Raw genomic sequence first — 48,044 nt, forward strand, 5'->3', positions numbered from 1 at the left:
CTGCGCACTGCCGCTCGCCAACGCCGAGTCCGGCACCACTGCCTGGTTCGCATTGAATTTTGGCCCTTCGACGTTCGGTGTTTTCGATGCCTTTGCCGATGAGGCAGGTCGCCAAGCACATCTGAACGGCCAGATCGCCGCGGCCTTGATGGCCAACGCCGAGACCTTGCTCAGTTCTCCGCCCAATATCGAGAAGGTCGAACTGCTTGCAGCCAAACTGCCTGCATGACAACCCGGCCTTGACCCAATCAGGTCACGCTGCAGGATGGGTGCGCACGGCCCTACGCAGCGATCCCCCCCCTCGATTGCACTTGCCCAGGGAGCTACCTTCCACAGCGATTGGGGGGGCAATATTGCAGCCAGAACGTCCAAGCTGCGTCAGCAAGCAGGGGCAACATCAGGGCGAGCCAGATTTCCGGCCCATTGGAAGTCCGCAGTCCGCAAGCGCGGATCGATCGAGCGATTATCCGCATCAATAACCGACTGACACGACCCAATATGCGCGGCGAAGACATCATTCAGGAGTCATTGTTCACGACCGTCCATCTGGACACCTTCGTTCCCAGTGAGCATCCATTACGACCGATTCGGCAACTAATCGATGAGGCTATGAAGTGGCTCAACTGGCTGTTCGACCCGATTTACGCCGAAGGTGGCCGTCAGTCGATACCACCGGAGCGCCTGATTCGTGCACAGCTGCTGCAAGTCCTATTCTCGATTCGCAGTGAACGACAGCTGGTAGAACAGATCAGCTACAACCTGCTGTACCGCTGGTTCGTTGGGCTGACGATTGATGACCCGGTATGGCACCACTCAAGTTTCAGCACCAACCGGGATCGGCTACTGGAGCATGATGTCGTTACTCATCTGTTTGAAGAGGTGGTCAGCCTGGCACGGGAGCGCCGTCTGCTCTCAGATGAGCATTTCAGTGTCGATGGGACGCTGATCCAGGCCTGGGCATCACAGAAGAGCTTTCGTCGTAAGGACGGTACGGACAATACAGATGACGATGGTCCTGCCGGCCGCAATGCTGAACGCAACTTCAGGGGTGAAAAGCGCAGTAATGAGACCCACGCATCGACCACAGATCCAGAGGCTCGACTGGCCAAGAAATCGCGGGGCAGTGAGTCACGTATGGCCTACATGGGGCACAGGGTCATGGAAAATCGCAATGGCCTGATTGTGAAGGCGGCGGCCAGCCTCGCAACAGGTACGGCTGAACGCGATGTTGCAGCTGAACTGCTGGCCAGACTGCCGGGCAGTCATCGCAAAACGGTGGGGGCTGACAAAAACTACGATACCCAAGGCTTTGTCTCGGCCTGTCGAAAGATGAAGATAACGCCTCATGCAGCACGAAATGAAAACCGACCTGGGGGCTCCGCGATTGATGGGCGTACCAGCCGCCATGCGGGTTACACAATCAGCATGCGTCAACGAAAGCGGGTAGAAGAACCCTTTGGCTGGGGTAAAACCATCGGACCCATCCGGCAAGTGATGATGCGCGGTCGGGAGAAGGTTCACAGCCTGTTCCAGTTCACGATGATGGGTTGGAACCTGATCCGCATGCGCAATCTACAGGGATAGTCCTCTTGAAGACCCGGGATGGCTGCTGAGCACCGAATATATAGCTCAAAATGGCCAAAAACACGATCCAGCGCCGCCAAAATTGATCAAAAAACAAACATGGCTGTTGAAGCCTGTCAGATTTTCAACAGCCTGTTAAAGAGGCGTGCCCCCTTATAGTACTTGTGCACTCTGTGCTGCTTCATTTTTGTACATTGCAGATGTGTGAATAAGATTGACCGCAAAGATTATTCATTTAAAACATGAGGTTGCGAAACTGGCCCGGCTTTTGCTTATTCATATCAGGAAGCTAAATATCCTTATGGGAAAGGTCAACAATGCCCCTGCAAGGCGCAGTTGACAGGGAATCCCACTCACTTTTGGGAGAATGATATGGACAGCATGGTGCTGGAACTGGGCTATGCCCTCGACACCTTCTATTTCTTGATGTGTACCGCACTGGTGATGTGGATGGCAGCCGGTTTTGCCATGCTCGAAGCAGGTTTGGTGCGTGCCAAGAATACGGTGGAAATCCTCAACAAGAACGCGCTGCTGTACGGCGTGGCTTGTATTGTTTATCTCGTCGTGGGTTACAACGTCATGTATCCCGCCAACCCGATCAGCTCGGTGATTCCGGGCATCGACTTCCTGCTGGGCGGAGACAATAGCACCGAGTCTGTTACAGCCGGTGGTGATGATGCGCCCTATTACTCCAGCATGGCTGACTTCATCTTCCAGGCTGTGTTTGCCGCTGCAACCATGTCGATTGTCTCCGGTGCGGTTGCCGAGCGCATGAAACTGTGGCCGTTTCTGATCTTCTCGGTTTTCATGGTTGCCGTGATCTATCCGGTAGAAGGTTACTGGAAATGGGGCGGTGGCTTCCTTGACCAGCTTGGCTTCCAGGATTTCGCCGGCTCGGTTGTGGTGCACATGGCGGGTGCAGCCGCAGCGCTGGCAGCGGTCATCCTCGTGGGTCCACGCAAGGGCAAGTATGGCAAGAACGGTGAAGTACGTGCGATTCCGGGTGCCAACCTGCCGATGGCCACGCTGGGCATGTTCATCCTGTGGATGGGCTGGTTCGGCTTCAACGGCGGCTCCGAGCTGAAGATCGCCAATGTGGAAGAAGCCAACGCCGTGGCCAAGATCTTTGTTAACACCAATGCTGCAGCTGCTGCAGGTATGGTTGTCGCGGCTCTGTTCGCCCGCTTCCTGTTCGGCAAGACCGACCTGACCATGACCATCAACGGTGCACTGGCCGGTCTGGTTGCCATTACCGCCGAGCCGCTTCAGCCTTCTGCAGGTCTGGCCAGCTTGATCGGTGCTGTAGGTGGTCTGGTGGTCGTGGGCTCAGTACTGGCACTGGACAAGCTTAAGCTGGATGACCCTGTTGGTGCGATCTCGGTGCATGGTTCTGCCGGTATCTGGGGCATCTTCGCGGTGCTGCTGAGCAACGAAGATGCAACGTTCATGGGGCAGCTGATCGGTACCGCAGCAACCTTCGCCTGGATGTTCCTTGCCAGTATGGCAGTGTTGCTGGTGATCAAAATGATCATGGGGCTGCGTGTCAGCGAAGAAGAGGAAATGGAAGGCATGGATGTGCATGAATGTGGCATGCAGGCATACCCGGAATTTGGTCCGGAGCACATGAGCAGTAAGTGACGGCAAAAAGGACTCCTCCAGAGTCAAAGGCCCTTCGGGGCCTTTTTTTGTGGTGCGCCAGGCATGGCGCGTAGCGCCTTGACGGGCGCTGTTCCGATGCGCGTGGTGGCGGTCGGATGACTTGGAGGTGCAAGTCCTCTGTGGGCCCGGCAAGGGGAACCACTAGCCGAACGGCAAGGGTGTCTATCGCGAGGTGGAATCTGAAGGAAGCCGAAGGCAAAGCACTGACCTGACGAACAGAAATCGCATACGAGGCGGCAGCTGTGGGTGAGGAGTCTACTATCTTCAAAGCCCGGTACTTGCACGGAGCGGCGGTCGTAAATGCGGCAGGTATAAGTGTGAAGGTCGCGCGTCTTACCCTGGGAGGTCTGTTGTCCTGCCTTTGGCTACGGCTGTCGTGAGGCGGCCGGATGGGACCACAGAATTCAGCAGACGCCATAGTAGGTGGCTTACCGGTCACTGAAGGGCTGAACATGATAGACGAATCGGGAGCCCTGCCCCTTGATGACCCTGAACAACACTGAACAGATGGCTGAGACGCCATCACTTGCCGAGGAGGTGACCGGGCAGAACCCGGTTGCGGTCCCGTGCGAGGTGTTGCCGGTTACAGCGGGCGCAGGATCACTGCCGAGCGAGGCTGACATGGACCTGATGTCAGCGGTACTGGCCCGTGGCAACATGCTGCTGGCCTACGATCGGGTTCGTCGCAATAAAGGCGCGCCCGGGGTGGATGGGATGACAGTCGAGGCGCTCAAGCCTTACCTGAAAACCCATTGGCCCGAGATCAAACAGCAACTGTTGGAGGGGCGGTATACACCCCAGCCGGTGCGCAAGGTTGAAATCCCCAAACCCGGGGGAGGCACCCGTATGCTGGGTATTCCCTGTGTTCTGGATCGCCTGATCCAACAGGCATTGCATCAAGTACTCAGTCCACGCTTTGAACCCACGTTCTCTGATCACAGTTACGGCTTCCGACCGGGACGCAGTGCCGCTCAGGCGGTCCTGCAGGCCCGATCCTACATGGAAGAGGGACGACGCTGGGTGGTCGATATCGATCTGGAAGCGTTCTTTGACCGGGTCAACCACGACATCCTGATGTCGCGGTTGGCGCGCAGGATCATGGATGCACGTGTCTTGAAACTGATCCGTACCTATTTACAGGCCGGGATCATGGAAGGAGGCGTGGTAACGGCGCGGCGGGAAGGCACGCCACAAGGCGGCCCCCTCTCGCCGTTGCTGTCCAATATCCTGTTGACGGATCTGGATCGAGAACTGGAACGGCGGGGCCACCGGTTCTGCCGGTACGCGGACGACTGCAACATCTACGTGAAAAGCCGGAAGGCGGGAGAACGTGTGCTTGCCTCATTGACCGACTATCTTGAGCAACGACTCAAACTTCGCGTCAACCGGGGCAAGAGCGCGGTCGATCGCCCCTGGAACAGGAGTTTTCTTGGCTACAGCGTGGATAAACGCAAGCGGAACATCCGGCTCAAAGTGGCAGAGAAATCGCTGAAGCGTCTGAAGGCCACGATCAAGCAGGTGCTTCGCCGAGGCCGAGGACAGAGGATCTATCGGACGGTCGAGATACTGACCCCGAAACTGCGGGGCTGGCTCAACTACTTCCGTTATAGCGATGTGAAAGGGAGCTTCGAGGCACTGGATGGCTGGATCCGTCGTCATCTGCGCAAGATCCTCTGGCGTCAATGGAAACGGCCGTTCACCCGGGCCAAGATGCTGATGCGACTGGGGCTGTCTGAAGACAGGGCTTGGCGCAGTGCCACCAACGGGCGTGGTCCTTGGTGGAACTCATGCGCCTCGCACTTGAACCAGGCGCTGCCGAAGAAAGTGTTTGATCGAATCGGACTGGTATCGTTGATGGATCAGTATCGTCGGCTTAAATGTGCATCATGAACCGCCGTATGCGGAACCGCACGTACGGTGGTGTGAGAGGACGGAGGTCGCAAGACCTCCTCCTACTCGATCGCCCGGCGAAGCCTTGCAATCAGGCTTGCCGGTTGTCACTCATCAACAGCAGGTCATCTGCCTGCATGGACGTGCTTCCGAAAGGGCGGTGGCGGGTCATCAAGAGGAAACAGGCCGGTACAAAATAGAACGAGAGCAGTGTGGTCAGCAGAGTGCCTCCGGCGATGGCAACCGCGAAGGGGGGCCAGAAACCGCCACCCGCCAGAATCAGCGGCATAAAGCCCCCGATGGTGGTGATGGTGGTTGAACTGATGTGGCGGGTGCAGCTCTGAACCGCTTGGGTGATGGCGTGAATATCCCCCCTGGCTGCATTCGGGTCAGCCTTGAGTTCTGCCAGAATGACGATGGCCGCATTGATGGCCAGCCCCATTAAGCCCAGCAGGGCAATGATGACGGTAAAGCCGAATGGGTAGCCGAACAGCCAAACGGTCAGCAACCCCAGTCCAGCCGCCTGAAGTGCGGTCGCAAAGATCAGGCCGCTGATACGGAAGGAGTTGAACGAGAGCACCACCACTGCGATCAGCAGCACAACAATAATGCCCACATTGGCCATTAGGTTGCCGACCGCACGGTCACGCTCAGACGCTTCACCGCCGATCTCCATCCTATAGCCTGCGGGGAGCTGGAACCCGGCCTCATCCAGTGCCTGTTTGTATGTCTGCAGGGCGCTACCGGGCAGAACGCCAAAACCGAGAAACCCCTCGATAACGTTGACGCGTGCACCGGACCTGTGTGGCCCAGGTCGATACTCAACCGCAGGCGGCGGCTCTTTTTTTTGCCGCCGGGCCTCAGGTCATGATTCAGGGGTTCACCGAGATGCTGGGGCGGGAAGCTCAATTGGGCCGGGTTGCCATTGAACATCCACGCCATGCCGCCATTCAGTTTCTGATGATGGTGATGGGGGAGGCCAAGCTGCGCTCCGAGCTGGGTATCACCCCTCAACTGAGTGATGATGAGATTGATCGTTACATTGTGAGTTGTGTTGACCTGTTTCTGCGCGGCTATGGCTATACTGAGGGGCAGTGACCGCTGCAGCTACGTGTGATGATCCAACCGAAAAGGGCTGTTTATGGAAGCCAGCCCCTCGGTGTGTCAGGCCTGATCAGCCCTTTGCAGTGCGCTTTATTTTCTCGGGATCATCAAATGGCAGGGTATGGGCGATGGCCGATACTCCAAGGCTGCCTTTGACCTGAAGCGGAGTACCCTGCTCGGCGTAGGGTACTTCAAGGCGCGCGATCGCCATGGATCTGTCAGTCAGGCGTGAATACATGGCGCAGGTGATGACCCCCACCTTTTTGCCATCGGCCCAGAGTTCATCCCCCTCGGACGCGGCCTCTTTTCCTTCCAGCAAAACACCGAAAATCTTGAATCGCTCCTTGCCCTGCAGGCGGAAGTGCTCGTAGGCACCGCAGAATTCGGTCTTGTCCTTGGACACGGTGAAGTCCAGACCCAGCTCCCAGAGCGTATCGCCGGCCGGTTCGTTTTCGAACGGGTACATCTCGGAGTTATCGAACGGATAGAACAACAGGTAGCTTTCGGTACGCAGCCAGTCGAGAGCGGTGAAAGAGCAGGGAATAATGCCGAACGCCTTGCCGTGCTCCAGAATGCCGTCCCAGATGGTGGTGGCGTCGGCCGCCTTGCAGAAGATCTCGTAACCGCGCTCGCCGGTATAGCCGGTGCGTGAAATGGTGATCGGGCAACCGAACAGGCGTGCGTGCGTGTGGTGGAAGTAGGCCAGATCCCGGATGCCGGGGATATGCTCAGCAAGGAAGTCCACCGCAGTGGGGCCTTGCAGTGACAGATCGTGCATGTCGTCATCAAACAGCACGGCAACCTGTTTGCCCAGTGCCGCTTGGGTCAGGCGTTCATAGCCGGCGCCGGTGCCATGCACAACCATGAAAGCGTTGGGGCCCATGCGGTAGATGACACAGTCATCGATAAACTTGCCGGCTTCATTCAGCATGGTCGCGTAGACCGCCTTGCCCGGATACAGCTTGGAGATGTCACGCGTGGTGGCCCACTCCAGAAGACTCTCGGCATGTGGACCCACGTAGTGCACCTTCTTCAAGCCTGATACATCCATCAAGCCTGCCTTGGTACGGATTGCTTCGTGCTCATCGGCCAGAGTGTAACCGCTTTTGCTGTAGGTCCATGCCGTAGGCAGGCCGTTCCAGTCTTCAAGGTTTGAGCCCAGGGCACGATGTCTTTCAGCCAGTGCGGCGATACGCCATGAATTAGCCATTTTTCTCTCCATTGGTAACAGATCATAATTAATTCCTGAAGAGGAACTATTATTCCTGATAGGAAAGCAAGTTCCGGGCCATTAAGACTCAACCTCATGATTTATAAAATGAAAAAATAATCCCAATCAAAACTGGCTCGGGCCTTGGCCAATATTTGGGTACGGGTAGCTGAAGTGCGACCCGTTTTGGGTCAACCGGGGTACTTTTGCACCGTAATGATCATCTGCCCTGTGCTGAGTCATCCGGATACGGAAATGCACTGTTGCTGTGCCCTTATAGAGGAGATGTTTTGGATTGATGATCCTAAGATATTGAAATCTATATATTTTCATCTTTTGGCAGAAAAATTGCTTTTCCTGAGGAGAAATAAATTACACCACTAATAAATTTTGGGTAACCCAAAAGGAGTAGTGATGCAGATCGATCCATCCATTAAGAGTCGTCCAACCTACACGCTACCCGAGCTGGTCGCGACGGCAGGGTTACAGTTGTTTGTCAGTGAGTCAGACGCAGAGCACCTGCTGGAACCGCTGTACCGTCAGTGTGCGGAATCAGGTGCCCAATGGCTGGTGGCGGAACCGGGCAATGCCCCGGGCACGCTGGCGGATTCCCTGTCGGGCTACCTGCAACACATTCTGAATGACGCGCCGGTGACCACCCGGCTGTACGTGGCCGGAAGTGAAGGCTTCCTGTGGGACATACGCAATCAAGCGCTGTCGGCCGGGCTGGTTGATGAGCAGATCCAGCTGGCCCCTCCGATTAGTGCCGCCCGCCGGTTGTTCTGCACCCATTGCTACACCCTCATGGAGGGGGTGGCAGCCAGTCCTCACACCTGCACAGGGTGTGGTCGTTTGTTGTTGGTACGGGATCATTTTGCCCGTCTGCATGGTGCCTACGTAGGGGTGCAGATCAATGCTGAAGATCCTGATGAACAGCCGGAACAGGAGGTGTTGCAGTAATGAGTATCGACAGCATACCGGTGCGTGTGATGGCCATCGAGCAGGTGGCACCGATGATTCGAGAGTTCAAACTGGAAGCGATTGAAGGCCGACTGCCGGCGTTTTCACCCGGCAGTCATGTTCAGGTGATCATGCCGGGCGCATCGCGCGAGATCCGCAATGCCTATTCGTTGTGCGGTGACCCTGCCACGCCGCGCCGGTACAGCATTGCCGTGCGGTTGCAGGACGCCTCCCGTGGCGGTTCTTCTTTCATGCATGGACAGGTGAACGTAGGGGACCAGCTGGCGATCACACCACCGGCCAACCTCTTTGCTCCCGTGATGACTGCCCGCAAACACCTGCTGATTGCCGGTGGCGTTGGCATCACCCCCTTCATGTCGTATATCCCGGAACTCAAACGGAAGGGTGCTGAGTTCGAGTTGCACTATCTGTATCGAAGTAGTCAAACCGGCGCCTATCTGGATCAACTGCAGCAGCAACTTGGATCGGCTCTCCATCGCTATGACTCTGTGCAGGGTAATAAATGTGACCTGACTGCCGTGTTGAGCGGTCAGGGGCCGGGGACCCATGTCTATATCTGTGGCCCTGAATCGTTGATTGATGGTGTTCGCAGCACGGCAGCCGCTTTGGGCTGGCCAGACAGCCTGATCCATTTCGAAGCCTTTGCCGCACCCGAGCCGGGCGAGCCGTTCAAGGCGCAGCTGACCCACAGCGGAAAAACGGTGGACGTAGCGGCCGATGAAAGCCTGCTTGAAGCGCTGGAGCGTGAAGGCGTCAAGGTTCCCAATCTGTGCCGTGCAGGCGTCTGTGGCCAATGTCGCACGGCTGTTCTTGAGGGCGATGTTGAACATCGAGATGACTTCCTGTCCAACGACGAGCGCTCCAGCGGCAGCTGCATTATGCCCTGTGTCTCCCGTGCCGCCGGCAAACACCTGACTTTGGATCTATAGGAGCGACAGCTATGCGCATGTCACCCAAACCCGTACAAACCTTTCGTGATGACTTTACCTACAGCAACAGCCCCGGTGCCGTTGCACGTTTTCCGTTCCCGTTTCCAGAGGACGAGTATCGCTACTCGGTCAACATTGAGCCCCACGTGACGCCGGGGCCGGAAGGGTCAGTGTTTGAGTTTCTGCTGGATATCGACGAACACTATCTGTCGGAGATGGCCGAGCGTGCCACCGTGCTGGAAGAAAATCCCAAACGCTGTCTGGCGATGCCGCATATGGATCTCGCGTGCTGGGATATGATCGAGCGATGCATGACATCACTGGCAGCGGATTACCCCGAACATTTCAGCCTGCAGGTTGATGGTGACCAGTGGACCTGGGAAAACCGGCTGCTCAATATCAAGGATAGCTTCACCTTTGGTGACAGCAGCACCTTGCCGTTGCCACCGATGGAGTACATGGGCCGTCAGGTACAGGGCGACTTCGCACTGTTGGACCAGCGTGATGGTGACCTGTTCCTGGATGCGGGCATCGTGACCTGCCCAGCCGACTGGTCGCTGGCGTTCGATGCCGGCATGAGCTTTTCCGAGTGGCACGGCCCGGTCCCGCTGGCCCACGAAATGGGCGTGTTTGATCGTGCCCTGAAGTATCTGACCGCCATTCCGGTCGGGCGTCCAGTGCGTCGCCTGAACTGGACCCTGACTGTCAACGCACGCATGGATACCTCGCCGGAAACCTATCCGAACTGGGGCACCGACCGGGCCAGCGTTACTGCTGATAACGTGGGTGAGAAAGTACACCTTCGAGTGGAACTGCAGGTGCTGGATCGCATGCCGCGCAGCAATGCGCTGATGTTCAGCATTCGTACCTTCCTGATCAGCTTTGACGATCTGGTGACCAACCCGGACTGGGCGCGCCGCATGCACCGTGTGCTCAAGACCCTGCCGCCGGAACTGATCGAATACAAGGGACTGGGGCGGTATCACGACCTGGCCGTCGAATGGCTGTCGCGCTTCGATCCCGCCAACTGAAACGGAGCGTTGAATGGGCTGGATCTATCTGCTGATCGCCGGGGTGCTGGAATGCCTCTGGGCGATCGGCCTCAAATACAGTGACGGCTTCACCCGGCTGTGGCCCTCACTGATCACGGCTGCATTGATTGTGGTCAGCCTGGGGTTGTTGTCACTGGCGATGCGCACCATTCCAGTGGGAACAGCCTATGCGGTCTGGTCAGGGATCGGCGCGTCGGCACTGGCGGTTGTCGGTATCCTGTTCATGCAGGAACCGGGCGGCCTGATCCGGATGGGCTGTATCGGCATGATCATCGCCGGTGTGGTGGGGCTCAAACTGTTTGGTGAAGGGACGGTCTGATCGTCAGGCGCATGGCTGAATTGAGCGAGGTATAGGCATGAATGACAGCAAACCCGTAGTGCTTGTGACTGGAGCAAGCAAGGGCATTGGGCTGGGGATTGCCCGTGTATTTGCGGACAAGGGTTACAGAGTTGCCATAGCGGCACGACATTTGGATGTTCAGCGTGTTCTGCGTGGTACAGTGCCCCGAGCAACGCACGTTCAGGCCTTTGCCTAGTACTCGATCGACTAGCTCGACGACTGGTAGGTCTATACGCGCAAGATTGACGCCATGGTAGCAGGACGCCTTGCCGCAGAGGGGCCGAGTTTTTGGTCTTACACGAATATTTCAGCATAGAACTGACCTCCCTGTTCGGTCGAGAGGTCTGTGTCTGTCTGGACCGCCAGCTTGATGCGATACAGAGGTGTATAAGTCGCTCGTGGCGCGGTTCACTTTTCTTGCGCAGCTGCACGGTCTGCATATTCTGGCGGGCATCTTCCCGCGGCATCAGGCTTGACGGCCAATACCGCAACCGCGTCTGGCTGTTTCGTCCCGATGGCAGCCGTGACTATCAGAACAAACTTCATATGACCCGCTTCGGATCAGAACGCTGGCAGCTTCAGGCCGGTGAGGTGATCAGGGTGCTGGACACCTCCTTCGGCAAGGTCGGCGTGGCGGTCTGCTACGGCAGTGAGTTTCCGCAGATTGCACGCCGACAGTATTGCACTGCACAGTCAGGTGCAGCTAATTACTGAGGCTAAAAAGTCCTGTAATAGGTTTCTGAAGTTATCTCTGCACGTGGTTTCATTACTCGCGATTTCACGCCGCATCTCGGCGACTAGATCGGCCGATTTCTGCAAAAACGCTTGCCCGGTTGCAGACTTCTTCCAGTAAGCCACCCAGGTATCGAACATCTCCACATTGATTTCAGGATGAAATTGCACCGCCCAACAGTTACCGCGTCGGTAGCTTTGCGGTGCCAGCTCGGTGATGCCCATCAGACAGGCATCTTCAGGCAGGGCGAAGGTATCGAAGTGGAAGTCGAGCCAGGGGCCGGGGTGGCGCCACTGACCATCGTTGGCCTTGACGTCAACGAATCCGATTTCAGGTTCCGGCAGCGCCAGGGCCTTGCCCCCCATGGCACGGGCGATGATCTGACTGCCGAAACAGATGCCGAACAGGGGTTTGGCACTGGCCAGCATCATCCGTAGCCAGCTCAACTCTTTTTCAATCCAGGGCAGGGAGTTGTCATGGGCGGACTCAGGGCTACCCATAACGAAGAAAATATCCGCATCCTGCGGTGCCGGCAGAGTATCGGTGACGGCAATCACACTCAGGCTGATGTTCAGTTCTGTCAGTAGCTCCGGCAGGCATCCGAGAACATCATTACGGTCATGTACGATGGCGATAGCTGTTTTTGCTTTCACGGTTGAGCCCTTGTCGATGGTGTGGAGGTGATTGAGTTTCTGAGTGCTTGCAGTGAAAACCCTGACCGTTGAGGAAGGGCTCTCGCTGACTAAATTTATTGACAAAAACACGTTGAAACATATGAAACCATATTTTATATTGATTTAACAGGCTCAGAACCACCTCTCGAACGGGCGCGGCTCTTTGAAAGGATGAGATACGGTTATCAGCCAGCGGCAAACCAGATGATAAAGACACAGCGACATGGGCTGGAGAACTCAATATGAATGAAGCACCGATCACAGATTTGAATGAAGCACCATTTCTGGATGTGGCAGACCCGAATTTTTCCATTCGTTCCGAGGCTGTTCTGGCCGCGCGTGAAAAGAGCTGGTTTGCCCGCACGCCCTACGGCATTGCGGTACTGCGCTATGACGAGATCAACAAGCTGATCCGTGATCAGCGTCTGCGTCAGGGCAGCTATGCCTGGCCGGCTCACAACAACGCTGTTGGCAGCTTTGCCGAATGGTGGATGCGCATGCTGTTGAGTAAAGAAGGTGCGGATCACTCCCGGCTGCGTCGTCTGGCCAATCCGGCTTTTTCGCCGAAGCTGGTGAAGAAGATGACGCCGGAGTTCCAGAACATGGCGAACGGCTTGATCGACAGTTTCATCGAACGCGGCGAGTGTGAGTTCGTGTCCGAATTTTCAGAACCTTACGCCACCATGGTGATCTGCTCGCTGCTGGGGTTGCCGCTGGATGAGTGGGAGCGTCTGGCGCGTATCGCGGTTGACATGGGCCAGGCCCTCAGTGTGACCTACAAGCAGGATGAGGAATTGGTCAACGATGCGACCGACAAAATGTTTGACTATGCCCGTGAGGCGGTTGCGCTGGTAAAACGCAATGGCTTGGGTGAAGACTTTCTCAGCTATCTTGTCAAAGCCAACCTGGAAGACGAGAACGCGCTCAGTGAGCAAGAGCTGTATGACATGATCGTGCTGGCGATCTTCGGGGGTATCGATACCACGCGTAACCAGATATCACTCGCCATGGACACCTTCCTGCAGCATCCTGATCAGTGGACCCTGTTGGGTAAACAACCGGAGCTGGCGCGCGCGGCGGTAGAAGAGGTGATGCGGGTGCGCCCGACCGTCACCTGGGTGACCCGTGAAGCCGTTGAAGATTTCAGCTATCAGGGGCTGGAGATCAAGCAGGGTACAACCGTCCATCTGTTCAGCCAGGCCGCCGGCTCGGATCCGCGAGCGTTCGAAAATCCAGAGTTCGACATTACCGCCAAGCGTTGTCCGCATTTTGGTTTCGGCGCCGGAGCCCATCACTGCATTGGTCACTTCATTGCCCGTGGCGATATGACAGAAGCACTGGCCTTGTTGGCGCAGCGGCTGAAGAACATCGCCTACCAGGGTGAGCCGACCTGGCTGCCGGACAGCGGCAATACCGGTGCCAGCACCATGCCGATTCGTTTTGACAAGAGTGCCGTCGCATGACTACCCCAAGCGTAGCCATTGTCGGCAGCGGTCCGTCCGGCTGCTATCTGGCTCAGGCACTGCGCAAGCAGTGGAGTGAGAGCGAGATCAGCGTTTACGACCGGTTGCCGGTGCCCTACGGACTGGTGCGTTACGGTGTGGCGCCGGATCACCCGGGGACCAAGGCGATTGCCCGTCAGTTTGAGCGATTGTTTACGCGTGATCGTGTCAATTTCTACGGTAACGTCCAGGTCGGCCACGATATTACGCTGGATGAGCTGCGAGCCGCCTACGATATTGTGGTGCTGGCGACCGGGCTCTACGGCGACCGGGCGATGAATATCCCCGGCGAAACCCTGGCCGGTGTCTATCGTTCCGGCCCGCTGACGCGGCTGTTGAACGACCACCCGGATGAGCAGGGCAGCGAGTATCGACTTGGCCAGCGCTGTGTCATCGTCGGCAATGGCAATGTGGCGATTGACGTCCTGCGTCTGCTCAGCAAGTCCAGTGAGGAATTCGTCGGCTCCGAGGTGTCGGAGTGCGGTTTGTCACAGGTGCAGCGTGATGCGTTGAGCCGGATCGATATCGTGGGCCGCTCCCCGCTGTCCGATGCCAAGTTCGATACTGTCATGGTGAAGGAGCTGGCCGAGCTTTCGGGCGTCAATTTCATCGTGCATCAGACGCCGCAGGCATTGGCCGAGCAGGGTCCGCGCGGTGAAGTGCTGCAGCGGCTGGCTGAAATCGAATCGAATCAGGACCGTCGTCTGGAGGTCCATTTTCACTTTGGCTGGACACCGGTACAGCTGGAGGGCGCAACGTCAGTCGAGCGCATCCACTTCAGCGCGACCGGCCATGAATCGGTCAACCTGGTGCTCGAAGCCGACAGCGTGGTCACGGCAATCGGCTTTGCCGCCGATTCTGAGCGGGACTTCAACCGTGACGCCCTGGTCGGTCCGGATGCGGATGTCGCCGCGGGCAAACTGGATGAGGGGCTGTACTGTACCGGATGGTTCAAACGCGGCCCCCGCGGCACGATACCGGAAAATCGCATGGACTCGAAACGGGTTGCAGAGTGCATCATTGCTGATTTTGCCGAGCATGACGAAAGTCGCCCAGGTTACTCGGCCGTGGCAGTCAAGCTGGTTGAGGCCACTGATTTTGCAGGCTGGCAGCGTATCGATGCCTGCGAGACCGACAGTGCACCGCAGGATCGCCTGCGTCGCAAGCTGACGGATCTTTCCAACATGGTAAACGTCGCGCGGCAGTGCGATTCGGGAGAGCAAATCTGATGAAAATACTGGTTGTATACGGCACCGAAACCGGTAACGCGGAACTGGTTGCCGATGATATTCAGGAACAGCTGGCTGCGGACTTTGACGTCAGCTGCGAAGACATGGCCTCGGCTGATCCGTCAGCTCTGAGCGAAGGCGACAGGCTGATTCTGGTGTGTTCCACCTATGGAGATGGTGAGCTGCCGAACTCGGCGCAGCCCTTCTTCAGCAAACTGCAGGAAACACGTCCTGATCTCAGTGGAGTGAAGTTCGCGGCCTTCGGTCTGGGCGACAGCTTCTACGAAACCTTTAACAAGGGTAGCGCCATCATGGCGGATGTGTTGATTGAACTGGGGGCTAGCGAAGTGGGTAAGCGTGGTGTACATGATGCCTCCAGTGGCGAGATGCCGACCGATGTGGCACTGGAATGGCTCGGTGGCGTAGTTGCTGAGCTTGCCTAAGCTGATGACAGGAGAGGTGTTGATGACAACACAAGCCACTAAGCCCCTGCGGATCTGCGTGATCGAGAATGGGCTGGTGCCGGATGCACTGGCCGGGCGATACGAAAGTTATCCACAGATGGTTGCTCAATGGCTCGGTGATGCCTTGCCGGAAGCTCAGTTCATTAGCATCAGTGCCGTGCAGGGCGATCCGTTGCCGGCACCGGATGCCTTCGACGGCTATGTGCTGACGGGTTCCAAATTCAGCGTCTACGAAGACATTGAGTGGATTCATCGGCTGCGCGCCTTTGTTCAGTCTCTGGGACAGCAGGCGCGTCCGGTGTTTGGCATCTGCTTCGGGCATCAGTTGATGGCCGATGCATTTGGCGGCAAAACCGCCAGAGCCGAGCAGGGTTGGGGCATAGGTGCTCAGCCCTACCGATATGCGGTAGCGGATGTGGCGGACGGCTCTGCCCTGGTATTCCACCAGGATCAGGTTGTGCGTTTGCCGCCTGGCGCGACCGTGGCCGGCGGCTCGGACCACTGCCCTTTCGGGGCACTGGAATATGAGTTTCCGGCGCTTTCGGTGCAATATCATCCCGAATTTACGCCGGACTATGTGCGTGCCTTGGCCGAACTCTATGGTGGTTCAACCATTAGTGAGGATCTGGCCCAGGCGGCTCTGGACTCGGTGAATACCCAGCTTGTGGACAACAAGCGCATTGCGACCTGGGTCGCAGGTTTCTTTCGGCAATTCTGCCGTTGATGTACCCCAACACCCGTTGATCAACTCGAATGAGTGTGAAAATGGGTTAAATTTTAGTTGAAACATATAAAACCATATCTTATTTTATATCTGTTTCCACGGTCAGCCAGACGCGGACGCAGACTAAAAAACAACAAGCGGTTACCTGAACCTGGGCCGCTAAAGGAGAGTCTCTCAATGACAGCACTGGATCTTCATAGAGAAATGAATACACGCTCCTCCGTAACCGATGAGCTGGGACAGCGCATCCGCGAGGCTGGTGTTGAACTGATCTACTATCAGGTCGTAACCCTGACCGGGCGAGTGATTGCTAAGGTGGTACCGGCGCGTCACCTGCTGCGTAACCTGGAGAAGGGCGTGCAGTTCCACCGCACGGCGATCTGCGACCTGCAATCAACCCGTGATGGCGTTCTGCTCGGGGGGGGAGCTCAGGCAGCTGAATTCACTGCAGTGCCTGACATCTCAACCTTCAATATCCTGCCCTGGGATAGAACCATCGCATCCTTCTTCTGCCGTGTGTATGAACCGGAGCACATCCCTGAAATCGGCGGAAGCCCGTTGGCCACCGATGCGCGCGGTCTGTTGCTGGATACGCACAAGGCGTTTATCGAGCAGACCGGCATGGTACTGAAAACCGGTCTCGAGCCGGAAATGTCCTGGATCGGTGACGGCCTGGAAGTGCATGTTCGTCCGGGTGCCAGTCCCGCCTACCACCTGGGTAACTTGGAGCTGATGCGCCCCATCCTGAAGAAAGTGATGAGCTACGCGACCGAAATGGGTCTGGATATGATCGAGGGTGACTATGAAGACCCGGGTCAGCTGGAACTGAACTGGATGTTTGATGATTGTCATCTGACGGCGGACCGTATGATGACTTACCGTCTGATCTGCCGGCAGGTTGCAAAGGAATGCGGCGTCAAGGCCAGCTTTATGCCTAAGCCGACCACTGGCAGTATGGGAAATGGTTGTCACCATAACTTCAGTCTGTGGAGTGATGGCCAGAACATGCTGGAAGAGAAGGGGCGCCGCGAACTTCATCTTACTGAAGTCGGACAGCATGCTCTGGGTGGCGTGCTTAAACATGCACCGGGCTCCATGATCGTGATGGGCTCTACGGTCAACTCCTACAAGCGCTTTTGGGACACTGGATTGTTTGCACCCAGCCGGGTGAACTGGGGTATGGACAACAAGACCTGCACCGTGCGCCTGTCGGCCAATGGACGCCTGGAATACAAGATTCCGGATGCCAGTGTGAACCCCTACCTGTCACATACGCTGCTGCTGGCGGCTATGAAGGATGGTATTGAGAATCGGATTGATCCGGGCGAGCCAGATGGCAGCAACAGCGTGCCTCAGGATCTTGATGATGCTCGTATTCTGCCGAAAACGCTGGGCGATGCGATTCAGGCATTCGACGAAGATGCCGTGATTCAGGCTGCTATGCCGAAGGAAATGGGCGAACTGTACCGTGCTCTTAAGCGTGATGAATGGGCCCGTTTCTGTGCCAGCGTGACCGATTGGGAGCAGAAAATGTATACGGAGTACTTGCCGTGAGCCAGACCCAAGACAAGACGCTGCGTGTCGTCTGTGCTGACCTGCCGGCACCGCCATTGTTTTGGCGTGACGACCAGGGCATCCGCCATGGCTACGAAGCCGATGTGGCCCGTCTGCTGGCTGACAAGCTGGGGCGTGAATGTGAGTTTATCTATCGCAACTGGGCGGATTTCTATCCTGCTCTGGATGCGAATGATGGTGACATGCTGTTGTGCGGTCAGGGCATTTCGGAGTATCGCAAGACCCTGGGAGATTTTACCGAGCCCTATGCCGTCTTCGACGAGGCCGTCATGGTCATGGCTGGCAGCGACATTCAATCACCGCAGGACCTGGTTGGTAAGCGGGTCGGCGCAATTGCTGATAGCTTGAATATGGCTCTGGCGGAAACCTTCGAAGGGTGCATTACAGTACCTTTCAGTGGCGATACAGACGATGTTATGGGCGATATGGTAAAAGCCCTCCGTGCAGGAGAGGTGGATGCCTTCGTCGACGACGATGTCGCACTGGTACCCTTGGCTGATGAAACAGACCTTGCTATTGCCTTTGTAGTGCCAACACAGAACGCTTGGGGCATTGCTGTTAGCAAGCAGTCTGATGCCGGCTGGTTGGCTGCGATCGATCAAGCTCTGGCAAGGGCCAAACAGGATGGCAGCCTCAAGGCCCTGTGGCAGCAGTGGATGCCGACCTTGAATTACCCGTTCTAAGCATGAGCGCCCGTCCCGCACCGTGACGGGCGCTCCGATAGGCCCCCGTTTTTGCATGAATGAGGACTGATATGATGAAGAAAATTCTGGGCTTGATGGCGTGCCTCACGGCGGCTCCCGTCATGGCGGCTGATGTCAGCGGTACTGTCGGCTTCACCAACGACTACCGTTTCCACGGTATTTCTCAGACTGCCGGTGATGCCGCCATCCAGGGGAGTCTGGATGTTGCATTCGAGAATGGCGCATACGCCGGTATCTGGGGCAGCAACGTGGATTTTGGCGACGATGCCAATCTGGAAGTCGATTACTATGTCGGCTACGCAGGTAGCTTCAATGACAACTTCGGCTATGACGTCATGCTGGCGTACTACACCTATCCGGGTTACGACGCAGCAGATGGTGACTATGCTGAGCTGAACTTCAGCCTTTCTTATGGCAACGCCGCAGTGTCTTATGCGTATGCCGGTGACTATTTCAATACCGGTGAAGACGGCCAGTATGTGAGCCTGGATTACAGTCACCCCTTGATGGAAAACCTGTCACTGGATCTGCATGCCGGCCACAGCTTCGGTGAATACTGGGGCGAAGTCGATATGGATGATTATGAGGATTATTCCATTGGCGTGTCCGGCAGTTGGGCGGGCCTGGATATGTCTGCTGCCTGGGTCATGACCAGTGTAGACAAGGATGCAGAGATCGATACTGGTCTCTTCCGAAACGACGATACTCTGGTCCTGTCCGTTTCTCGCACGTTCTAAGTTGAGTACAGTGTCATTCGACATACACCTATTCGGGAGCCTCAGCGCTCCCTTTTTTAATGCGTAAACAATCCATGAAGTTGAAACTCTGATAAACTGAGCGTCCCGTAACAGCATGCAACTCTAGCAACAATGCAAAAAAAGACCCCGCCGAATGCCGGTTCCTTCATGCGCTTGCGCCAAGAAGGACGTACGGATGAAGTCGTACGTCGCCTGATGGAGGCGATTGATCTGGGCCTCTATGTAGAGGGCCAGCAATTGCCGAGTGAGAGTGAACTCTCGGCACAGTTTGGCGTTTCTACGGTTACCTTGCGTGAAGCCCTGGTTTATCTGCGCCAGCGAGGCGTGATTGAGACTCGCAGGGGACGCAAGGGCGGGAGTTTTATCTGCACATCGGTTGAAACACCACCAGAGTTGCTGTTTGCGCGCCTGCGTGAACTCAGCACCATCGAACTGCGCGATCTTAGTGATGAGCACATGGCTATTTCTGGAGCTGCCGCACGTTTGGCCGCTCAGCGCAGTACCGAAGAACATCATCAGCAGATTCGTCGCTACATTGATGCATTGGGACAAGCGGATAGTCGTCGAGAGATGCGTCGCGCTGATGCTCGCTTTCACATTGAGATAGCGGCTGCGACCCAGTCTATTCGCCTGACCCATGCAGAAATCAGGCTGCAGGGCGAGCTGGGTGAGTTGCTCTGGTTACCTTTGGACTCAACACCGAGTACGCAACAGATTCAGGGGGCTCACCAGATGATACTGGATGCCATTATCAGCGGTGACGCCAATCTTGCCGGGGCACTGGCGGAGGCGCATGTCTGTAAAGGGATCAAGCGCGTGATCAACGCCAAGCTGGAGCTGATGGCTTCAGAAGAAGAATCCTGACTGGCACAAACATTGCTTCTATAAAGCAAAGGCTCAAACATTTAGAGCTATTGTTTATTGGACTTCAGCCGTGTGAAAACGGCCAACAGCCATAGAGGAAAGTGTCATGTCAGTCGAACATGTTCAGCAGTCCTGTCTTGATGGTATCGCCAGAGCAGTGAGCGAGGTTTTTGAACGCCTTGAACAGATTGAACAGGCCGTCCAGCAGATATTTCACCGTAGCACGGCTACGGGTGAAGGCCTTATGGCCAAAGATTTCAGGGTGTTACGTCCTCTTCTAGATCACCATCTGAACTTAACACGAACAACCCTTCAAGGCACCGGCGTCGTCCTGGAGCCTGGTCTACTCACTGACACCGAGATGCATGTTGAGTGGCGACAGATCAGTACCAATGGGCACATTGTCCCGCTTAATCTGAACTTTAACCGAAGCAGCGACTACTACTACAACTACCTGGATATGGCCTGGTTCTCGCAGCCTCGTAAACAGGGGCGCCGCATGATCGCAGGCCCCTATGTCGATCTATATGGCCAGGATATGTATCTCCTGACGTTCTCATTACCGATTCACATTGATGGGCGTTTTGTCGGAATCGCAGGTGCCGACGTCGCCTTGAGCCGGTTCGAATCGGTGTTGATGCGTTCACTATTGCATATCGGGAATGACGCGATGCTGGTCTCAGAGCAGGGGCGGGTAATCGCGGCGAACAATGCCAACTACAGTGCCGGAGAGCTGGCGCGCCAGGCGCTGAACTCGCCTCAAATCCAGCGCCAAATACTGGATCTGGGTCACGAGGGGGTACATTGGTCGCTGTTACAGTCCCCTCACTCCTCACATCATCAAAGCATGGTCTTCTGAGCCGGATTCAATCCGGCTTTTCTTTAAGGCCCGGCACCCCGAACGGGGTGTTACCTCGGGTATCACTTATGAAAATATTTAACATTTGTTACTATATGTAACCCATATGTTACTTATTGTTGCCCTTTTCTTGCGTCAAATTGGTGCGTTTCAGTATTAAATGCACTATTTGGAGAAGTAAAATTTACTGTTTATCGGTGTGAAATAAGAAAAATCTCCAATATATAGTATAAAAACTACATTTAAATGTATTGGCACGTAATGTGCTCCAATGAACTTGAGTGGCTTGTCCTACACCCGTCTGGCTGCGGGAGGTGGGATCAGTCTGCGGTTGGGTGCAACGACAAAGCGCATACTCAAACCTGAAACCGTTCAACTTCAGAGGAACACAACAATGGAAGCGATTCGTAAACATTTACCGGAAAGCTGGTCACTCGTACTGTCCGCCTTTGCCGCTGCCTATGGTATCGGCCTGTTGGCGCTACTGGCTCTGCCGTACATGATTAGTGCGGTTATCAGTGATCTGGGACTCGACGAAGCCCAGGCCGGTTATCTTCTTTCCGCCGAATTCATGTGCATGATGCTGGCATCTTTGTTGGTGGCACCGTTGATGGGACGGGCCCCACGCAAAACGATGGCGCTGCTTGGTGCAGCCATTGCTGTTATCGGCAACCTGATGTCTGCCCATATCACCGATATCACGTCACTGACCTTAATGCGCTGCCTGGTGGGTGCCGGCTGTGGCCTGGCCTTTGCCTGCGGTAATGCGACCGTGTCCAGCGCACGAGATCCGGACAATGTTGCCGGTTACATGAACCTGTTTTTCGTGGCCATGATGACGGTTGTCATGGTGACCTTTGCCAGTGCCATGGCTGAAGGTGGCTTGGCCGGAGTCTACTATGCCTTGGCCATTACCCAGGCCATCATGATGCTGCCGGTCTTTCTGATGAAACAGAAAGCAAGCACTGAGTCACATCCGCACCATCATATCGGCTCCAACAAGAAGCTGATGTCAGGTGCGGCAATCGCCATCATGGTGGCAACCTTCCTGTTCTCCACGCGCGATACCATGGGCTGGGCGTTCGTCGAGCAGGTCGGTGTCCGCGTTGGCTATGACGGCGAAACCCTTGGCTTCCTGTTTTCACTTCAGGCGCTGGTCGGTCTCGTTGGACCTCTGGCTGTGGCGGTAATCGGTAAGCGTCTTGGCGTTGGAACCCCGGTCATTCTGGGGATTCTGCTGACCGGCGCCTCCAGTCTGTTCTACGTGCTGGGCGAAACCTCCAAGCTGATGTATACGATCGGGGTCATGGCCATTGCCGCCACGTACTTCTATACCCTGGCTTACCTGACCTCTCTGGCAGCCTTTCTGGACAGTGAAGGTCGTCTCGCAGCGGCTTGTGGTGCCTTCCTTACCCTGGGTATCGCTGTGGGGCCGTCCATTTCCGGTACGCTTATCTCCTGGGGTGGCTACACCGCTACCGCCTGGGGTATTGCGATTGCGGTCGGCCTGACACTTGTTGCGGTGATGATTCCATTGGCACATGCCAAGGAGCGTCATGAAGCCGTTACGGCAGCGATGGCAGAAGTAAACGCCACATCCTGATTCCTACTGTTTTCTCTTCCGGGACCCCGCAATTTCATTGCGGGGTTTTTTGTTTTATCGGTGCCATTCGAGCTGGATTAATGTCTATTGACAATATCATATGGTGTTATATGATTTATTGGCTGATATTGTGCCCGCTTGAGCAATACAGGACCGAAGCGGCGCTCATGAATCAATAAACAGAATCCGGGCAGGAGAATGACCTTGACTAATCGTACCCGTTCAGACTGGCAAGCGTTTGCTGATTCACTTTCGATCGAAGGCCGTGCCTTTATTGGTGGTCAATGTGTTGATGCGCTCTCTGGAGCCGTAACCGATAACGTCAATCCGGCCACCGGGGCGGTCACGGTCCAGGTTGCCAGTTGTGACGAACGCGATGTGGATCTGGCCGTTGCCAGCGCGCGTGAAGCCTTTGAAAAGGGCGAGTGGCGCAAGCTGGCGCCGGCCAAGCGCAAGGCAGTATTGCTGCGCTGGGCGGATCTGATCGAGCAGCACTGGGAAGAGCTGGCGATGCTGGAGTCGCTGGATACGGGTAAGCCCATTGCTTGCACCATGGATGACGATGGCGGCGACGTACATTCCAGTATTCGTACCCTGCGCTGGACCGCCGAGTGCATCGACAAGCTCTATGGTGAAACCACCCCGCATGAACAGGATACGCTCGGTATTGTCAGCCGCGAGCCGGTAGGGGTCGTAGCGGCGATCATGCCGTGGAATTATCCCCTGGCTACGACCATGTGGAAGCTGGCGCCCGCGCTGGGTGCCGGCAACTCGGTGGTATTAAAGCCGGCTTCGTTGACACCGCTGACCGCGATCAAGATTGCGCTGCTGGCAGATAAGGCGGGGCTGCCGGCCGGAGTGCTGAACGTCATCACCGGGCCTGGTGCTCGCCTGGGTAAGGCGCTGGGATTGCATATGGATGTTGATTGCATCGGCTTCACCGGTTCAACGCCGATCGGCAAGGAGTTGCTGAAATACTCCGGCGAGTCCAACCTCAAGTTGATCTTCAACGAGCTGGGGGGCAAGAGCGCCAATATCATTTTTGCCGACGCCAATCTGGACAAGGCCATCCCGTCGTCAGCGGCTGCGATCTTCTTCAACAGCGGACAAACCTGCAGTGCCGGTTCGCGCCTGCTGGTGCATGAGGATGTACATGACGAGGTGGTGCGCCGACTGACCGAAGTGGCGGAATCGACCTGGCAGCCGGGTCATCCGATGGATCCAAACACACTCATGGGGCCGATGATCAGCACCTCCCAGCTGAAAACCGTACAGAGCTACGTCGATCTGGCACAAGAGGAGGGCGCGCGCGTTGTCTGCGGCGGGTCCTCGGTCAGCATCGATGGCTGCGACCTTTACTACAAGCCCACCATCCTGTGCGATGTGCGCAACGACATGCGGGTCGCTCAGGAAGAGATCTTCGGGCCGGTGCTGTGTGTGATCAAGTTCAAGACGGCCGAAGAAGCGATCGCCCTGGCCAATGACTGCATCTACGGCTTGTCGGGTGCCGTCTGGACCGAAAACCTGCGCACGGCGCACAAGGTCGCAACGGAAATGCGCACCGGCAACGTCAATGTGAATGCCTACTTCGGTGCCGATAACCAGATCAGCATGCCGTTCGGCGGCTTCCGCCAGACGGGTAACGGCCGTGACAAGTCGATACATGCGTTTGATGAATACACGGTGCTCAAGGGGATCTGGTTCGATTTTCGACAGGCCTGATGTTTGTCGCGGCAATATACCAGCAATGAGGTTGTTCAACCGGCAGGCAAAAAACAATTGCTGAACGCCCTATGGGGTTGAGTTAGCGGTTTAGCCGACATGAACAACTTCATTGAGTATTTACATAGGCCGTTGTCATGCAAAGTGTATTTTGAGTGGCCAGAAGGATAACGCAGTGGACGGGTAACGGCGCTGCGTTCGATTCAGTCGAATCATGCCTGAAAACCGGCAGTTTCATGCTAGCCCATATAGTGCCAGGAAGACTGATCAGCCGGATATGGGCCTTATATAAACGGAATTTTCTTTTCTGTTTCATGATTTAAACAGCCCATTAATCAGTGATTATCTAAACCATTATTTATATTTTAATCACGTTGGCCTTTGGCTTTTTATGTGAGGCTTAAAATGCACCATCGCGATACCTGGGTAGAAATTGACCTCGATCGCATCAGCGACAATGTCAGTATGATCAAACGCCATTCTGGCTTTGATCACCTGTTTGCGGTGGTCAAGGCAAATGCCTATGGCCATGGCGACGTTGAGGTCGCCAGGGCGGCGCTGGCTGCCGGTGCGGATATGCTCAGTGTTGCCTTTCTGGATGAGGCGCTGTTTCTGCGCCGCGCCATCAAGGCGGCGCCCATTCTGGTGATGGGAGCCATTCGTCCCTGTGATCTTGCCGTGGCGGCAGAACATGACATTCATGTCACGGCGCATGATCTGCAGTGGATTGAATCGGTGCTGAACTATCAGGGCAAGGCCGTCAACGTGCATCTGAAAATCGATACCGGCATGCACCGTCTCGGCATGACCGATGCAGACAGCGTCCAGCATGCCTGCGCCATGCTGGACACGAACCCGGCGCTGTTACGGACCGGTATCTTTACGCACTTCGCTACGGCAGACGGTGAAACCCGCCAGGGCTACGAAGCGCAACTGGCCAAAGTTACGGAGTTGACTTCGAAGATCGATCTGGCCGATTTCAAGCTTGTGCATCTGTCGAACAGTGCCGCGCTGTTGCGGTTTGGACGCCAGTCAGTCGCCAATGCTGGCCGTCTGGGCATCTCCATGTATGGCCTGCCGCCGAGTCATGCGTTCGCTCTGCCGTTTGAGTTGAAGCAGGCGTTTTCGTTGCACAGCCGTATTGTGCAGGTGAAAGAGCTGCAGGCGGGTGATGCGGTCAGCTACGGCGCCACGTTCATGGCGGATAAACCGATGCGTATCGGCATCCTGCCCATCGGCTATGCGGATGGCTGGCTGCGCTACCACCAGGGGCGCCAGGTGGAGATCAACGGCAAGCGCTATTCACTGGTTGGCCGGATCTGCATGGATCAGTGCATGGTGCAGATCGATGAGCGGGTGCACCTGGGTGACCGCGTCGATCTGATCAATGACAGCCTCAGCGTGGAGGATGCGGCGCGCGACCTGAACACCATCGGCTATGAAATAGTCTGCTCGATTTCGGATCGGGTACCCCGCGTATACAAGCAGGGCGGCGTTGTTGTGAGTGCTCGCAATGATCGCTTCCGTCCCGTTGCCTAGGAGATCACTCATGCAGAACAAGACACCGCTTGAAATTCGTCATGCCATACGCAGCGGCCAGCTCAACAGCAACACTTCTGGCCTTGCGGGCGGTTATGTCCAGGCCAACCTGGCGATTCTGCCGGCGGATTGGGCTGCCGAGTTTCTGCTGTTCTGTCAGCTGAACCCCAAGCCCTGCCCGCTGGTCGGGGTCTCGGCCAACCCCGGTGATATTGCCATCGCGGGACTGGCTGAGGATATGGACATTCGGACCGATGTTCCGCGCTACAAAATTTTCGAGCACGGCGAGCTGGTCCGCGAGGTCGAGGATATTCGCGAGCAGTGGCGTGATGATCTGGTGATTTTTGCCCTGGGTTGCTCATTCTCGTTCGAGGAAGCCCTGCTGGCGGATGGCCTGGAAATTCGCAATGTGACCGAAGCGGTCAACGTGCCGATGTACCGCACCAATATCGCCTGCAAGCCCGCCGGCCGTTTCAGCGGTGACATGGTGGTCTCGATGCGTCCGATGAAGCCGGCCGATGCGATCCGTGCCATTCAGATCTGCAGCCGCTTCCCCTCCGTGCATGGCGCACCGGTCCATTTCGGTGATCCAGCGGCGATCGGCATCCGCGATATCGGCCGTCCTGATTTCGGCGATGCGGTCAGCATTCGGCCGGGCGAGGTGCCGGTCTTCTGGGCCTGCGGTGTGACCCCGCAGGTGGCCATCGAGCAGGCCAGGCCGCCGTTCTGCATCACGCACAGCCCTGGTCACATGCTGGTGACCGATCTGCTCAACAGCAAGCTGTCCGTTCTCTGAGGGCGGCGCGTCCATCCACTGCAGGAGTTGTTATGACCATTAAGCTCAACTGTGATCTGGGAGAGAGCTACGGTGCCTGGCGCATGGGGATTGACTCGGCCGTCATGCCGCACATCGATCAGGCCAATATTGCCTGCGGCTTTCATGCAGGTGATCCCCAGGTGATGCAAAAGACGCTGGCGATGGCACGTGAACACGGCTTGGTGATCGGTGCCCATCCGGCTTATCCGGATCTGGTCGGCTTTGGCCGGCGCTCTCTGAACTGCCACCCCGACGAGATCGTCGCGCTGATGCACTACCAGGTTGCGGCGCTGGACGGGATGGCCCGAACACAGCAGATGACGCTGAGCTACGTCAAGCCGCACGGTGCGCTCTACAACGACATGATGGCCAACACCGAGGTCCGTCGCGCCGTGATGCAGGCGATCGCGCATTACCCCGCGCCCATTGCACTGATGTTGCAGGCGACGCCCGCGTTCACGCAGCACCAGGCGGAAGCGAGCGAGTGGGGCATCGAGCTGATGTTCGAAGCCTTTGCCGATCGCTGTTATGACGATAACGGCCTGCTGTTGTCGCGCAGCCGTGAAGGGGCCGTACTGAGCCGGGACAGGATGCTCAAACAGGTCGAACAGCTGAGAAACAGCGGTACCGTCACGACAATCAGTGGCCATACGCTGGAACTGCAGGTCGATACGGTGTGCGTTCACGGTGACAACGCCGCGGGGGTACAGGCGATTCAGGAGATCCGCGAGGTGTTGCTCGGATGAACATTAGGGTCGCGGGCGAAAGCGCGCTGATGATCTATCTGGGCGAGCACGGTCAGCCCGGTGTGGCGGCGGCGGTGGCGCGTGCGGCCACGCTGCTGCGTCAAGCGCTGGGCGAGCAGCTGGTGGATCTGGTGCCCTCCTATGCATCCCTGCTGGTGATCTATGACCCCTTTCGTACCGATCATCTTGAGATGCAGCAGCGCATCAGGGCGCTGTTGCAGGGCGGTGATGCTGGCGAGGAGGATACCGGTCGTCTGGTCAGGCTGCCGGTCTATTACAGCCCGGAGGTTGGCCCTGATCTGACCGCGCTGGCGGCACAGGCGGGCCTGACGCCTGACGAGGTGATCGAGCTGCATCAGGCGGGTGAATACCGTGTCTATGCCATCGGGTTTGCCCCCGGCTTTGCCTACCTGGGGGATGTCGACGCGCGCATCGCCTGCCCCCGCCTGGCAACACCCCGTCAAAAAGTGCCTCGGGGCGCGGTCGGCATCGCCGACCGTCAAACCGCAATCTATCCGGCCGCCTCGCCGGGGGGATGGAACCTGATCGGCCGGTGTCCGCAACCCATGTTCGACCCTGACCGCGAACCTTCCATGCCGGTGCGCGTGGGCGACAGGGTGCGCTTCCAACCGATTACGCGCGACGAGTTTCTGGCTTTGGGGGGCTGCCTCGATGACGCTTGAACAGACGCTGACCGGCCTGCGTGTCCGTCAGCCGGGCCTGATGACACTGATTCAGGATACCGGCCGCTTCGGGCAGCATCACCTGGGATTGACCACCGGCGGGCCACTGGATCCCGATGCCTTTTACTGGGCCAACCGTCTGTGTGACAACGACGCCGGTGCCACCGCATTGGAAATCAGTTTCGGGGGGCTGGTACTGGAGGCCGAAGTCGACACCCGTATCGCGCTGACCGGTGCCGAACTCAGCTTGAGCATCAACGGCCAGGACAGTGAGTGCTGGCGCAGTCATGCCGTGCGCAGGGGCGATCTGATTGAGCTTGGCTATGCCACTGAAGGCTGCCGCGCCTATCTGGCGGTAAGTGGCGGCTTCGAGATCGCGCCGCGTTTTGGCAGTGCAGCGACGGTGGTGCGTGAAGGCATCGGCGGGCTCAACGGCAGCAAGCTGGCACCGGGGGATTTTCTGCCCTGCCAGACCGACCGGGATTCCCGGGTATGGGTAATGCCGCCTCAACATCGCCCGGTCCAGGATCGCGATGTTCGGCTGCGCGTCATCCCGGGCTACCAGATTGACCACTTTGATCCGGTACAGCAGGCCCTCTTTTTCAGCAGTGAGTACCACACCACCGAACGCAGCGACCGCATGGGCTATCGCCTGGAAGGGCAGGCGATACGCGCCAATATCAACGGCATCCTGTCGGAAGGGATCTGTCAGGGCGCGATTCAGGTCCCGTCGGATGGCCAGCCGATCATCTTGCTCAATGACCGTCAGACCATTGGCGGTTATCCGAAGCTAGGCTCGGTCTTTACACCGGACCTGGCCTCTCTGGCACAGCGGACCCAGGGCGCGAGGGTGCAGTTTGAACCGATCACGGTCGATGACGCACATAACCAGCTCTGGCTGGGGCGGGTACGCCGTGAACGCATCGAACTCGTGCGTGGCTAATGTTAACGGAGTCGTAACGGCATGAACCAACATCTGAACCAGAGCAGTGTCCGTGACGCGGTCGCGCTGAGCCTGCAAATCGAAGCCCTGCTGGTAGCGCGTAATCTGCGCGGTATGGCGCATGTTCGCCGTCATATGCTGCCGGGCTACTGCCTGCGCGCGGCACTGATGATGCAACAGGCCCAGGGCACGGTGTTGATCGGCACCGGTTTCCCGGTGGCTGGTACCTTTGAGACCGACGGTCCGGTCGGTGCCATCTCTCTGTATCGTGCCCTGGAGCGCAGTGGGGCCAGGCCGGTGCTGGTCTGTGGTGACCCTTTGGCCGGTGCACTTGAATCGGATTACCGGGTACACCGCCTGCCACTGGGGCCACAAAGTCCCGCCGCCCGGGTGCAACAGGCGGATGATATTCTCGCCGCCCATGCGCCCTCCCTGGTCATCGCCATCGAACGCCCCGGACAGTCCGAAGATGCCGGCTATTACAACATGCGCGGCGAGTCGATCAGCCAGCATACGGCCAGCTTTGACGAGATCATGCATCGGGCCTGTTGTCCCACCATCGCGATCGGTGATGGCGGCAACGAGATCGGCATGGGTAACGTGTGGCCGGCCCTGAAAGACCTGGATATCAAGGCGGCAGTGACGCGCTGCAACGAGCTGGTGGTGGCGGATGTCTCCAACTGGGGCGGTCATGCCCTGGTCGCGCTGTTGAGCTGGTTGAACGGTGAAGACCTGCTGGCCGATTTCGACAACCTGTCGGTGCTGGCCTATTTGTCCGAGCGCGGCAGCGTGGACGGCGTCACCCGCCTGAACGAATTAACCGAAGACAGCCTGCCCGCCACAGAGGGCCAGGCATTGCTGCAGTCGCTGCGGCAGCTGACAGCCTTTGCCTGAAGTCGCCTCTGGCTTGCCAGTGAGTGCAGGGGTCAATACGAGATGAGTGGAGAAAATAAAATGAGCATTGTGTATCTGAACGGCGAATACCTGCCGATGGAAGAGGCCCGCATCTCGCCGATGGATAGGGGCTTCCTGTTCGGCGAAGGTATCTATGAAGTCATTCCGTCCTATGATGGCAAGTTAGTGGGGTTCGGTCCTCATATCGAGCGCATGGAGCAGGGCATGGCGCTGATCAGTATCCAGTCCGGCTATGGCGAAGCGGACTGGCGTACGCTGTGTGAAACCCTGATTGAACAGAACGGTTCCGGCAACCTGGGCATCTACCTGCACGTGAGCCGTGGTGCGGATTCACGTCGTTACCATGCCTATCCGGAGAACATTGCACCGACCGTGTTTGCCTTTGCCTTTGAAATTCCGCCGGCACCGGTGGCCGACAAGGATAAGGTCAAGGCATACAAGGTCGCCTCGACTCAGGACCTGCGCTGGAAACGCTGCAACATCAAGTCCACGGCCCTGCTGGGCAACGTGATGCACTTTCAGGAAGGACATGCAGCCGGCCACAATGAGATCATTCTGTACAATGCCCAGGGCGAAATGACCGAAGGCAGTGCCTGTAACGCCTATATCGTCAAGGACGGTGTTGTCATCACCCCACCACTGGACAACCAGATCCTGCCCGGTATCACTCGCCTGATACTGCTCGACATCCTGCGCAAGGACGGCAGCATCCCGGTGGAGGAGCGCATCGTCACCATGGATGAAGTGCGCAACGCCGATGAAGTCTGGCTGACCAGCTCGAGCAAGGAGATTGCGCCGGTGATTGAGCTGGATGGCGTACCGGTGGCCGATGGCAAGGTGGGCGATGTCTGGGTCAAGGCCCAGGCGCTGTACACGGCCGGCAAGTACAACTACTGATCGGTCGGTTCAGGTCAGCCACACAATGCCCCAGCAACGTCTGGGGCATTGTGTTTATCGGCCAGGGAAAAAGGGTACATCAGCGTCAGGGGCCGTCATGTCAGCCTTGGCTGGGCTTGCCCGGCAGGTCCAGCTTTTGCTGCAGCAATGCAAGAAACAGGTCACGGGCCTTGTTGGGACGAGACGATTTGCGCACGATGGCGCCTGAATCCAGTTTGTAGTTGCGGGTCTGTGGGTGCAGGGCTCTGAGCTCACCGGGGCGGGTGTGGTGCTGGACATAGAACTCGGGCAGGAAGCCGACATACTTGCCGGAGCGGATCATCGCCAGTCGCGTTTCGTAATAGTAGGCGGTCGCACGCAGGTCCATGTTTTCGATCAGCTGTGTCGCATCCTTGTGCGGTTTCAGTCCGGCCTGGATCAGCGCCTGGGCGTCGATCATGGCATCGGTCAACTGCTCTTCAGGGATCGAGTACAGGGGATGTTTTTCATGGCAGTACAGACGACAGACATCGGTAAACAGATGGATATACTCCAGCCCTTCGATTTCCCGGTGCAGCGGCACGAAACCAATTTCAGCCTCATCGTTAATCACCTTCTGTTCAATCGTGGTCATGGCGGCAACATCAATGTTGATGTAAACATCGGGTGCCTGATCATGCAGCAGATTGATCAGCTCAGGCAGCTGCAGACGCGGATCGCCACTGACCGTATCGGAAAACAGCAGACGCAGATCGCCGGACAGACTGGAATTCAGGTTGTTGACCGTCGAGCGAAAGTCTTCCAGTGACGCGAACAGCTTTTTCGCAGCCTCATAAATGATGCGCCCCTCTTCGGTCAACGAAAAACCGCCGCGGCCACGCTTGCAAAGACTGAGGTTCAGGCGTGATTCCAGGTTGGCGATGTGAATGCTGATGGTTGAACGGGTGATGTTCAGCTCGGTTTCCGCCGCGGAAAACCCGCCGCACTCCACCACGGTCGTGAACACCTTGAGTTGCTTGATCTCATAGTCGCCCACCTGGCCTAGCCAGAATTTTCGAGTACTCATTACGACAATCAACGCTAGCAGTTATCGAGACCCCGGCAGAATGGTGCCGGGAACAGGCTCCCACGCCATGAACGACGGGTTTTTAACCATCTTAATCAATTTGCCGGGTAGGAGACAGCGACGCCTAAGTTTGATCGCCATAAAACCTGGCTTTTAATCACGCATCTGTTTGCGGATGGCCTGGCGCCCTAAACTGGATCCAGTTATTAACACACCGGCTTGGCCGGCTTAGTCAGGGCTGCATGATGAAAAATTATCAAAGCATGGATCATTTCTGGATGCCGTTTACGGCCAACAGAGCATTCAAAGCCTCCCCGCGGATCATTGAGCGCGCTGAAGGGATGTGGCTTTACAACGACAACGGCCAGAAGATTCTCGACGCGACGGCCGGTCTGTGGTGTGTTAACGCCGGTCATGGTCGTCAGCAGATCGCCGAAGCGGTGGCCAAACAGATTCAGACGCTGGACTACACGTCGCCGTTCAACCTGGGACACGATATCGGCTTTGAATACGCCGAGCGCCTGGTGAAGCATTCACCGGCTGGCCTGAACCGCGTGTTCTTTGCCTGTTCCGGTTCCGAAGCCGTGGAAAGTGCCCTGAAAATCGCGCTGGCGTATCAGAATGCTCGCGGCAAAGGTGGCAAGTTCCGCTTCATCGGCCGTGAAAAGGGCTATCACGGCGTCAACTTCGGTGGCATCTCGGTCGGAGGGTTGACCCCGAACCGCAAGGGATTCGGTCCCCTGCTGCCGGCGGATCATCTGCCGCATACACTGGATCTGGAGCGTAATGCCTTTACGCAGGGGCTGCCTGAATTCGGGATCGAGCGTGCTGAAGCGCTGGAAAACCTGCTGCAGTTCCATGGCCCTGAGAGCGTCGCAGCGGTGATCGTGGAACCGGTCAGCGGTGCCGGTGGCGTGATTCTGCCGCCGATCGGCTACCTGAAGAAACTTCGCGAGATCTGTACGCGTCATGACGTACTGCTGATCTTTGATGAAGTGATCTCTGGCTGGGGCCGTTTGGGCGATGCCTTTGGCGCCGTGAAGTTTGATGTACAGCCGGACATGATCACGTCCGCCAAGGGGATCACCAACGGTGTGCTGCCGCTGGGGGCCGTCTTCGTGAAAGACGAGATTTACGACACCGTCATGAACGCCGCGCCGGAAGGCCAGGTCGAGTTCTTCCATGGCTACACCTACTCCGCGCACCCGGTCGCCTGTGCGGCGGGCCTGGCGACACTGGATATCTACGAATCCGAAGGCTTACTGCAACGCGGCTCCGGCGAGATAGGGGCCTATTGGCAGGAAGCGCTGCACTCGCTGAAAGGTCTGCCGGGCATCGTCGACGTGCGCAACTATGGCCTGATCGGTGCCGTACAGTTCGCCGCTGCGGACGGTTCACTGGTCGGTCCGACCATCATGAAGCGCTGTTACGAGCTGGGTATGTCGATCCGTGCCGTGGGGGACATCATTGCACTGTCACCGCCGCTGATCATCGAGAAGGAGCATGTTGACCAGATCGTCGACATCTTCACTCAGATCTCAAAAGAGATGTTCTGATTGCAGGGCTGATCCCCTTTCCCGAGCCATGGCCATCTTGCTCAGGAAACGATCGTGAAGGTCGACCGCTTCCGGGTGTCACCCAGACACCCGGTTTTTTGCGTTTCAGCTGGCCAGGCCGCGCTCCTGCAGAATGGCGGTGATGATCGGTATCGGATTCATCATGTGGTCGAACATCATCTGCCGCACCTGCTCGCGGTCACGTGACAGCAGGGCCTCCACCAACAGCTGGTGTTCATTGCGCTTTGCGTCCAGGGCTTCGGTGGAAAATACCGTATGGCGCAGCCACAGCTGCCGGTAGCGCTCCGCCTGATCGAGCATGGTTGAACGCAACTCCATCAGTTTGTTGGAACCACAGCCGCTGGCGATGGCGTTGTGAAACGCCTTGTGGCGACTGTCCCACAGCGTCAGCATCTGATCGGCACTGTCCAGCGTTTCGACCCGCGCCAGCGTATGCGCGGTTGCGATCACGGATGCCTCCCAGCTTTCGTCCCCCCGTTCAACCGCCAGGGCCACAATCATCGCTTCCAGGCTGGCGCGCGCAAAGTAGATGTCATACAGCTCGTCGGCGGACATGGGCGCAACCCGGAAACCGCGTTGACTGGCGGCGGTAACCAGGTGCTCCGCCACCAGCCGCGACAGGGCTTCGCGCATCGGTCCTGTACCGATCTCATAGCGCTCGCGCAGATGGCTCATCAGCAGCTTGTCTCCCGGCCGGAATTCGCCGCACGTAATGTCACGTTTGAGCAGTTGATAAGCGATGTCAGCCAGGTTGGTTTTTTCAGTCATGGTGTCCTGATGCCCAGGTGGTCGGGAGTTCGAATTATATCGGCAGAGGGCAAATTACAGCAAAGATGTCTAATTTGTCGATACAATCAAAAAATGTAGATATTTCTTGAAAATATAATTTTTATTATGTATTGTAGCCCTATCTGGAGCGATCACCGGGCCTGGGTGCCCCTCTCCATCCCCGACAACAAGAACCGTTTGAAGACAGAGGTGCTTATGAAAGCCACAGTTCAACCGCTGAAAGAGATCACCCTGACCGGCAAGGGCTTCAGCCTGCAGCCTTCCGTGCAGAGTGAACGTCTGCTGGAGCTGAAGTTTGATGCTGAAACCGTCCAGGCCTTTCTGGCCGGTGTCGCCGAATGGCCGGTGCAGGCGCTGGAATACAAGTCCATGCTGCGCTTTCGTGTCGCCCAGGTTCTGAATCAGCTGTGCGGTGGTCAGCTGCAGTCACTGCTGGTCAACACCCTGGCTGATCGCGCCAGCGGTGCGTTGCTGATTACCCCTGAAGGACTTGATTGCGTTGAACAGGCCGAGGATATGGTGAAGTTCACCACGGCGGTGGCGCACCTGTTTGGTCGCTCCAACTACGATGCCATGAGCGGCCAGTACTATGCCCGTTTCGTGGTGCAGAACGACGACAACTCCGACAGCTATCTGCGCCAGGCGCACCGGGTGATGGAGCTGCACAACGACGGTACTTTCGTGGAGCAGGATACCGATTACGTCCTGATGCTGAAGATCGATGAGCAGAACATGGAAGGCGGTAACTCGCTGCTGCTGCACCTCGATGACTGGGCCGATCTGAATCGCTTTTACAATGACCCCATGGCACATCGCGTCATGCGCTGGGCAGCGCCGCCGAGCAAAAACACCGCCAAGGATGTTTACCATGCCGTATTCGACGTGGACCGCAGCGGCAAGCCGATCATGTCCTACATCGATCAGTTTGTTCAGCCGGCCAACTATGACGAGGGCAACTGGTTGACCGATCTGTCCGAGTCGCTTGAAACCAGCCCGTCGATCCTGTCCGTTCGTGTGCCGGTGGGCAGTTTCCTGCTGATCAACAACCATTTCTGGCTGCACGGTCGTGACAAGTTTGTCGCCCATCAGGGGCTGCGCCGTGAGCTGATGCGTCAGCGTGGGTATTTCACTCACGCCAAGACACTGCGTCATCCCAAGCAGTGACAGGGTATCGGCAACTGACCAACATCCAAAGACCACTCGTGTAACGGGCGGTCTTTTGCCGTTTCAGCAGGAGAGATGATGTACGATTTCATTATTATCGGTGGCGGTATCGTGGGCATGTCCACCGCGATGCAGCTTCTGGCGCGTTACCCCGGTAAGAAACTACTGGTGGTCGAGAAAGAAGCAGGGCCTGCCCAGCACCAGACCGGTCACAACTCCGGTGTGATTCATGCCGGCGTCTACTATACGCCGGGCAGTCTGAAAGCTCAGTTCTGTCTGCAGGGCAATATCGATACCAAGCGTTTCTGTGATGAAAACGCGATCGAATATGACGAATGCGGCAAGCTGCTCGTCGCGACCAACGCCGTCGAAATGGAGCGCATGAAGGCACTCTGGGAACGTACCGCCGCCAATGGACTGGAACGTTACTGGCTGAGTGCGGATGAGCTGAAAGAGCGCGAACCCAATATCACCGGCATTGGCGGCATCTTCGTGCCATCCAGCGGCATCGTCAACTATCGCAAGGTCACCGAAGCGATGGCGCGTCGGATTCAGCAGATGGATGGCGAGATTCACTACAACACTGAAGTCATCGCCCTGAAAGAAGACAGCATGGGCGTCGTGGTATCGACCAGCACCGGCGATGTCAGTGGCCGCTATCTGATCTCCTGCTCCGGTCTTATGGCGGATCGTGTGGTGCGTATGCTGGGTGTGGAACCCGAGTTTCGCATCTGCCCCTTCCGGGGCGAGTACTATCTGTTGCCGCCGCAGCACAACCAGATTGTGAAGCATCTGATCTATCCGATACCGGATCCGAGCATGCCGTTCCTGGGTGTTCATCTGACCCGCATGATCGATGGCACGGTAACGGTTGGACCCAATGCGGTATTGGCATGGAAACGCGAAGGCTATCGCAAGACCGACATCTCCCTGAGCGATACGCTGGAGACCCTCGGTTACGCCGGCATCCGCAAGGTGCTGCGAGCCAACTTCAAGCCGGGTCTGATCGAGCTCAAGAACTCTGTGTTCAAGGGCGGCTATCTGAAAGAGGTACAGAAATACTGCCCCGGCATCACTCGGGATGACCTCACGCCCTACCCGGCAGGGGTGCGTGCACAGGCCGTATCGAAAGATGGCAAGCTGGTGGATGACTTCCTGTTCGTGCGTACCCGTCGAACCATCAATGTCTGCAACGCACCTTCGCCGGCCGCGACGTCTGCACTGCCGATTGGACGTTACATCATTGCTGAGGCCTGCAAGCAGTTTGATCTAGATTGAGGCATGCCGGGGTTGTTTGGCTGACGTAAAACTTTACGTTTAAACGCACCCGCGAGTTCCTTGCGGGGACGGTGTTAGTATCGAGCTATCCGAATAACCACAGGTCGTGTGGCGAGAGTCGCTTCGGCCTGTCCCAGTTGCAGAGAGTCGACGACTATGCAGAGCAGAGAACTTGTCAAAAATCAGGCTTATGTTGATGGTCAGTGGGTCAGTGCCGCGTCCGGCAAGACCCTGGATGTTCTGAATCCGGCTACCGGTGAGAAGGTCGGCGAGGTCCCCGATCTGAGTGCTGCCGAAGCCAGTGCGGCGGTTGAAGCAGCGGACCGTGCCTTTGCCAGCTGGAAGAAAACCACGGCCAAACAGCGCTGTGCTCTGCTGCGTCGCTGGTACGAGCTGCTCATGGAGAATCAGGAAGCTCTGGCACAGCTGTTGACCGCCGAGCAGGGCAAACCCTTGTCCGAAGCGCGTGGCGAAGTGGCCTATGGCGCATCCTTTGCCGAGTGGTTTGCCGAGGAAGCCAAACGGACCTACGGCGAGCATATTCCGTCGCCCTCGCCGACCAGTCGTCTGGTCACCATTCTGCAGCCGGTGGGTGTGGTAGCTGCAATCACGCCGTGGAATTTCCCGGTTGCCATGATCACGCGCAAGATCGCCCCGGCGCTGGCCGCTGGCTGTACTGTTGTGCTCAAGCCTGCCGAAGATACGCCGCTGTGTGCCCTAGCGCTGGCTGAACTGGCCGAAAGAGCCGGTTTCCCGGCGGGTGTAATCAATATTGTCACCACCGCCGATCCGGCTGCCGTGGGCGATACACTGACGGCACACCCGCTGGTACGCAAGGTCTCGTTCACCGGCTCAACCCCGGTTGGCAAGCATATCCTGCGTCAGGCGGCCGATACCGTGAAAAAAGTATCCATGGAACTGGGGGGGAACGCGCCGTTCATCATCTTTGATGATGCTGATCTGGATGAAGCGATCAAGGGCGTGCTGATCTCCAAATACCGTAATGCCGGTCAGACCTGTGTCTGCACCAACCGGATTTACGTTCAGCGCGGCGTACAGGATGAGTTCGTGAAACGGTTCAGCGCGGCCGTGGCCGAGCTGCGTGTGGGCAAGGGGATTGATGCGACAACCGAAATCGGTCCGCTGATCAACACCAAGGCGATCGAGCGTGTCGAGAGTGTTGTCAAACAGGCGCTGGATCAGGGGGCTCAGCTGCTGTCCGGTGGCCAGCGTCATGAGGCCGGTGAGCTGTTCTTTCAGCCGACGCTGCTGGGCCAGGTGAACGAGCAGATGGATATTGCCAATCAAGAGCTTTTTGGCCCGATCTCGACACTTTTCGTGTTCGATGAAGAGGAAGAGGTGATTGAACGTGCCAACGCGACGCCCTTTGGTCTGGCCGCCTATTTTTACACGCGCGACATCGGTCGCTGCTGGCGTGTAGCCGAGGGCCTGGAATACGGCATGGTCGGTATTAACGAGGGCATTATTTCCAATGAAGTCACACCTTTTGGTGGGATAAAAGAGTCCGGTATGGGACGAGAAGGTTCTCGACACGGTATCAACGACTATTTGGAACTCAAATACATATGTATGGGTGGCGTTTAATCCTGGTGTTTGCTGAAGGATGATCAGCCGCTTTGCAGCTGAGGGTTAATCAAAAGGGTTGAGCAGCTCCGATGTGCTGGTTTATTGGAGAATAACCCTGACTACATAGTAATGATTAGAGATCTATTCAGGAGTCATATTTATGTCAAATAGTACAAGTTTCAATTGGGATGATCCGCTACTGTTAGTACAGCAATTGACTGAAGAAGAGCGTCAAGTCAGTGCGACTATACATGCCTACTGTCAGGACACACTGCAACCTCGGGTACTCAAGGCCTACCGTGAAGAGCGTTTCGATCGTGAGATCATGAACGAGATGGGCGAGATGGGTCTCCTGGGGGCTACGGTAGCCGAAGAGTACGGCGGTGCCGGTCTTAACAACGTGGCTTACGGTTTGATTGCCCGTGAGGTAGAACGCGTAGACTCTGGCTACCGCTCCGCTATGAGTGTTCAGTCTTCACTGGTGATGTATCCAATCGAGACCTATGGCTCTGAAGATCAGAAAAAGAAATACCTGCCGAAGTTGGCCTCGGGTGAAATGGTGGGTTGCTTCGGTCTGACTGAACCCGATCACGGTTCTGATCCTGGCTCAATGATCACCCGTGCCAAGAAGGTCGATGGAGGTTATCTGTTGACCGGTCAGAAAATGTGGATCACCAATAGTCCTAGCGCAGATATCGCGGTGGTTTGGGCCAAGTCTGAAGCACACGAAGGTAAGATCCGCGGGTTTATCGTCGAGCGTGGCACTAAAGGTTTCTCCACACCGAAAATCGAAGGCAAGCTTAGTCTGCGAGCATCGATTACGGGTGAGATCGTGCTCGATGAAGCATTCGTACCGGAAGAGAATATGCTGCCCAATGCCAGTGGTCTGTCCGGCCCGTTTGGCTGCCTGAACAAGGCGCGTTTTGGCATCGCATGGGGTGTGCTCGGTGCCGCTGAGTTCTGCTGGCACGCCGCACGTCAGTACACGCTGGATCGCAAGCAGTTTGGCCGCCCCCTGGCCGCAAACCAGCTGGTGCAGCTCAAACTGGCCAACATGCAGACCGAGATTGCGCTCGGGTTACAGGCGGCGCTCCAGGTTGGCCGTCAGATGGATGCCGGTAATTGGGCGCCGGAGATGGTCTCACTGATCAAGCGAAACAATTGCGGGAAAGCGCTGGATATCGCACGTGTCGCCCGTGATATGCATGGTGGTAATGGCATCTCCGACGAGTTCGGTGTCATGCGTCACATGGTGAATCTGGAAACCGTAAATACCTATGAAGGTACCCATGATGTGCATGCGTTGATTCTGGGGCGAGCCCAGACCGGCATTCAGGCATTTTGCTGATTGGACAGTGGGCATCTCAGGATGCCCGCTCAAGCGGGAGAACTGAAATGGATAAGCCTTTAACCGGTATTCGCGTTCTTGATCTGTCACGTATCCTGGCCGGTCCCTGGTGCAGCCAGCACCTGGCTGATATGGGGGCAGAGGTGATCAAAGTGGAACACCCCGAGCGTGGTGATGACACCCGTGGCTGGGGGCCGCCATTCCTGGCTGATACCCATGATGCCGCATATTACCTTAGTGCCAACCGGGGCAAGCAATCAGTGGCGATCGATATCGCCCAGTCAGAAGGACAGGCATTGATCCGCGACCTGGTACTTCATTGCGATGTGGTGCTGGAAAACTTTAAAGTCGGTGGCCTCAGGCGTTACGGGCTTGATTATGAAAGTCTGAAAACGGTCAAACCCGACCTGATTTACTGCTCCATCACGGGCTTTGGCCAGAATGGACCCTATGCCAACCGTGCCGGATATGACTTCTTGCTGCAGGGAATGGGCGGATTAATGGGGATCACGGGCAAGCCGGACTCTGAACCGGGCGGTGGGCCTGTAAAAGTGGGCGTTGCCGTGGTCGACATTTTTACCGGCATGTATGCTGCGACCTCCATTCTGTCAGCGCTCATTGCGCGTGATCGTACCGGCCGTGGCGCCCATATCGACGTATCCTTGCTCGATGTGCAGGTCGGTGTGCTGGCCAACCAGGCCTTGAACTACCTAACCTCTGGGGTCTCTCCTGCTCGCCTGGGAAACACACATCCCAATATCGTGCCCTATCAGGCGTTTGCCACCGCCGATGGTCATATTATCCTGGCCATTGGCAACGACTCTCAATTCCAGAAGTTTTGTGCCGTCGCCGGGGCGATTGAAATTGCCCAGAACGAGCGCTTTGCCAGTAACCGTGGCAGGGTTGAAAACCGTTCTGTATTGGTGCCGCAGCTTGAGCAGATTATCAGTCGCCAACCCTCTGACTTTTGGCTCCATGCATTGGAGCAGCAAGGTGTTCCCTGCGGCCCAATCAATAATATGGAGCAAGTATTTACTGACCCCCAAGTACAACACCGTGGCATCAAAATTACGCTGACACATAACGAAGCAGGCGAAGTGGCGTTGGTCAGCAACCCGGTGCGTTTCGATAATCAACAAATGAATTCACATCAGGCGCCACCGGGTTTGGGGGAACATACCACTCAAGTGCTTGAGAGGCTGTTGCCCGAACGGAAAGCGCAGTTGGATGCTCTGAGACATAAAGGCGTGATCCGATAGAGTGCAGGAGAGCCATTTATGAAGGTACTCGTCTCTGTAAAGCACGTCATCGTTTACAACATCAAGAGACGTCAAGGCCGACCATTCTGATGCCGGCCTGACCAACCCCAAATGGCCCTGAACCACTTTCTGTGGCATCGCCGTGGAAGAGGCGATCCGGCTCCAGGAAGCGGGGATCGCGACTGAAGTGCCGGGACTGCTACCCCGTTACTGCGAACAGGGTGCTTAAGTCCCGGCCTTTTTCTCCTGCCGCCGGTTGAGGCTTCTTTCCGCCAATCCTTCCTCAATTTGCGCGTCTCGGTTCGTGCTTCACGTGCTTTACAAGGCGAGAGAAGAGGGACATTATTAGTCATAACATATGATCTAATATGTTATCATCCATGCTTCCAGGTTGGATTGTCGAACAATTCATTGGTTCGGCTTCTCATGACAGATGTTGCTGTTTCAGATTCAGGTTTCGATTGGGAGAGATAGATGTTTCTGGGCAAAAGACTCCAGACCTTGGCGGATCGCATAGCCGAGGGGATCAACCAGGTTGTTGATGGGCGGCCGGGCTCTGTACCGGATGTGGAGTCCTACCAGGCGCTTGGTCATGCCCTGCAGCGCCTGTCCAGCGGCTTCAGTGATCTGCAGCAGCAGATCGATGAGCCTACCCGGGCCAAGGTCCAGCTGGAAACCGAGCTGGAGGAACTGAAGCAGGTGCTGCAGCGGGTGGCGGACGAGCGTGACAGCTACCAGCTTGGCCTAGAGGAGTTGCAGAGGCAGCTGGAGGACAGCTCTCAGCACCTCGACGCGATGTGCCAGGAGCAGCAGGTCTGGGAGCTCACCAAACGGGCGATGACCGAAGGAAGCTGGGACTACAAGATTATCGATGGCGATCCCGATCATCCTGATAATGTTCTGCGCTGGTCGTCCCAGTTCCGCGACCTGATCGGGTACAACGCACAGGAGTTTACCGACGGTTGGGACAGTTACGAGCGGATAACCCATCCAGATGATTTCAAGCGGATGATGCAGGCGTTCAGTGAGTTCGTGGCCTCCACCGATCCGAATGCTCGTTATGTCGTCGAATACCGCATGAACCATAAGACGCGGGGCGAGACCTGGTTCCGGGAGCGCGGCATGGGGTTGCGTGACGAGAAGGGGAGACTGCTGCGGGTGGTGGGTGCGGTACGGGACATCAGCGACGAGAAACGTGCCGAAGCGCTGCACCAGCGTGAGCTGACAGCGATGCAAAGTACCTATGAGCAGATATCAGAAGTGGTGGATGTGATTCGAAGTATTGCGGACCAAACGAACCTATTAGCACTTAACGCGGCGATCGAGGCAGCCCGAGCCGGTGAGAGTGGGCGAGGCTTTTCAGTCGTTGCGGATGAAGTAAAGTTGCTGGCAGGCCGTACCCGTGATGCCACGACAAAGATCCAGAATATGCTCGGTGAGTTCAATCGTCAGGTCGAGTAGCCATCTATTGCAATGACTATAACTGTTCTGAGTAAGCAGGGACGATAAAGAAAGTGGGGAGCAGGTCGCATCTTCACGATAAAAAATGCGACAGGGTGGAATCATGACTTCTCTCTAAACTGAGTAAGGGCGTTCTGGTGGAGTTCGTTCGGACTGGGGGAAGAAATTTACCAAACATTCGATTTTATCGAGTATTCACTGAACCAGACGGCTTGCGGCAGCAGGATTATCCAAAACGCCGCTTTCTTTCCGCGTCTAGTAGGGCTCGTTTTCGCTCCAGCCCCCAGCGGTATCCGCCAAGGCTTCCGTCTCCTCTCAAGACCCGATGGCAAGGGATAAGCACGCCTATACGGTTTTTTGCACACGCTGATGCCACTGCCCGAACCGCTTTGGGCTTGTCGATTTTTTCAGCCACCTCGCTATAACTGAGAACGTTGCCTTCTTGGATGCTCAACAGAAACTGCCATACCTTCATTTGAAAGGCTGTGCCCCGCATATCAAGCGGCAGGTCAGGTCTGGGAGCCCCTTTACTAATATGCTGATCCAAGGCTTCCATCCAGGCATCAAGTTCGGGAGCGTCTTGCGCAGGTGAGGCGCTCAACTCAGCATTGGGGAACTCCGCTTTTAAATTGGTAACCAATGATGCTTTATCCTCACCAAATTGGACAAAACAGACGCCTTTATCAGTCGCGGCCATAGCCATCTGACCCAGTGCAGTGTTTCGGCATGCGTAGGCAATGGTCTCACCAGCACCGCCTGATCGATAGGTCTTTGGCGTCATTCCGATATTGCGGGTTGCTTCGCCATAGACACGACTAATGGAGCCAAAACCTGAGGAAAAAATCGCATTGGTCACGCTGTCACCTTCCTTCAATAATTGCTTGAAGTGCCGCATTCGAACAGCGTCTTGGTAGGCTTTTGGTGAAATACCAAAGGCTTCCTTGAATATTCTTTGCAGTCTTGAAGGAGACAGTTCGGCTAACTCAGCCAAACTAGACAGTGTTAGCCGTTCATCAGCATGCTTTTCAATATGGCGGGCGATCTCCACCAATCGATCTATTCGTGGAATCTTTGCTGTGGCCTGGCAGCGTTTGCAGGGCCTGAAGCCTGCCAACATGGCGCTTTCAATAGTAGAAAAAAACCTCAGGTTTTCAGGCTTGGCAGAGCGAGCGGAGCAGGACGGTTTGCAGAATACGCCAGTCGTGATGACGCCGTAGAAGAATCGTCCATCGTAGGACTCATCCCTTGCTTCTATTGCGGCTCGCATTTGCTGTTCTGATGGCATCGACATGACGTAGTACTTTTTGCGAAGTTGATAATACTAGTTGAGCCGATTTCGAGGAGCGCGTCCATCCGATTATTGCTAAGCAATTTTCAATCGATGGAGTTGTTGCATCAGGAGTCCTGAATGCAGGCCTGGTATTGAAAGCGAATTAGAATGCAAGAATCGGATGTTTCGTCTTTTGATCACTCGTTATGATAGTTCCAACCTGTATTCATTTTGGGCTGGCATTCACTATGACATCTTCTATCAACACCACTATGGGTACTCGCGAGTGGGCGATGCTGATTACGTTGTCCGTCCTATGGGGAGGGTCCTTTTTCTTCGTCGGTGTGGCTGTTACAGATCTTCCTCCATTAACCATTGTTACTCTAAGAGTCGGGATCGCAGCCATAACGTTATGGTGCATCGTGCTGGTAATGGGGCTGCGACCTCCAAAGAGCCTGGAAGTTTGGGCGGCATTTCTGGGAATGGGGCTGTTGAACAATGTCATTCCCTTTGCGCTCATCGTTTGGGGGCAAACTCAAATAGCTTCGGGGCTGGCATCAATCCTTAACGCTGCAACCCCTATCTTCACTGTTGTCGTCGCAAGCATGCTGTTGCCCGACGAGCGTGCTACACCATTAAAAATCGTGGGTGTAATGATTGGCTTTATCGGGGTAGTTATGATGATCGGTCTACCCGCTATTGATGGTGATAACAGCTTACTCGCGCAGGTCGCTATCATTGCTGCAACATTGTCTTACGCATTTGCGGGTGTATATGGTCGCCGATTTAAGGCAATGGCTGTAAACCCGATCATTACAGCGGCTGGCCAGGTCACAGCATCAGCGCTTGTGTTGGCACCTATCGCCCTGGCTGTAGAGGGTCCACCTGATATAACCGAGATAAATACAGGGACATGGGGAGCAATCTTTGGCTTGGCCGTTCTTTCAACGGCAGTAGCTTATGTCCTCTATTTCAAAATACTGGCATCGGCAGGAGCAACCAACCTGCTGTTGGTCACATTGCTGGTGCCTGTCTCGGCAATATTGCTCGGTTCGCTGCTCCTAAACGAGACACTAGAGGTTGTCCATTTTGTGGGAATGGCGCTGATAGCACTGGGTTTATCCGCCATCGATGGGCGGCTTTGGCGGCGCAGGGTAACAGCGAAAGCCTAACGGCCGCTGCGGAGCTTTCAAGCAAGCTGGCAACGCGGGTACCTGCGAGCTATTTGGGAACGAATAGAACTATGCTGCCACTGCTTGGCCAGCCAAGTAGTTTGTCTTTCAAAACCTGAAGTGAAGAGCAGCTTTATGAATGCACAGGACATAGATTGTGGAATGAAGGCTCTTGCCCTCATCGATAAAGATATTGAATATGCATTAACAGAGCTGGGGCCGCCACCCCCGCGCCATCGGCCACAAGGTTTTGAGACGTTTCTATCGACCATTATAAGCCAGCAAATTTCGACGGAAGTCGCGCGTGTCATTATGGATCGAGTAGCAGCTCTGATGCCTGATATGACAGCCACTGGATTGCTACATGTGGATGACCAAGCGTTACGTGATGCAGGGTTATCCTGGCGAAAGATTGAATATGCCAAAGGCTTGGCTGAGGCTGTTGACTCGGAGCGCTTTGATATTGACGGGCTTGCTGATTTGAGCGATGAGAGGGCGATTGAAGCAATAATGGAATTGCGAGGTTTTGGCCGCTGGAGCGCTGAGATTTATCTGATGTTCTCTTTGAAACGGAGTGATATTTTTCCTGCTGACGATCTGGCTTTACTAGTTGCCCTGGGACGCTTGAAGGGGCTTTCTGCCAGGCCAACACCCAAGCAAGCACGTGATATGGTCGAGCATTGGTCACCTTGGAGGAGTGTTGGGTCTCTGTTTCTTTGGCACTACTATCGAGGTGCCCCTGCGTGACTTATATACAGCCGCCCACACTCAACAAACCTGCCAAAACACCTGCGAATACCCCAGTTACAGCTAGTGCTAAAACAGTCGGTATGTTGTTTTTTAAAAAATATATGAACTCATCAATTGATATCTTTATATTGAAGAAATAATGGAGCTATTAAAGCCCCATTATTTACTCTCTGTTAGATTCGTACCGAGAGCTATTTAGATAGCTCTTTTCTAACAATTTCTGCACCAGCAGCCAGTGCATTCAGTTTACCTCTGGCCAGTTCTCGTGAAAGTGGTGCCATACCACAATTAGTGCAAGGGTAAATCTTATCTGCATCTACATATTTAAGTGCTTCGCGAATGGTCGCAGCAACCTCTTCAGGCGTTTCGATGGTGTCAGTTGCTACATCGATAGCACCGACCATGATTTTCTTACCCTTAAGCAGCGCCAGCACTTCCAATGGCACACGGCCGTTATGGCACTCTAGAGAAACAATATCGATGCTTGATTTCTGAATTGCAGGAAAGGTCCGCTCATATTGACGCCATTCTGTTCCCAGGGTCTTTTTCCAGTCAGTGTTGGCTTTGATACCATAACCATAACAAATATGAACCGCCGTTTCGCATTTAAGTCCTTCAGTCGCTTTTTCTAACGCTTCTATACCCCATTCACTAACCTCATCGAGGAATACGTTAAAAGCAGGCTCATCAAACTGAATGATGTTGACACCCGCGGCTTCGAGTTCTTTAGCTTCTTCGTTCAGAGCCTTGGCGAATTCGAACGCCAGCTCCTTACGGTCCTGGTAAAAATCATCGTAGAGTGTATCTACCATGGTCATAGGGCCCGGAAGTGCCCATTTAATGGACTGGCTCGTTTGAGACCGAAGGAACTTTGCGTCTTCGACAAATACAGATTTTTGACGGCTTACTGGGCCTATGACACCAGGAACACTAGCGTCGTAGCGGTCTCGAATTCTGACAGTTTTTTTGTTCTTGAAATCTACGCCACTCAAGTTCTCGATAAATGTTGTTACAAAATGTTGACGGGTTTGCTCACCATCACTGACGATATCAATACCAGCATTTTTTTGCTCATGCAGGGTAACACGCAGTGCATCCTGCTTTCCTTTAGCGAGTTCATCACCTTCTAATTTCCAGGGAGACCAGAGTTTTTCAGGTTCTGCTAACCATGAAGGTTTAGGCAAACTTCCAGCGGTGGATGTGGGAAGTAATTTATTCATAAAAATTCCATTCAGTAGCATAAGTAATTATGCGGCAAATTCTGTAGCCCATTTTTCTAGGATAGGTTGATAACGTTGAATGAAGTTATCTTCGCACCATTTGCCTTGTTTTACCGCCAAAAGGTTGCGTTCCTCTCGATCATAAATCACTTGCGTCAATGAGTAGTCCTCGTTTTTCAAGCTTGGCTTATACTCTTCGCCTGCAACGGAGTGTGCATTATAGATTTCCGGCCGATAAATTTTCTGGAAGGTCTCCATAATGCTGAGGGTACTGATTAGCTCTAAATTGGTATAGTCATTCAGCAAGTCGCCAAAGAAGTAAAAAGCGAAAGGCGCAACACTATTTGGCGGCATAAAATAGCGTACCTCCATGCCCATTTTTTTGAAATATCTTTCAGTCAAAGATGAATCATTAGGCATGTATTCAACACCTAAAACAGGATGCTGATTGCTGGTTCGATAATAGGTTTTATTATCTGATACGCTTAAGCATATAACCGGAAGTTTATTAAAATTATCTTTGTAACTAGAAGAGTTAATAAAGTCTTTAAACATCTTCCCATGCAAATCACCATAACCTTCAGGAACGGAAAATTGATTTCTTCCTTTGTTGTGATTTTGCAGTAAGATACTAAAATCATAGTCGCGCACATAGGACGAGAAGTTGTTGCCAACAATACCTTCGACACGTCTATTATTTTTATGATCGATAATATGAGTTTTTAAAAATTCAATCGTAGGAAAACTTTTGCCATTTCCTTCGATATCAATATCGATATGAATAATTTCAAGCTCGACTGAGTACCTATCACCGCCGGGATTGTCCCAGTGTACACGCGAGTTAAAACTATTATTGATCATGCTGATGGTTCTGTATAAGTTTTCTTGCCGCTTTTCGCCGCGAGCCAGATTGGCAAAGTTAGTGGTAAGACGCGTGTCACTTGATGGTTGATAATGTTGATCAAACCGAATTTTTTTAATGCTGTATGTGAAGTTATGACTCATGATTATTTCGTGTTCCGATTCTTAAAATAAAGCCTGACTTTTGTCGCTCTGTTCACTTTTCGGGCTTGTTCGTAGCCAAGAAGCAGGAGCAAATGAATTAAGTGAGATTTATACAGCTGTATTTAGATGAGAAATATTGATTTTTTATAATAAATCCATGAGTTATTCTCATGGATTGCGGTGTCAGTCAGAACAGGCCTGGGTGTAGACCTATTGCAGAGGAGTGTCCAAGCTGGAGAGAGTCGAACTCATAACCGGAGTGCAGCGTTGTCGCCGGTATTTCGCGCATGAGGAAGCATGTATTGTCGCGGGGTGCTAGCAAAACTACGAATAAGTCCGATCCAAGGCTCTGAAATGTCGTTGTTACCGCCTCAGAGGCGGAAATTCAACACTTTTAACCCTTTTTAACCGGCTGCAAC

General features: G+C 55.5%; 45 protein-coding genes and 3 pseudogenes. 40 read left to right on the plus strand and 8 right to left on the minus strand.

What is annotated here, in order from left to right:
• From ABIE61_RS15840 to ltrA, 4 genes are all read left to right on the plus strand, one after another.
• Window positions 1–229: putative quinol monooxygenase (locus tag ABIE61_RS15840; RefSeq protein ID WP_354411200.1), on the plus strand; the 229-nt coding region annotated here is incomplete at its 5' end.
• Between the two features lie 269 nt (window positions 230–498).
• On the plus strand, window positions 499–1,584 hold the full coding sequence (locus ABIE61_RS15845; protein WP_354411306.1) for an IS5 family transposase: 1,086 nt from the start codon (window positions 499–501) through the stop codon (window positions 1,582–1,584).
• 372 nt (window positions 1,585–1,956) lie between these two features.
• Window positions 1,957–3,222, plus strand: a complete 1,266-nt coding sequence (locus tag ABIE61_RS15850) for an ammonium transporter AmtB (RefSeq protein ID WP_354411202.1) — start codon at window positions 1,957–1,959, stop codon at window positions 3,220–3,222.
• Window positions 3,223–3,726: 504 nt separating this feature from the next.
• Window positions 3,727–5,133: a group II intron reverse transcriptase/maturase gene (gene ltrA, locus ABIE61_RS15855; RefSeq protein ID WP_354411205.1), complete on the plus strand. Its 1,407-nt coding sequence runs from the start codon at window positions 3,727–3,729 to the stop codon at window positions 5,131–5,133.
• 91 nt (window positions 5,134–5,224) lie between these two features.
• On the opposite strand, the gene ABIE61_RS15860 is transcribed toward ltrA, so the two are convergent.
• Window positions 5,225–5,911 (minus strand): efflux RND transporter permease subunit, encoded by a 687-nt coding sequence (locus ABIE61_RS15860; protein ID WP_354411309.1) that lies wholly within the window; start codon window positions 5,909–5,911, stop codon window positions 5,225–5,227.
• Between the two features lie 26 nt (window positions 5,912–5,937).
• Here ABIE61_RS15860 and ABIE61_RS15865 point away from each other — a divergent pair, with 26 nt between their 5' ends.
• A complete protein-coding gene (locus tag ABIE61_RS15865; RefSeq protein ID WP_354411208.1) occupies window positions 5,938–6,231 on the plus strand; it encodes a TetR/AcrR family transcriptional regulator C-terminal domain-containing protein in 294 nt (97 codons plus the stop codon).
• A gap of 76 nt (window positions 6,232–6,307) precedes the next feature.
• Here the strand turns inward: ABIE61_RS15865 and ABIE61_RS15870 are convergent, their stop codons facing one another.
• Complete coding sequence (locus tag ABIE61_RS15870; protein WP_354411210.1) at window positions 6,308–7,447, minus strand: aminomethyl transferase family protein; 1,140 nt, start codon at window positions 7,445–7,447, stop codon at window positions 6,308–6,310.
• A 414-nt stretch (window positions 7,448–7,861) separates the two neighbouring features.
• Here ABIE61_RS15870 and ABIE61_RS15875 point away from each other — a divergent pair, with 414 nt between their 5' ends.
• The 6 genes from ABIE61_RS15875 (at window position 7,862) to ABIE61_RS15900 (ending at window position 11,463) form a co-directional block, all read left to right on the plus strand.
• Window positions 7,862–8,407 (plus strand): dimethylamine monooxygenase subunit DmmA family protein, encoded by a 546-nt coding sequence (locus tag ABIE61_RS15875; protein ID WP_354411213.1) that lies wholly within the window; start codon window positions 7,862–7,864, stop codon window positions 8,405–8,407.
• Window positions 8,407–9,357, plus strand: coding sequence for a PDR/VanB family oxidoreductase (locus ABIE61_RS15880; RefSeq protein ID WP_278350184.1), 951 nt, complete (start codon window positions 8,407–8,409; stop codon window positions 9,355–9,357). Before ABIE61_RS15875 ends, ABIE61_RS15880 begins: the two co-directional genes overlap by 1 nt.
• A gap of 11 nt (window positions 9,358–9,368) precedes the next feature.
• Window positions 9,369–10,388 (plus strand): heme-dependent oxidative N-demethylase family protein, encoded by a 1,020-nt coding sequence (locus ABIE61_RS15885; RefSeq protein ID WP_091827684.1) that lies wholly within the window; start codon window positions 9,369–9,371, stop codon window positions 10,386–10,388.
• Between the two features lie 13 nt (window positions 10,389–10,401).
• A complete protein-coding gene (locus tag ABIE61_RS15890; protein WP_354411217.1) occupies window positions 10,402–10,728 on the plus strand; it encodes a DMT family transporter in 327 nt (108 codons plus the stop codon).
• A 37-nt stretch (window positions 10,729–10,765) separates the two neighbouring features.
• On the plus strand, window positions 10,766–10,945 hold the full coding sequence (locus ABIE61_RS15895) for an SDR family NAD(P)-dependent oxidoreductase (protein ID WP_502915066.1): 180 nt from the start codon (window positions 10,766–10,768) through the stop codon (window positions 10,943–10,945).
• Window positions 10,946–11,166: 221 nt separating this feature from the next.
• A complete protein-coding gene (locus tag ABIE61_RS15900; protein ID WP_354411220.1) occupies window positions 11,167–11,463 on the plus strand; it encodes a nitrilase-related carbon-nitrogen hydrolase in 297 nt (98 codons plus the stop codon).
• Here the strand turns inward: ABIE61_RS15900 and ABIE61_RS15905 are convergent.
• On the minus strand, window positions 11,443–12,135 hold the full coding sequence (locus ABIE61_RS15905; protein WP_354411222.1) for a type 1 glutamine amidotransferase: 693 nt from the start codon (window positions 12,133–12,135) through the stop codon (window positions 11,443–11,445). The two genes, ABIE61_RS15900 and ABIE61_RS15905, sit on opposite strands and share 21 nt — an antisense overlap.
• A gap of 263 nt (window positions 12,136–12,398) precedes the next feature.
• Between ABIE61_RS15905 and ABIE61_RS15910 the strand changes: the two genes are divergently transcribed.
• The 18 genes from ABIE61_RS15910 to ABIE61_RS15995 all read left to right on the plus strand — a co-directional run bounded on the left by ABIE61_RS15910 (window position 12,399) and on the right by ABIE61_RS15995 (window position 30,700).
• Window positions 12,399–13,619 (plus strand): cytochrome P450, encoded by a 1,221-nt coding sequence (locus ABIE61_RS15910; protein ID WP_354411225.1) that lies wholly within the window; start codon window positions 12,399–12,401, stop codon window positions 13,617–13,619.
• Complete coding sequence (locus ABIE61_RS15915) at window positions 13,616–14,887, plus strand: FAD-dependent oxidoreductase (protein ID WP_354411228.1); 1,272 nt, start codon at window positions 13,616–13,618, stop codon at window positions 14,885–14,887. The genes ABIE61_RS15910 and ABIE61_RS15915 overlap by 4 nt, the downstream gene beginning before the upstream one ends.
• Window positions 14,887–15,330, plus strand: a complete 444-nt coding sequence (locus ABIE61_RS15920; protein WP_354411231.1) for a flavodoxin domain-containing protein — start codon at window positions 14,887–14,889, stop codon at window positions 15,328–15,330. Before ABIE61_RS15915 ends, ABIE61_RS15920 begins: the two co-directional genes overlap by 1 nt.
• A gap of 22 nt (window positions 15,331–15,352) precedes the next feature.
• Complete coding sequence (locus ABIE61_RS15925) at window positions 15,353–16,075, plus strand: type 1 glutamine amidotransferase (RefSeq protein WP_354411233.1); 723 nt, start codon at window positions 15,353–15,355, stop codon at window positions 16,073–16,075.
• 177 nt (window positions 16,076–16,252) lie between these two features.
• On the plus strand, window positions 16,253–17,629 hold the full coding sequence (locus ABIE61_RS15930; protein WP_354411235.1) for a glutamine synthetase family protein: 1,377 nt from the start codon (window positions 16,253–16,255) through the stop codon (window positions 17,627–17,629).
• The gene (locus ABIE61_RS15935; protein ID WP_354411238.1) at window positions 17,626–18,333 is read left to right on the plus strand and encodes a substrate-binding periplasmic protein; all 708 of its coding nucleotides are present in this window, start codon (window positions 17,626–17,628) and stop codon (window positions 18,331–18,333) included. The genes ABIE61_RS15930 and ABIE61_RS15935 overlap by 4 nt, the downstream gene beginning before the upstream one ends.
• A 71-nt stretch (window positions 18,334–18,404) precedes the next feature.
• Entirely contained in the window at window positions 18,405–19,091 is a 687-nt protein-coding gene (locus ABIE61_RS15940) for a TorF family putative porin (RefSeq protein WP_354411241.1), read from the plus strand.
• 168 nt (window positions 19,092–19,259) lie between these two features.
• Entirely contained in the window at window positions 19,260–19,976 is a 717-nt protein-coding gene (locus ABIE61_RS15945) for a FadR/GntR family transcriptional regulator (protein ID WP_354411244.1), read from the plus strand.
• Window positions 19,977–20,082: 106 nt separating this feature from the next.
• A complete protein-coding gene (locus tag ABIE61_RS15950) occupies window positions 20,083–20,835 on the plus strand; it encodes a cache domain-containing protein (protein ID WP_354411247.1) in 753 nt (250 codons plus the stop codon).
• A gap of 394 nt (window positions 20,836–21,229) precedes the next feature.
• Entirely contained in the window at window positions 21,230–22,438 is a 1,209-nt protein-coding gene (locus ABIE61_RS15955; protein ID WP_354411250.1) for an MFS transporter, read from the plus strand.
• A gap of 198 nt (window positions 22,439–22,636) precedes the next feature.
• Window positions 22,637–24,160, plus strand: coding sequence for an aldehyde dehydrogenase (locus tag ABIE61_RS15960; RefSeq protein WP_354411252.1), 1,524 nt, complete (start codon window positions 22,637–22,639; stop codon window positions 24,158–24,160).
• Window positions 24,161–24,565: 405 nt separating this feature from the next.
• Window positions 24,566–25,699 (plus strand): alanine racemase, encoded by a 1,134-nt coding sequence (gene alr / locus ABIE61_RS15965; protein ID WP_354411254.1) that lies wholly within the window; start codon window positions 24,566–24,568, stop codon window positions 25,697–25,699.
• A 10-nt stretch (window positions 25,700–25,709) separates the two neighbouring features.
• Complete coding sequence (locus ABIE61_RS15970; protein WP_354411257.1) at window positions 25,710–26,495, plus strand: putative hydro-lyase; 786 nt, start codon at window positions 25,710–25,712, stop codon at window positions 26,493–26,495.
• 32 nt (window positions 26,496–26,527) lie between these two features.
• On the plus strand, window positions 26,528–27,262 hold the full coding sequence (locus ABIE61_RS15975) for a 5-oxoprolinase subunit PxpA (RefSeq protein ID WP_354411260.1): 735 nt from the start codon (window positions 26,528–26,530) through the stop codon (window positions 27,260–27,262).
• The gene (gene pxpB / locus ABIE61_RS15980; RefSeq protein WP_354411263.1) at window positions 27,259–27,945 is read left to right on the plus strand and encodes a 5-oxoprolinase subunit PxpB; all 687 of its coding nucleotides are present in this window, start codon (window positions 27,259–27,261) and stop codon (window positions 27,943–27,945) included. The genes ABIE61_RS15975 and pxpB overlap by 4 nt, the downstream gene beginning before the upstream one ends.
• Complete coding sequence (locus ABIE61_RS15985) at window positions 27,935–28,888, plus strand: 5-oxoprolinase subunit C family protein (protein ID WP_354411265.1); 954 nt, start codon at window positions 27,935–27,937, stop codon at window positions 28,886–28,888. The genes pxpB and ABIE61_RS15985 overlap by 11 nt, the downstream gene beginning before the upstream one ends.
• Before the next feature lie 21 nt (window positions 28,889–28,909).
• Complete coding sequence (locus tag ABIE61_RS15990) at window positions 28,910–29,782, plus strand: DUF4392 domain-containing protein (protein ID WP_354411268.1); 873 nt, start codon at window positions 28,910–28,912, stop codon at window positions 29,780–29,782.
• Between the two features lie 60 nt (window positions 29,783–29,842).
• A complete protein-coding gene (locus ABIE61_RS15995; protein ID WP_354411271.1) occupies window positions 29,843–30,700 on the plus strand; it encodes a D-amino acid aminotransferase in 858 nt (285 codons plus the stop codon).
• Between the two features lie 100 nt (window positions 30,701–30,800).
• Here the strand turns inward: ABIE61_RS15995 and ABIE61_RS16000 are convergent, their stop codons facing one another.
• Window positions 30,801–31,745 (minus strand): LysR family transcriptional regulator, encoded by a 945-nt coding sequence (locus tag ABIE61_RS16000; RefSeq protein WP_354411274.1) that lies wholly within the window; start codon window positions 31,743–31,745, stop codon window positions 30,801–30,803.
• Between the two features lie 245 nt (window positions 31,746–31,990).
• On the opposite strand from ABIE61_RS16000, the gene aptA reads away from it, so the two are divergent.
• A complete protein-coding gene (gene aptA, locus ABIE61_RS16005) occupies window positions 31,991–33,301 on the plus strand; it encodes an omega-aminotransferase AptA (protein ID WP_354411276.1) in 1,311 nt (436 codons plus the stop codon).
• A 105-nt stretch (window positions 33,302–33,406) separates the two neighbouring features.
• On the opposite strand, the gene csiR is transcribed toward aptA, so the two are convergent.
• Window positions 33,407–34,090, minus strand: coding sequence for a DNA-binding transcriptional regulator CsiR (gene csiR, locus ABIE61_RS16010; protein ID WP_354411279.1), 684 nt, complete (start codon window positions 34,088–34,090; stop codon window positions 33,407–33,409).
• Between the two features lie 216 nt (window positions 34,091–34,306).
• On the opposite strand from csiR, the gene glaH reads away from it, so the two are divergent.
• The 8 genes and pseudogenes from glaH to ABIE61_RS18875 form a co-directional block, all read left to right on the plus strand.
• On the plus strand, window positions 34,307–35,275 hold the full coding sequence (glaH, locus tag ABIE61_RS16015; protein WP_354411282.1) for a glutarate dioxygenase GlaH: 969 nt from the start codon (window positions 34,307–34,309) through the stop codon (window positions 35,273–35,275).
• 78 nt (window positions 35,276–35,353) lie between these two features.
• Window positions 35,354–36,553: an L-2-hydroxyglutarate dehydrogenase gene (gene lhgD, locus ABIE61_RS16020; RefSeq protein WP_354411285.1), complete on the plus strand. Its 1,200-nt coding sequence runs from the start codon at window positions 35,354–35,356 to the stop codon at window positions 36,551–36,553.
• A 156-nt stretch (window positions 36,554–36,709) separates the two neighbouring features.
• Window positions 36,710–38,158, plus strand: coding sequence for an NAD-dependent succinate-semialdehyde dehydrogenase (locus ABIE61_RS16025; protein WP_354411287.1), 1,449 nt, complete (start codon window positions 36,710–36,712; stop codon window positions 38,156–38,158).
• Between the two features lie 142 nt (window positions 38,159–38,300).
• Window positions 38,301–39,488 (plus strand): acyl-CoA dehydrogenase, encoded by a 1,188-nt coding sequence (locus ABIE61_RS16030; protein ID WP_354411290.1) that lies wholly within the window; start codon window positions 38,301–38,303, stop codon window positions 39,486–39,488.
• Between the two features lie 47 nt (window positions 39,489–39,535).
• Complete coding sequence (locus tag ABIE61_RS16035; protein WP_354411292.1) at window positions 39,536–40,747, plus strand: CaiB/BaiF CoA transferase family protein; 1,212 nt, start codon at window positions 39,536–39,538, stop codon at window positions 40,745–40,747.
• Between the two features lie 18 nt (window positions 40,748–40,765).
• Window positions 40,766–40,937, plus strand: a pseudogene (locus ABIE61_RS16040) (electron transfer flavoprotein subunit beta/FixA family protein); the annotation flags it as partial.
• Window positions 40,938–41,584: 647 nt separating this feature from the next.
• Window positions 41,585–41,941, plus strand: a pseudogene (locus ABIE61_RS18870) (PAS domain-containing protein); the annotation flags it as partial.
• Between the two features lie 75 nt (window positions 41,942–42,016).
• Window positions 42,017–42,140: pseudogene (locus ABIE61_RS18875) on the plus strand (methyl-accepting chemotaxis protein); the annotation flags it as partial.
• 294 nt (window positions 42,141–42,434) lie between these two features.
• Here ABIE61_RS18875 and ada read toward each other — a convergent pair.
• The gene (ada, locus tag ABIE61_RS16050) at window positions 42,435–43,499 is read right to left on the minus strand and encodes a bifunctional DNA-binding transcriptional regulator/O6-methylguanine-DNA methyltransferase Ada (protein ID WP_354411294.1); all 1,065 of its coding nucleotides are present in this window, start codon (window positions 43,497–43,499) and stop codon (window positions 42,435–42,437) included.
• A 227-nt stretch (window positions 43,500–43,726) separates the two neighbouring features.
• Between ada and ABIE61_RS16055 the strand changes: the two genes are divergently transcribed.
• Window positions 43,727–44,650: a DMT family transporter gene (locus ABIE61_RS16055; RefSeq protein WP_091827730.1), complete on the plus strand. Its 924-nt coding sequence runs from the start codon at window positions 43,727–43,729 to the stop codon at window positions 44,648–44,650.
• A 135-nt stretch (window positions 44,651–44,785) separates the two neighbouring features.
• On the plus strand, window positions 44,786–45,397 hold the full coding sequence (locus tag ABIE61_RS16060; protein ID WP_354411297.1) for a DNA-3-methyladenine glycosylase family protein: 612 nt from the start codon (window positions 44,786–44,788) through the stop codon (window positions 45,395–45,397).
• Window positions 45,398–45,591: 194 nt separating this feature from the next.
• Here the strand turns inward: ABIE61_RS16060 and ABIE61_RS16065 are convergent, their stop codons facing one another.
• Both ABIE61_RS16065 and ABIE61_RS16070 read right to left on the minus strand, forming a co-directional pair.
• Window positions 45,592–46,620 carry a methionine synthase gene (locus ABIE61_RS16065; protein WP_354411300.1) on the minus strand — a complete coding sequence of 343 codons (1,029 nt, stop codon included), beginning with the start codon at window positions 46,618–46,620 and terminating at the stop codon, window positions 45,592–45,594.
• 27 nt (window positions 46,621–46,647) lie between these two features.
• Window positions 46,648–47,625, minus strand: a complete 978-nt coding sequence (locus tag ABIE61_RS16070) for a putative oxygenase MesX (RefSeq protein WP_354411303.1) — start codon at window positions 47,623–47,625, stop codon at window positions 46,648–46,650.
• Window positions 47,626–48,044 lie beyond the last annotated feature (419 nt).

The organism is Marinobacterium sp. MBR-111, assembly GCF_040547585.1.
Taxonomy (GTDB): domain Bacteria; phylum Pseudomonadota; class Gammaproteobacteria; order Pseudomonadales; family Balneatricaceae; genus Marinobacterium; species Marinobacterium iners.

Excerpts from the sequence above, each read along its gene's own strand:
- ABIE61_RS16025 (WP_354411287.1), top strand. The coding sequence starts at position 36,710 with ATGCAGAGCAGAGAACTTGTCAAAAATCAGGCTTATGTTGATGGTCAG.
- lhgD (WP_354411285.1), top strand. The coding sequence starts at position 35,354 with ATGTACGATTTCATTATTATCGGTGGCGGTATCGTGGGCATGTCCACC.
- pxpB (WP_354411263.1), top strand. The coding sequence starts at position 27,259 with ATGAACATTAGGGTCGCGGGCGAAAGCGCGCTGATGATCTATCTGGGC.
- ABIE61_RS16070 (WP_354411303.1), bottom strand. The coding sequence starts at position 47,625 with ATGAGTCATAACTTCACATACAGCATTAAAAAAATTCGGTTTGATCAA.
- ABIE61_RS15895 (WP_502915066.1), top strand. The coding sequence starts at position 10,766 with ATGAATGACAGCAAACCCGTAGTGCTTGTGACTGGAGCAAGCAAGGGC.
- ABIE61_RS15970 (WP_354411257.1), top strand. The coding sequence starts at position 25,710 with ATGCAGAACAAGACACCGCTTGAAATTCGTCATGCCATACGCAGCGGC.
- glaH (WP_354411282.1), top strand. The coding sequence starts at position 34,307 with ATGAAAGCCACAGTTCAACCGCTGAAAGAGATCACCCTGACCGGCAAG.
- ABIE61_RS15890 (WP_354411217.1), top strand. The coding sequence starts at position 10,402 with ATGGGCTGGATCTATCTGCTGATCGCCGGGGTGCTGGAATGCCTCTGG.
- ABIE61_RS16065 (WP_354411300.1), bottom strand. The coding sequence starts at position 46,620 with ATGAATAAATTACTTCCCACATCCACCGCTGGAAGTTTGCCTAAACCT.
- ABIE61_RS16060 (WP_354411297.1), top strand. The coding sequence starts at position 44,786 with ATGAATGCACAGGACATAGATTGTGGAATGAAGGCTCTTGCCCTCATC.
- ABIE61_RS15990 (WP_354411268.1), top strand. The coding sequence starts at position 28,910 with ATGAACCAACATCTGAACCAGAGCAGTGTCCGTGACGCGGTCGCGCTG.
- ABIE61_RS15880 (WP_278350184.1), top strand. The coding sequence starts at position 8,407 with ATGAGTATCGACAGCATACCGGTGCGTGTGATGGCCATCGAGCAGGTG.
- ABIE61_RS15875 (WP_354411213.1), top strand. The coding sequence starts at position 7,862 with ATGCAGATCGATCCATCCATTAAGAGTCGTCCAACCTACACGCTACCC.
- ada (WP_354411294.1), bottom strand. The coding sequence starts at position 43,499 with ATGTCGATGCCATCAGAACAGCAAATGCGAGCCGCAATAGAAGCAAGG.
- ABIE61_RS15910 (WP_354411225.1), top strand. The coding sequence starts at position 12,399 with ATGAATGAAGCACCGATCACAGATTTGAATGAAGCACCATTTCTGGAT.
- ABIE61_RS15845 (WP_354411306.1), top strand. The coding sequence starts at position 499 with ATGCGCGGCGAAGACATCATTCAGGAGTCATTGTTCACGACCGTCCAT.
- ltrA (WP_354411205.1), top strand. The coding sequence starts at position 3,727 with ATGACCCTGAACAACACTGAACAGATGGCTGAGACGCCATCACTTGCC.
- aptA (WP_354411276.1), top strand. The coding sequence starts at position 31,991 with ATGAAAAATTATCAAAGCATGGATCATTTCTGGATGCCGTTTACGGCC.
- ABIE61_RS15940 (WP_354411241.1), top strand. The coding sequence starts at position 18,405 with ATGATGAAGAAAATTCTGGGCTTGATGGCGTGCCTCACGGCGGCTCCC.
- ABIE61_RS15870 (WP_354411210.1), bottom strand. The coding sequence starts at position 7,447 with ATGGCTAATTCATGGCGTATCGCCGCACTGGCTGAAAGACATCGTGCC.
- ABIE61_RS16055 (WP_091827730.1), top strand. The coding sequence starts at position 43,727 with ATGACATCTTCTATCAACACCACTATGGGTACTCGCGAGTGGGCGATG.
- alr (WP_354411254.1), top strand. The coding sequence starts at position 24,566 with ATGCACCATCGCGATACCTGGGTAGAAATTGACCTCGATCGCATCAGC.
- ABIE61_RS16035 (WP_354411292.1), top strand. The coding sequence starts at position 39,536 with ATGGATAAGCCTTTAACCGGTATTCGCGTTCTTGATCTGTCACGTATC.
- ABIE61_RS15945 (WP_354411244.1), top strand. The coding sequence starts at position 19,260 with ATGCGCTTGCGCCAAGAAGGACGTACGGATGAAGTCGTACGTCGCCTG.
- ABIE61_RS15850 (WP_354411202.1), top strand. The coding sequence starts at position 1,957 with ATGGACAGCATGGTGCTGGAACTGGGCTATGCCCTCGACACCTTCTAT.
- ABIE61_RS15975 (WP_354411260.1), top strand. The coding sequence starts at position 26,528 with ATGACCATTAAGCTCAACTGTGATCTGGGAGAGAGCTACGGTGCCTGG.
- ABIE61_RS15995 (WP_354411271.1), top strand. The coding sequence starts at position 29,843 with ATGAGCATTGTGTATCTGAACGGCGAATACCTGCCGATGGAAGAGGCC.
- ABIE61_RS15950 (WP_354411247.1), top strand. The coding sequence starts at position 20,083 with ATGTCAGTCGAACATGTTCAGCAGTCCTGTCTTGATGGTATCGCCAGA.
- ABIE61_RS15985 (WP_354411265.1), top strand. The coding sequence starts at position 27,935 with ATGACGCTTGAACAGACGCTGACCGGCCTGCGTGTCCGTCAGCCGGGC.
- ABIE61_RS15915 (WP_354411228.1), top strand. The coding sequence starts at position 13,616 with ATGACTACCCCAAGCGTAGCCATTGTCGGCAGCGGTCCGTCCGGCTGC.
- ABIE61_RS16000 (WP_354411274.1), bottom strand. The coding sequence starts at position 31,745 with ATGAGTACTCGAAAATTCTGGCTAGGCCAGGTGGGCGACTATGAGATC.
- ABIE61_RS15920 (WP_354411231.1), top strand. The coding sequence starts at position 14,887 with ATGAAAATACTGGTTGTATACGGCACCGAAACCGGTAACGCGGAACTG.
- ABIE61_RS15885 (WP_091827684.1), top strand. The coding sequence starts at position 9,369 with ATGCGCATGTCACCCAAACCCGTACAAACCTTTCGTGATGACTTTACC.
- ABIE61_RS16030 (WP_354411290.1), top strand. The coding sequence starts at position 38,301 with ATGTCAAATAGTACAAGTTTCAATTGGGATGATCCGCTACTGTTAGTA.
- ABIE61_RS15930 (WP_354411235.1), top strand. The coding sequence starts at position 16,253 with ATGACAGCACTGGATCTTCATAGAGAAATGAATACACGCTCCTCCGTA.
- ABIE61_RS15960 (WP_354411252.1), top strand. The coding sequence starts at position 22,637 with ATGACCTTGACTAATCGTACCCGTTCAGACTGGCAAGCGTTTGCTGAT.
- csiR (WP_354411279.1), bottom strand. The coding sequence starts at position 34,090 with ATGACTGAAAAAACCAACCTGGCTGACATCGCTTATCAACTGCTCAAA.
- ABIE61_RS15925 (WP_354411233.1), top strand. The coding sequence starts at position 15,353 with ATGACAACACAAGCCACTAAGCCCCTGCGGATCTGCGTGATCGAGAAT.
- ABIE61_RS15955 (WP_354411250.1), top strand. The coding sequence starts at position 21,230 with ATGGAAGCGATTCGTAAACATTTACCGGAAAGCTGGTCACTCGTACTG.